The sequence below is a fragment of the Psychrobacter sp. Pi2-1 genome (genome assembly GCF_904846645.1).
Lineage (GTDB): Bacteria > Pseudomonadota > Gammaproteobacteria > Pseudomonadales > Moraxellaceae > Psychrobacter.
In genome coordinates this window covers 1-57,671 of sequence record NZ_CAJHBO010000008.1, presented here as the reverse complement: position 1 = coordinate 57,671, position 57,671 = coordinate 1, and the positions used below count along the sequence as shown (strand labels likewise).

The following is a 57,671-nucleotide window of genomic DNA, read 5'->3' as shown; positions in this document are numbered from 1 at the left end:
CCAATTACTACCAGCCTCGCTATGATAGTCGAAGCGTAGACCTGGAGTCACATACCAGTCAGGTGTGATCTCGTAGTTATCTTCTAAATAAGCACCGATCAGGTAGGCATCAGAGGTTGGATCACGCTGTTCAGGATCGGTTTCTACATCACCAAAATCAAAACCCTCTGCAAATGCCAAATCAGATACCACAGGGTTATCTAGCTTTTCGCCGCGGAACTCTGCACCAGCAGTCAAGGTATGACGATCAAAGTAAATATCCCATTCTGATTTAGCATTCAGCGTATCGTAAGTCGCCTCTGTCCACTCAAACTCCTCGCCGTCGTCAGGTAGGACAATCTGTCCTTCGCCACCACCCGCACTACCTTCACCCAAGCGCTCATTAACTGTCCGAGTATACTCTACAAAACTGTTACTACTAGCGTCATCATACTCACCTCGGTGCGTGATCGCCGCGCCATAGCGTTGCATTTTGCTCGTTGTTTCGCCGTCTAATTCGTCTATCAACGTTTCATTCACTGATTGGAACAGCGAGTCACCCGCCCAGCGGTTTTCTTGACGGCTATAGTTCACTTCAAAACCGACAGTATTTATCGCATCCATCGCGTACTCAAATACTTGGCGCACATCGATATTTTCGACACCTTCAGTACCTGCTGCTACTGAGTCATCTAGCGCTTCTGCTGCATTTATGTACGGGTCATCTGCTTCACTATTATGATATCCAAGAGTGGTACGAGAGGACAGTTTATCCGTCAATGCACCTGCCATATTGATATTGGTACGCCAGCTACTGCCTTCTAGATCGCTCTCTGGTGCCTCATAGTGACCACTGATAGAAAATTCTGGCTCAGTCGGGCTCTTAGTAATGATATTTACCACGCCGCCCATACTACCAGAGCCATAACGGGCAGCTGCTGGACCACGCAATACTTCGATGCTTTCGATAGCACCTGGTGGTACCCACTGCGAGTCACCACGCGTGTCTTGCTCACTCCCACGACTAGGTCGTGAGGAATTGCGAGAAGTGACAGGACGACCGTCAATTAAGATAAGTGTATTGTTTGGCCCCATACCACGCAAATCAATTTGACGTTGGTTACCACGCTGACCTGACGTTGATGAACCCGACAAATTCACACCTGGCATCTTACGTACAATTTCCGAGATATCATTAGAAACTGATGCTTTTTCGATGGCTTCTTCACTAATAATAGACAGCCCAGCTGCTTGTTCTAGCTCGTCCCTTGCTGCCCGCACCACAATTGTATCCAATGTAGCTGTAGGCACAGCTTCCTGCCCACTTGCTCCCTGTATCATATTGTCATCACTGTCTGCAGCAACGGCTGTACTACTAAGAATAGAAGTCACAGCGATACTTAGTAAAAGCTTACCAGTCACGACGCGTTGAAGTTTTTTTGGAGAAGTGATGACTGAGAAATCAGAGCAACCTGATTGGTTTGACATAAGTAATATTCCTTGAAGCGCACAATTTCGTTAATACCTGTTTATCTCATCGTCAGTGAATGGTTTTAGCCATTTTTTATGCGATGCTTCGGATGCATTCTCGGTGCAAGTACACATAAATAAACGTCTAAAATTGACATACGATTGTCGGATAGACGTGTCCGTAAATATATGTGTTATAAAAACATGACTAAAATATCGCCAAGAGGCTTAGCTATTGAGAGTAAACGAATAAGGGTATCTACTAAGTAGGGTTAAAAGTTTGATGACGCTGTAACTATCATTAGCCAACGAATTAAATATTTAACGTAAAAAAGTCTCTATAAATAGAATAAAGCAAAGAGCCATTAACTGTTCTGTAATGAACGAAACACACTTTAGCAAGATACATATAATAATGCAAACATTAATGATAATAATTATCATTAATGTTTGCATTATTATATTCGGTTTAGTTAACGGTTTAATTAATGCTCAATATATCTATAGAAATGCCTAATAGTTTCAATTGTATAAGCACTACACTGTCAAAACTTGTCGATATATCCAATATGATAATTCGGCCAGTTAGAAACATTATGCGTCAGATTCAGAATTTCGACGTTTACTTACTCTATGCCCGTATTCACTCACAATTATTTCCTGATAATTTGAAAGATATAAATGAGCTTCGATGATAGCTCGCTGTTGTTTAGAGTATTGGCATAGTGCTCGCATACGACTCGCATACGATTTAACTCACATGCTATTTATACGGTAGCCTCACCTTCTACCAAACGAGCAACTTAACATCTACTCTTAGATAAATCGCACTCTCAAAAATCTCGTAAAAAAAGCCAGCTACCATGTAAGACAGCTGACTTTATAAGTACGATTAGACTTAAATTCGATAAGCTAGATTAGAACTGATAAGTCAAAGACGTTTTGATATTACGTCCCATTTCAAAATCAGTATAGTCATCATCAATAGAGTTACGTGACGCATGGCTTGCATAAGTCTCATCAAAGATGTTGTATACACCTAGTGTAGCTTTTAAACCTTCGATTTGAGTTGGCGTGTAAGTCATAAAGATATCGTGTACGTCATAGCCTGGTTTTTCGTTGTCATCATCAGCGGTATTCGGTGTCACATCGGCGACATAAGTACTGCGCCAGCCAAGCTCGGTAGTGTTGGTTGGAGCGTAACCCAAGTTGACCATGTACTTATCGCCAGACTCAGAGCCACTACCACTGACAGAAGAGATATTGTAACCCGTATCTTCGCCTTTGCTACGCGCACGAGCATAGCTTAGACCCATGTTGAAGTTATCTGCGCGATAATCAGCTGATAGCTCTACACCTTTGATTTTGAAATCTTCGTCATTATTAATGACACCTTGGCAGCTACCGTTTAACTGTCCAGTCGCACAATCTAAACCAACTCTACCATTACCTGCACGTACAAACTCAATATAGTTTTCGATATTGGTTTCAAAGTATTTAGCACTTAATTTTAAAGAGTCATCAGCCACTGTCAGACCACGCAGCGTTGTAGCAATACCGACTTCTGCATTGTCACCTTCTTCTGCTTTTAGATCGTTGTTCACATACGTATCAGCGCCATCGGTGTTAAAGATAGTTTGGCTAAGATCTGGACCATTAAATAACTGCGTATAGCTTGCAAATAGCTGGGTACGCGGTGCAATCTCATAGCTAGCAGCTAGTGCGCCAACGACATTGTCATAAGTCTTGCCAGCAGATACATACTCTGGAGACTCATAACGGTCATAACGGACGCCTGGCGTTAAGCTAAGCTTACCCATTTGCCATTGGTCTTCTAGATACACTGAGGTATTAGTTGCTTCATCGGTGCTCGCATTACCAAAGTCACGTGTCATCTCAGATTCTTTTTTGTAATGCTCAACTCCAGCGATGAACTTATGAACCCCTGGCACACCGTTGATGATACTGCTATCAACGATACTGGTGTTTTGTACTTTTGCGCCTGTGGTTTGGACTTCTGCATCAAACTCAAACCCAGGTGCACCATCAGAGTTACGCAAAATCTGCGTGCTGGTCTGATATACATTGGCGTCTACATTGACCAATTGGTTGGCAGGGTTGTAAGCATAGTCAAGCGCATAGGTATCGCGTTTGACTTCCTGCGGGATGATCGGGTTCCAGCCACCAGCAGGAAAATCTGGACGTAATGGGAACTTGCCTTTGTTTTCGGTACGGCTAAAGCTAGCGCCTACATGATGATCACTACCGACATAAGCACCAGCTTTTAATAGGATGTTTTCGCCTTCGCTGTCTTCCGTTTGGATTTTACGGCCTTTACCGTCTTCACCAGCATCCGCATTGCGTTTGCCATAATAAGCCAGTAAATCAACATTTTCTGTTGGCGCACCATATACAGTGGCAGAAGTTAGCAGTTCATCATTGTTGCTAGCATAACCTGTATGCAGCTTAGCACCTACCTTTTGACCTGGCTTGAGTAAATCTGCCGCGTCGACTGTCTCAAAAGCAACCGCACCGCCGATGGCATCATTGCCTAGCGTCACTGAGTTATTGCCCACTGATACTTCTGCTTGTTTTAGCAGATCTGGATCAATAGTGACGTCACCCATATGGTAGAACAACGCGCCTTCTTGACGTGCGCCATCTATCGTGACTTTTAGGTTGGTATCATCAAGACCACGTACACGAATACGTTGGTTGACCGATGAGGTACCGCCCACGCTCACCCCTGGTACAACGTCCAGAAAATCGCTCAAATGGCTGGCTTGTGCAGCTGGGGTGTAGTCATCTATATAGACAGAGTCTTCTTGTACAGCGTCACGTACTGAGCTATTTGCTGTTACAGTGATAGTCTGTAATGTCGTGTTTGGCATATCTGCTGCCGTTGCAGCGCTGGCAGCTTGCGTCCACAATACAGCGGCGACACCGATAGACAATACTGTCAATTGACTAGATAACTTTACTTCGCGCATAACACATTTACTCACTTTGTTTACTGTCAGAAATTAGAATTTTTAGAATTATTTTTAAGGGCTATCGTCAAACAACCTTTAAAATAGTGCCCACCAGAAGATTAAATACCTTAAAACACTTAACTCATCGTGCGAATAACATGATTAATGTTAATGATAATAATTAGCGTTTAAATAATGAGAGGCATAATAACTAAGTATTAACAATTTGGCAATAATTAATATCATACATTCTCAATTCTAGTGCTTAGTACGCCAAGTGAACGCAGCAACGCTTAGTACTAACTATAAATATGCTATCGAATATGCCGCTGGCCACGAGTTGAATCTGTATCAGCAAGGCTTAAAATCATCACTTCTATAGCAGCCTGCTATTAACTTAGCTCATCACTTGTATTTCTTGTACTACTGTACTAGAATACTGAAACAAGATGGTTCTCAGCGAAAAATCGCTCAACAAGCGACCTATCTATTTTCTTTGGCTAAGATGACCTATTATGACTACCGATCCTTATCAGAGCTTAGTGAAACATTTGACCAACTGTACTGATAGCGCAGATATCGAAAAGCTGCTCAGTGCCTTGCTGACCGATAAAGAACAGCATGACATCGCCAATCGTATTCGCATTTTTGACTTGCTAGATCGTGGCATCACCCAACGTGATATCTCTGAGCAGCTAGGGGTTGGTATCGCCACGGTCTCTCGCGGTGCCAAGGCCAAGCAAAGCCATGATGTCAGCGCGTTACTGGCCACTCATAGAGACTGCTCTTAACCTCTAACGACGATACTATCTAGCTTTTTACTGACAACTCTTATACTTATTAATCGACACTTATCAATCAACACATATTTGAACCATTTCGGACTTTGTTATGACCTCTAGTACTCGCACACAGACCAAACCTGCTCCTATCGATATCCCGAGCAAACCACAACGTATCAAACTGACGCAAGATATCGATTTTTTTGCATTATTCAAACGTATCGAAAGCGCGTTTGATACCTGCTATTTGCTCGAATCATTAGGTGAAGACAGCCATATATCGCGCCACCATGCGATTGGCTTTGACCCTGTGACAACTATCGCTGCCTTAGACCGCAACACACTTGCGATTACCGACAATAAAACCGCTGAGACAAGTTGCTATCAAACTGACAACCCTTATCAGCTACTGCGCGACATAACGCCGCAGCATGTCATCGCTCGTGATCAAAGCGGTGGTCTGGTCGGATATTTGGGTTATGACTGCGTGAACTTCTTTGAACCTAGCCTCAATGCAAAGGCCAGTGAAGACTTTGAACCATTTAAGTTTGGCGTGTATCTAGATGGATTGACCCTAGATAAAATGACTGGGGAAATCTTTTATTTTTATTACCCAACTGCTCAGCAAGAAAACCGCATCGAGCAAATCAAAGCCCTATTCGATGAGCCAACGCCTAGCTATGAAGCGCCTAAAGTTGAATTTCTAGGTAATGGTATGAGCCAAGAAGAGCATGCCAATGTCGTCATGCAAGTTAAAGAAGACATCATCGCTGGGCGTATCTTTCAGTGCGAGGTAGGCTTTAAATCTAAATACCGTATTGCCGGTGACAAAATGCCGATTTATGAAAAGCTGCGTGCCGTCAATCCATCGCCGCACATGTATTTTATGAAATTTGCCCAGCAATGCATCATTGGCGCTTCTCCTGAGCTGCTATTCCGCTTGCGCCAAGGCGAGATGGAAACCTATCCGCTCGCAGGGACTGCCAAGCGCGGCGCCGATGTGATAGAGGATCGTAAGCTTGCCCGCGCCTTGCTCAACGATGACAAAGAAATTGCCGAGCACAATATGTTGGTCGATTTACATCGTAATGATATTGGCCGTGTGGCACGATTTGGTACGGTAAAAGTACGTAGCTTGATGGATATCAAACGCTTCTCGCACGTACAGCATATTTCTTCTGAAATCGTTGGTATCCTGCACCCTAACGAAGATATGTTTAGTGCCCTTGCCAGTAACTTCCCTGCTGGGACACTATCAGGCGCACCTAAAGTAGAAGCCATTAAGGTAATTAATGAGCTAGAGCCAGATGGTCGCGGTGCTTACGGCGGTGCATTAGGCTCGTTCAATTTTAATGGGGATTGTATCTTTGCCATTCCTATTCGCAGTCTGTTTATCAATGGCGAATCTGCCTACGCCCAAACTTGCGGTGGTAACGTTTACGACTCAAACCCAGCCGATGAATACTTAGAGATTCAGCGTAAACTGTCGGCGATGAAAGTCGTGTTAGATAGCTTTATGTCGCTGTAGTTTGTACCAGCTGTAATTCATACCAAAAGTACTGTGTAAATTGACCATATTTTACCTAGCACTATTTTTACAAAAGAGTTTATGACCCATGAATGTTTTAATTATCGATAACTACGACTCGTTTACCTTTAATCTCTACCAATACGTGGGTGAGATTTTACAAACCTTAGACAGTGATAAAGAAGCCAGCGTCATCGTCAAACGCAATAACGAAATTACCTTAGCAGACGTAGAATCGATGAATCTTGATAGAATCATTATCTCACCTGGCCCTGGCTCTCCTGACGATCCGGCGTACTTTGGCATCTGTGCAGAGGTGATCGAGAAACTAGGTAAAACTGTGCCGCTATTAGGCGTCTGCTTGGGTATGCAAGGCATTGCGCATGTGTTCGGTGGTGATGTGGTACGTGCCAGTGTGCCGATGCATGGCAAAGTCTCATCGATTCGTCATGATAACTCAGGTATCTATCAAGGCTTACCACAAGAGCTTGAGATCATGCGCTATCACTCACTGGTGGTAAAAGCCGACACCATCCCAAGCTGTCTGACGATTACCTCGGTAGTCGCTAATGACAGCCGTGCTGAATTGAGCTTTGCTGAGTCAGCATTGACTGGTGACGAGGTTATGGGACTGGCGCACAAAGAGTACCCAATCCAAGGCGTACAGTTTCACCCTGAGTCATTTGCTACTGAAGGCGCTAAGCGATTGCTGAGTAACTTTTTATTGCAGGTGTGAGCACTACTATCCAGCCACGCCTTCTATTTTAAATGACAGTCGATTGAATTTATCACACACCCTAGTAGCCACTTATTATCTTTTAGTGATAGACTCAAAAGAACAAACAAAAGACAGCCTTTAATCAGGTTGTCTTTTCTTATTTCAGTATTGCTTAGAGAGATTGTATCAATAGCAATCTTACAACATCTTGTGTCACTTAGATCGTAAGAAGAAAACAGTATGGCAAACATCGACAACGGAATGACGAACCATTCGCATCAATCATGGCTAGGCACCATTCAAATCATTACGGCTGCTATTTGCTGGGGCACGTTGGGTATATTCTCGACTTACCTAAACCAAATTGGATTTAGTGGTTGGCAGGTAACCATATTACGCATCGTCACGGCAGCCTTTATCATCTTAGCCATGCTACCAAAACTATGGCCACACCTTATCAAATTACAGCCAAAACAGTGGCTTGGTTTGGCGATGCAGTCGTTGATAGGTGTCCTTGGCATGTCGGTCTGCTATTTTTTTGCGGTAAGCTACGTTGGTGCCGGCCCTGCCGTTGCCTTACTCTATACCGCACCCGTATTTAGCTTATTGTTCTCAAAATTCTTACTGAGTGAGTCCATTACTCGGAAATCAGTTTTACTAGCATTGATGGCGGTGTTTGGCGTAGGCTTAACGATGCTAGGTGAGCAAGCAAAAGTTAACTGGGGGATTTTACTCGGTCTATCAGCAGGGATGTGCTATTCGTTATATGGTGTACTGGGCAAGCGCGCGATGCATTACGCTCACCCTGCCCCTCTGGTATTTTTCACTTCCATTATCATTAGTGCTGGCGTACTACTGCTCTTACCTGAGACCTATAACACTTATGAGCAGCTATTGAGTCTGCCCTTAATGACTTGGGGCTATGTTTTAGGATTGTCACTGCTGGGAACCGTCGTGCCATTTGGGCTATATATGAAGGCATTGGAAAAGCTGCCCGCCACTCGTGCATCGGTATTTACGATTTTTGAGCCATTGACTGCGATTGCACTCGCGATGCTATTACTGCATCAATCTTTGTCTTGGATTCAGTATTTGGGCGTGGCGCTTATCCTGCTAGCAGCTTTATTAAATGCTGTGTTAAATGGTACTGCTACTCGTGTACCTCGCTGGTTAAAACAACGACAAAGGGCATAGTTTACTGTCTGTCCATTTGAGATACGTCCCATTTATTTCGATAAAAAAAGCCCCAACCATAGCATCATGATTGGGGCTTTTTTGTTTGATTACTTACGCAAAAACAAACGTTGTTACTGCTCAATACGTTGCAGAAATGCCTGTGTACGAGGATGTTTTGAGTCCTCAAAGAGCTGTTTGGCACTGCCTTCTTCGACCACATGACCATCCTCAATCAGTACAACATGATCGGCAACGTCACGAGCAAAGTTGATTTCGTGAGTCACTACGACCATCGTCCAACCTTCAGAGGCGAGCTGCTTCATTGTCTCTAGCACATCCTGTACCAACTCTGGATCAAGTGCAGAGGTTGGCTCATCAAACAGTAATAATGACGGCTCAATAGCAAGCGCACGGGCAATACCAATACGCTGCTGCTGACCACCAGATAACTGGAACGGATAGAGATCCGCTTTGTCCGACAGTCCAACTTTCTCAAGTAGTACCAATGCCTGCTCACGGGCTTGCGCTTTGCTTTGCCCCTGTACTACCGTAGGCCCAAGCATCAAGTTTTCAATGGCTGTCTTATGTGGAAACAAGTTATAAGACTGAAATACCATACCTGATTTACGCTGTAAGGCTAGTAGCGTTTTTTTACTTGGCTTAGTCGCAAAGTCGACGCTCAAGCTATCGTCATCAAAAGCAATCACACCTTGATCAGGAATCTCTAGCGCATTTAAACAACGCAAAAAGGTGGTTTTACCCGATCCTGAAGGTCCTAATATTACGACTACTTTACCTTTGTTAATGGTCAAGTCGATGCCTTTTAGCACCTGATTGCCACCAAAGGCTTTATGAATATTAGTGACTTTAATCATAAAAATTCCTGTTGTGCTAGGGCATGTCTATTGAGCCATAATTTATTTTACTACGTAGCTTATTTTGCTACATAACGGTCTAGTCGAGTTTCAAGCTTGCCTTGGATAAAGGTCAAGAACAGACAGATACCCCAGTAGATAATTGCCGCCTCTGTATAGACCAGCATAAACTCATAGTTACGAGCTGTGATAATCTGCGCTTGTTTGAATAGCTCAGTGACCAATACCAATGAAGCAAGTGAGGTATCTTTTACCAGACTGATAAAGGTATTGGACAACGGCGGCACCGATACTCTAAGCGCCTGCGGTAAAATCACATGACGAAAAGTCTGTAGATACGTCAAACCAACCGTCGAGCCTGCTTCCCACTGCCCTTTTGGTATTGACAAAATCGAAGCACGCACTGTCTCCGATGCATAAGCACCGATGTTCAATGAGAATGCGATAATCGCTGAGGGAAAGGGATCAAGCTTCACCCCGACACTTGGCAGACCATAGAAAATAATAAACAGCTGAACCAGCATCGGTGTACCGCGAATGGCGGACACATAGACACGAGCGAGCCGATAAATGATTTCATGGAACCAAGTGGCACGCGGAATGATACGAATCAATGCCACTGTCAGTGCAATGGCCATACCAATCGCAAATGAGATCAATGCCAGCGGTATCGAATAATAGATACCGCCTTTGAGCATTGGCCAAAACGACGAGATGACAATCTGCGCTCGATCAGGACTCATAAATGGCAATACTGCCAATAAGTCCGCGAACCATGATGTAGACATTACAGAAGCTGACATGATAGAAACTGACATTATTTTTGTTGACTTATATCAGCACCAAAGAACTGTTCGCTAAGCTTAGTTAGCGTGCCTTCAGCCGCCAATTCAGCCATCGCTTCATCCAGTTTCGCTACGACTTCATCATCACCTTTGATAAGCACTAGGCCTGAACCACGTAACTCACTAGCAGGTGCAGTCAGTTTAATCTCAAGATCAGAATCTGGGAACTTTTTTAGATAATCCAATACCGCTAGATTGTCATTCATCGTAAAGTCAGCGCGATCCTGCTTCACTAATTGAATCGCTTGCGCCATACCATCGACAGGAACGATCTCTGCACCATAACGCTCTGCAAGCTCACCATAGTTACTGCTAAGTGATTGCGCCGTACGTAGGCCTTTTAAACCTTCCCACGAGCTATAACGGTTGTCATCAGTAGGTGCCAATACAACCGCACCTGACCAGCTATAAGCCATTGCTTTGTCATACTTTGCTTTACGCTCAGGCGTGGTCAAACTAACTTGGTTAGCCACCATATCAAAACGTTTTGAATCCAAACCAGCCAACATCGCATCCCATTGAGTTTCTTTAAACTCAACGTCTACGCCTAGTTTATCCGCGACTGCACGCGTTACTTCAACATCATAACCCGTTAGTTTGCCGCTCTCATCATGATACGTGAACGGAGGATAAGTACCCTCTGTACCGACGTTGATGGTGCCGCCGTTGTTGATACGTTGTAGCAAATCAGAACCGCCTGTTGCAGCGCTGTCAGTTGCACTGGTATCGGCTTCGTTGGTAGTAGATTGACCACAAGCGGCAAGGAACATAGTGCTGGCGGCAAGGGCTAAAAGAGTACGACGTTTCATAAGACGTCCTTATAAGAGTGAATGAATAAAGTAAAAACACATAATGCTAATAAGACACACAGCACTAATAAAATATACGGTGCTAATAAATAGGACAAGCCGACACAGAAGAACAATATAAGCTCCTCTATGATATTCGGCTTTGGTTGCCCGATTTGAGGCTATTTGGGCTATTTTTCAATACTGTTTCTATATTATATTTTAATTTTTAACGATTGTTCAAATATTCTGGCGAGTTTAATTAACGCCAATTGCTATCTTATTAAATAACAGTTTATGGATATAGTATCTCACTTTAGACAGAAAAAACGTACACAATCAGTGAGCATACGTAAGCTATAGTCAGTTCAATATCATCTCGATACAAAGAAACCGAGTGCAAGTTATACATTAGTATGCTTAGCGAGGATGAAGATGTAGCGGATTTATATAGGCTTGACTATATCTGCTATAACTCGCCTGAGAACTGATAGCGATCACCCGCATGCCACATCTTTACAAAGGTAACGACTTGGCCAGCCGAATAGGTCTGCCGACGCAACACAAGCGTTGGTGACTGCGGCGCAATTTGCAAAAACTCAGCAATCTCATCAGGGGCTGCCAATGCTCGGATGGTATAGCTTCCACTCTCTAGAGGACTTTTGGCAATCAAGTAATCACTGGTATTGACTACACTAAAATCCTGATCGATAAACTTCGGTACTTTTTTGGCATCGACCCAGCGTTCTTCAAACTGTATGGGCTGACCATCGGCAAAGTGAATGATTTTTACTTCATACAAGACAGCTTCATCACTAGCATCTGTCTGAGCAATCGCGTTTACAGACGTAGCCCCTTCATCAATTGTAGCCCCTTCATCAATACCAAACTTACGACGCAGCTCATTATCGAGCATATCAGCCGTAATAGCACGCTTACTCACGACCTGTGCTTCATAATCACGATTGGCAGACTTTAAATCCTCAGCGATGTTGCGTACCTCAACAAAGGTATGATTGAACTGCTGCTGCGCGACAAACGTGCCCGACCCTTGTCGACGCTCTAACACCCGCTCCTCGCTCAGCTCTTTTAGCGCACGGTTGACTGTCATCCTTGACACACCAAACTCTTCAGCCAATGCCATTTCTGTCGAAATCGCGTTGCCCGCTTGCCACTTACCAGAATGAATATTGTCTAGTATGGCGTTTTTTATGCGTTGATACGCCGGAATCGTCTTTGTCATATCCGCCTTTGACCGTCAGTTTTGCTAATAGGAATGACCACATAATATCACGAGACCACCGTGCAAGCCTTAGTCAAAATGTCTGAGCGTTCAGTATTAACTAGGGCGCTTTTCAACTCACTCGATGTTATCTAAACCGGCTGAGTTAATCACAAAAATAATCAGCTCACGAAAAAAAACCTTGCATGAAAAAAGTATCTTTGATAATTTGTATATACAACTTTACAGCGGTGCTAGAAAATTTGTTTTATCGATTCGATATTTTTATGAATTTAGATGAATACTTAATAGTAGATAAATACTTAGTAAATGAATATCTAGACTGACTGTAAGACACTTACTTTAATGACTTTATCGCCCTATTCGCTATCACAAGGATATGATCATGACTACTGACAACGGAACCAACAAAGAAACTAAGCTGACTCGCCGCGATGAGAGCCGTAATATTGCTGCGCCTACCGGTAGCACGCTACATTGCAAAAGTTGGCTGACCGAAGCCCCTTATCGCATGTTGCAAAACAACCTGCATCCTGATGTGGCAGAAAACCCAAAAAGCCTAGTCGTGTACGGTGGTATCGGACGCGCAGCCCGTAACTGGGAAAGCTATGACCAAATCTTAGAGTCGCTAAAAGAGTTAGAAGATGACGAGACATTACTAGTGCAATCTGGCAAACCAGTAGGCGTGTTTCAAACACATGAAAATGCCCCGCGTGTTTTGATTGCCAACTCCAACCTTGTACCGCGCTGGGCGACGTGGGAGCACTTCAACGAGTTAGATCGCAAAGACCTATTTATGTACGGTCAAATGACTGCTGGTAGCTGGATTTATATCGGTACGCAAGGCATCGTCCAAGGTACGTATGAGACTTTTGTGGAAGCAGGTCGTCAGCATTATGATGGTAGCTGGGCGGGTCGTTGGATTTTGACCGCCGGTCTGGGCGGTATGGGCGGCGCGCAGCCACTAGCTGCTACCTTTGCAGGTGCGACTTCACTAAACATCGAGTGTCAGCAATCTAGCATCGATTTCCGTTTGCGTACTGGTTATATCGACAAGCAAGCAGACGATCTTGACCACGCTTATGAGCTAATCAAACAACATACGGACGCTGGCGAAGCTGTCTCTATCGCCCTACTTGGTAATGCCGCAGATATCTTACCTGAGATGGTCAAGCGTGCTAACGCTGGTGGCATGAAACCCGATTTGGTCACCGACCAGACCTCAGCGCATGACTTGATCAATGGCTATCTACCAAGCGGTTGGACGGTCGAAGAATGGAAAGCTGCTCAGGAAGATCCAGAGCAACATGCAGCACTGACCAAAGCCGCTGCTCAGTCTTGTGCCGTACACGTACAAGCGATTTTAGACTTGCAAGCGATGGACATTCCAGCGACTGATTACGGTAACAACATCCGTCAGGTCGCTTTTGATGAAGGGGTCAAAGATGCCTTCAACTTCCCAGGTTTTGTCCCTGCATATATTCGTCCGCTATTTTGCCAAGGTAAAGGTCCTTTCCGCTGGGTAGCGCTATCGGGTGATCCAGAAGATATCTATAAGACTGATCAAAAAATCAAAGAGCTATTCCCTGAAAATAAACATATTCATCGCTGGTTAGATATGGCAAAAGAGCGTATTCAATTCCAAGGCTTGCCTGCTCGTATCTGCTGGTTAGGGCTTGGTGAGCGTGACAAAGCAGGCTTAGCATTTAATGAAATGGTCAAAAACGGCGAGCTAAAGGGCCCAATCGTCATTGGTCGTGATCACTTAGACACGGGTTCTGTCGCTAGTCCAAACCGCGAAACAGAGAGCATGAAAGATGGTTCGGATGCGGTATCTGATTGGGCGCTATTGAACGGTATGCTGAACGTGGCAGGCGGCGCGACGTGGGTATCACTACATCATGGCGGCGGCGTTGGCATGGGCTACTCGCAGCACTCAGGTATGGTCATCGTCGCAGACGGTACGGACGCTGCAGCCAAACGCTTATCGCGAGTACTGGTCAATGACTGCGGCTCAGGTGTGATGCGCCATGCAGATGCAGGTTATGAGTTGGCGATTAAAACAGCGAAAGACTATGGTCTAAATCTGCCAATGATCAAATAATTCGAATCATTTTACTTTATAAAAATAAATAGCCAGATAACTATGCAACTAGGATTACCCCTATGAACAATATCAAACAACTAACCCTACATCCTCGCCAGCTTAGCTTTAAGATGCTACGTGATATCTACGATCAGCCTGTCATATTGACACTACCTGAGAGTGCTTATGAGGCGATAGATGCCTCGCACGAAGATGTACGTACCATCATTGCACGAGACAAAAGCGCTTATGGTATCAATACTGGCTTTGGCCTCTTAGCAAAGACGCGTATCAGTGACGACCAACTTGAGCTACTTCAGCGCAACCTAATCGTTTCTCACTCAGTGGGCACGGGTGAAGCTCTCCCTGCAGGCGTGGTACGACTAATTATGGTGATGAAAGTTGCCAGTCTGGCGCAAGGCGTTTCCGGCGTACGCCGCGAGGTGGTAGATAGTTTACTTGGCTTAATCAACAACCAAATCACACCCAATATCCCAGCCAAAGGTTCAGTTGGAGCATCTGGTGACTTAGCGCCATTATCACATATGACGCTGGCGATGATGGGTGAAGGCGATGTGTTTGTTGAAGGTAAAAAAGTACCTGCGGCTGACGCCCTAGCCCAGCATGGACTTGAACCTATTACTCTTGCAGCCAAAGAAGGCCTTGCGCTTATCAACGGTACGCAAGTCTCAACTGCTCTAGCGTTACGGGGTTATTTCTTAGCGCGTGACTTGCTTGAGACTGCGACCATTGTCGGCTCACTGTCGATTGATGCTGCAAAAGGCTCGGACTCACCATTTGATGCACGTATTCACGAAGTACGTGGCCATCATGGTCAAATCGAAATCGCCAAAGCACATCGTCAACTCATCAAAGGCAGTGCTATCCGTGCCTCACATGACGGCGAGCAAGACGATAGAGTGCAAGACCCTTACTGCCTACGCTGTCAGCCGCAGGTCATGGGCGCCTGTCTCGATATCATCAACCAAGCAGGAAAAACGCTACTCATCGAATCAAATGCGGTAACAGACAACCCACTAATCTTTAATAACGAAGATGGGCCAGTTGCTATATCAGGTGGTAACTTCCATGCTGAGCCAGTGGCTTTTGCCGCGGATATTCTAGCCTTAGCAATCGCCGAGATTGGTTCTATGTCTGAGCGCCGTGTGGCCTTGCTGATCGATGCGACTCTGTCTGGTGGCTTACCGCCATTCTTGGTTGATAATGCTGGAGTCAACTCAGGCTTTATGATTGCTCATGTGACCGCCGCAGCACTGGCCTCAGAAAACAAATCTATCGCCCATCCTGGTAGCGTCGATAGTATCCCGACTTCTGCCAACCAAGAAGACCATGTGTCTATGGCCACCTATTGCGCACGCCGCCTATACGAGATGGTGCAAAACACCGCCACTATTATCGGTATTGAGCTGCTCGCCGCTGGTCAAGGTATCGACTTCCATCGTGGCCTAGATACCTCAGAGCCGTTGACAGTCGCGCATCAGAAATTACGTGAGAAAGTGACTTTCTATGATAAAGATCGATACCTCGCCCCTGATATCGAAGCGGCCAAACAGTTGGTATTAGACGGTACGCTTGCCGAACATTGGCAGTCACTACGCAGCGATTGGTACGAGTCTAAATAAAGATCAATAAGCGGAGAGCAGCGATGACCATAGCGAGAACAGCAGAAACGACTACCACACGCATTAGCCATACACCTGCTGATATGACCCAGTGGACAGGGCGTGCAGAGCCATTTGAGACTACGCGTGCCCGCTATTGGTACCAGCTTTCTCTGCCTTACGAAGATCAAAATATTGGGCTAATTGGTTTTGCCTGTGATCAAGGCGTCAGACGCAATCAAGGCCGCGTAGGTGCTAGAGCTGCCCCGCCATTGATTCGTCGAGCCTTTGCTACGCTGCCAGTCATCGCTGATTTACAACAACGTTTTGATGGACAGTTATCAACCTTATTGGGTGATGCTGGTGACATTCATTGTGATGATAATGATGGCTTTGCCGACAGCTCTCTTGAGCAAGCTCAACTCAAATATGCCAATGCAGCGAGTACAATCGTTAATCAAGGTGGTCTACCCATCGGACTTGGCGGTGGTCATGCCATCGCTTATGGTAGTTTTCTGGGATTATGGCAGGCGTTGAAAGAAACAAATGATACGACTGTCAGCACATCCGCAGCACCGACAATCGGAATTATTAATTTTGACGCGCATTTGGATATTCGTCAGTCGGATGTGGCGACTTCTGGGACACCTTTTCGTCAAATTGCTGAGCACCTTGATGCACACGATCAGCCTTTTCACTATTGCTGTATTGGCGTCAGTCGCTTTTCTAATACGGCGGCGCTTTTCGATCGCGCTGAGCAGTTGGGCGTACAGGTCATTAGTGATGAAGACTGTCATTATCAGCCTTGGCAAATACTTGCCGAGCGGGTCAAAAGCTTTGTAGATCAGGTCGATATTATATATTTAACCATCGATATGGACTGCTTGCCATCTAGTGTCGTGCCGGGTGTAAGCGCACCTGCCGCCTTTGGTATTGAGCTGGGTTTTGTTGAGCGCATGGTAAAAACCATCATGACATCAGGCAAAGTAAAAATGGCAGACATTGCTGAGATTAATCCTACCTTTGATATTGACAGTCGTAGCTGCAAAGTTGCTGCTCGCTTACTAGCGACTATTGTAGAGCAGCACTTACTTAGCGCTTAGATCTTGCCAACAAAGGTCTCTGACTCCACAATAATTAGGAGCATATTATGAATGCACCAGAAAATTTTAACGAGCAGACGCTCGACGAGTCTACTATGACATCATTTGACCACATCATCATCAACGCCAATATTGCGACTTTTTCAGAGCAGCATAGTTTTGGTATTTATGCCGACAATCAAGCTAATAGCATCCCATATGGTCAGCTAGAGAACGCGGCTATCGGTATTAAAAACGGCAACATCGCTTGGATTGGTACACAGGGGCAAGTCACTGCTTATTTGCCTAAATATCAAGATAGCCAAATCACAGATGTAGATGGTAAGTGGATAACTCCAGGGCTTATCGACTGTCATACGCATATCGTTTATGGTGGCAACCGTAGCAATGAGTTCGAAGCGCGATTGCAAGGCGCTAGCTATCAAGACATTGCAGCACAGGGCGGCGGTATTGTCGCGACGGTCAGTGCTACCCGCGCTGCCAGTATTGAATCGCTATTTGCACAAAGTGAAAAACGCTTAATCGCACTTATGAAAGAAGGCGTTACCAGTATCGAAATCAAGTCTGGCTATGGCTTGGACTTAGACACGGAGCGCAAAATGCTCACGGTCGCTCGCCAACTGGGTGAAAAATACGACATTCATGTCAGTACCACTTATCTAGCAGCGCATGCCTTGCCACCTGAGTATAAAAATCGTGCGGACGATTATATTGAGCAAGTTTGCGAGTGGCTGCCAATTCTGCATTCAGAAGGTTTGGTCGATGCAGTCGATGGTTTCTGTGAAAACATTGCGTTTAGTAGCGATCAAATCAGACGAGTCTTTGAGGTCGCGCGCTCATTAGATGTACCAGTCAAACTGCACTCTGAGCAGCTGTCTGATATAGGTGGTAGTGCCTTAGTTGCTGAATATAAAGGACTATCGAGCGATCATCTAGAGCATTTGTCAGAAGAAGATATCAAAAAAATGGCCGCTAGCAATACCGTTGCCGTGATATTGCCAGGGGCATTTTATACGCTACGTGACACCAAGTTGCCACCGATTGAGGCATTACGTAAACATCAAGTTCCTATGGCTATTTCAACCGATTGTAATCCTGGCACCTCACCGTTAACGTCGCTGTTATTGACGATGAATATGGGCTGTACGCTATTTTACCTCACGCCTGAAGAAGTATTGGCAGGCTCAACCGTTTATGCAGCACAAGCGTTAGGGCTACCTAACAAAGGCAGAATAGAAGTGGGCTACGATGCTGATTTAGCGCTATGGGATATTGCTCGTCCTGCTGACTTGGCCTATCAGATGGGGCTAAACCCTATCCAAGGCATTATGGTTCAAGGACAATGGCGCGACACAATATAATCAACCTACCTTCATTTATCATCATTAAAAGAAGCCCCAGTCATTAAATGATTGGGGCTTCTTTTGGTAGAAAGGCTGCAAATTTTATGAAATTGAAGAAAAAAAACTTCATAACCTCACTTTAAATAGGGATTTACTATATCAATATTATTAGTAAGGATTTACAATACCCTTTTTTAAACAGGGTTATTTTTGGCTAACTATAGTTCATAAATAAAAATTAACAAACAGTATAGAGAAAGCGATATGCGTACAGATTCATTTCAGCAGATACTGGAAGACTTAAACAGTTCATCAGCAGATGTTGAGGCATCTGCGCTAATCTCTAACGATGGTCTTATGATTGCTTCAGCTCTACCAACCGGCGTGGATGAAGATCGCGTGGGTGCTATGTCAGCAGCATTATTATCATTAGGTGACCGTGCAGGTCGCGAGTTGGCGCGCGGTAGTATTGATCGCATTATGATTCAAGGCGAGAAAGGCTACGTCATCATGACCTCATCAGGCGATGAAGCCGTACTTACCATCATGGCAAAACCCAACGCCAAGCTTGGCTTGATATTCCTAGATATTAAGCGCGCCTCAGAAGCGTTGGCAAAGCTCATTTGATTGGCGACTGCTTATCGAACTTATCAGCTTTTTAATCACTAAAAACATAGTCGGTTCAATATAATTTGAATATAAGAAAACTGGGTGAAAGCACCACTAGTAGTAGGCTAAGCAAGGCTGACACCGTATCCAATTTATAGAGGATTGACGATATAACGATCAACGAAGGAGATGACCATGGGTTCTCCAATCCCTGATGCACACAAACCCGATATGCCTGCTGAGCAAATCACGATGACTTATCATGATGGCACGTCACGGACTGTCTATGATACTGGTATAGAGCGCCCCTACCCAGACGGTAAGCTGATTGTCTCGCGTACCAATCTCGACGGTATCATCACTCACGTCAACGATGCCTTTATCGAAATCAGTGGCTATCATGTAGATGAATTGATTGGCCAACAGCACTATATTTTGCGTCATCCTGATATGCCAAAAGCTGCCTATAAAGACTTATGGAGTACGGCTGAGTCTGGACAAAAATGGCATGGCTATGTCAAAAATTTATGCAAAGACGGAAGTCATTATTGGGTCTATGCCACGGTCGTGCCCAATGTTCGCCGCGGCGAAACCGTTGGCTACACCTCAGTACGCCGCAAGCCATCACGCAGCAAAATTGAAGCGGCGATGACTCAATATGCCCAAATGAAACAAGATGAGGAAGGCTAAGTCATGACGACACACAATATGTTAATCGCCCCTGATTTCTCGCCTGATCGCTTTGCAGGCTGGCACATGTTCAACACCTTGATTCAAAAACGTGCCAACTTAAACATGCATCTCAATATTCCTGCCTCTCACGCTGAGCAAGAGCAGGTCATTGATGCTGGTGACATTCAAATTATTTACGCTAACCCTTTTGATGCAGCCACTCTCATCCGAGAGCAAGGCTATCGAGCCATTGCCCGACCTATCGGTAAATCTGACGAGATGGTCATTGCAGCCGCAGCCAACAGCGCTATTAGCCGTTTGGAAGACATTCAAGCAGGGGCTACTGTCGCGATGGCCGATAACCGAGATGTCAAACTGATTGGTTTGCGATTGCTAGAAGCCGTCGATATAGAAGCCTCTGATCTCAACTGGGATGTGACCGAGACCTATCAAGCGGCTGCCCGCAAAGTCATTGAAGGTGAAGCCCAAGTCGCATTTTTCTTGGCAGAAATATTTCATAGCTTCTCACGTTTGACCAAGACTCAGCTATCGGTACTTATCGAAAGTGACTTGGCTGATATCAGTCATGTACTCCTTGTTAAAGAAGACTTTCCCGATTCGCAAATCTTCCTAGAGGCCATCCTCAATTTGCATAACGATGCAGATGGTAAAGAAGCCTTGGCTGAGCTTGGCATGCCTCAAGGATTTGAGCCAATGAGCGAAGAAGATGCCGAATTTATGATTGATTTGATGCAGACATTATTGGATTAGTCGCTCAATCATTGTATTGATAGCAAGCGCTATTTCTCTGGATTACATCATCGCTTGTCGTATGACATTATTATCACTGAAGCCAGCACCGTCGTAATAATAGCGATGACAGGAGGGTATTATTATGTCTGATTCAGACCTGATCAAAGAAAACGAAAGAGTCGCGCACCGAGTATTTCGGTTTTACTCTCGTAAAGTATTTTTGGCACCCAATAACCGTCACTTCCATGAGCAGCGCATCAACGCAGCGTTACTGTTGACGGAGAAAGAGCCGCTACAAGGTGCAGTGGCTGACTTTTTTTATGGTTGCTGGTTTGATATACCATACGATGTAAACAACCTATTTACTCGTATTAAAGATCGTTTGTATCCTCATGTCCAGCAAGGCTTTCGCGAGTGCATTGATAAAAAAAGATACATCCAGCGCAATAGTATGTTGGCCACTCGTTGGAGTGTGCTGATATCTCCTTCTCTCAATGAGCAAAAGCAACGGCTGCGTATCAGCAGCGACGATGCCCGAGAAATCGCTAAAGACATCACCACTGAGCTGATGCAAGCGCGTGAGGACGAAGACTGGGGTACGATCGAGCAAATCGAAAATGAGTTTTTTGCCCATTGTACGGCGCGCAATGATCGCCTTGCGTTTTCGCTGGTATGGTTCCGCTTGGGTAGAAGTGATTGGCAGTTCGATGCGCGTTGGGACAACTGCCAACAACATCTCGATCAAACTATAGTCAAATCCATATAAATCCACTACGTCGTCATCTTCACTAAGCATACTAATGTATAACTTACGCTCGGTTTCCTTGTATCGAAATTATTTGAACTCAACGATATAAAAGCCTAATTTGTTACTTATTAATCACTTTTATCATAATGGTAGTTACTATGTCTTCTTACTTAAATGCTGATAAAACCTATCTCACCCTGACGCCAGCTGGTATTTTTGAGGCGTTTTCACAGAACGAACCAACTGATGAGCAGCTGGCATTACAGGATTTGCTGTCTTATGATCAGACGCTGCTTGCTGCTGACTGGCTTCAGCGTTATTCTGATGACTGGCTACAGAGTTTTATCGAACAAGGCTGGATTGAAAAGCTGTCGCTGTTTTTACCAGCGCCTAACTTACCATTGGACCAGTTTTTGCCTTATGTCGTGGCGAGCTTGTCTGGTAAACGCCGAGCCGCGATCGGCTCTGATGAAGGATTTTGTTTAGCGCGAGTGGGCTATAGTCAAGAAGAGGCGGACATGCTCAGTGTTGCCGCCGCTGATTTTTCAGGCTTTATGCTTCGCCAAAAACAGCGCGGCTGGGCGGTAGAGAGTCAGGCAATCTCGTTTTTTCAACAGGTTGATCTGCTCATTCCTGAGACCAGCTTTGTATTTTTATGGATAGATAATGCAGGATACGTTCTCATCATCGATGGCGAACCTTTGACCAACAGTCGTGCTTTTGTCGAGCTAGTATGGGCCCTTAAAACGTCTGGATTGAGATTTCTTAACTAAGGAGGTTTCTTAACTGACTTAATTCATTCCACTGTATCGTCTGATTTGATGCCTAATCTCAATCTTTTACGCGAGCATAAGCAGTGTGCTTAGCTAAAATCAAGCGTACCGCTTATTCTCAGATAAATCTTTTTCGTACCATTTTTATCTATATCACTCTTTGATATCAGCCAACTCTACGCAGCAATAACAATACTCTCAGAATTAACAATAACTTGTTAGAATTTAGGTCATACTCTTCTCATACACTTAGGTATTTTCTTGCCACAACTTAAGTTGCCACAAATCTCTAATTATTCAAACATCTATACAGCTTCCAACATTTTAATTATCTTTTCCAACGTCGTACCCTACCGAAATCGGCAACTCCTGCCAAACCTTGCATTCTTGCTTATTTTTTAGGACAGTTTATGACTTCGCTGACCACTGTGCGCGTGCGTTATCAAACGATTGAAATTGGCAACACCGACATTCATATTTGTACTTTGCGTGATAATCAACAATTTAGCGACCCTGATGACGAAGCGTTAAATTTGGGCATCTGCTCTGCTTCTTGGCCGATGTTTGGGGTGATATGGCCTTCAAGCTTGGTGCTGGCCAATCATATGCTTGATTACGATATTGCAGGCAAACGTATCTTGGAAGTTGGCTGCGGTATGGCGCTCTCTAGTCTGCTATTGAATCATAGGCATGCGGACATCACAGCGACTGACTATCATCCAACGGTTGAGTATTTCCTTGATAGGAATACCACGCTGAATAATAACAAAGAGATTAATTTTGAGCGTTTAGACTGGGCAGAGGACAATAGCCATCTTGGTAAGTTTGATATGATTATCGGTAGTGACTTACTCTATGAAGACCAACACATTGATATATTAGCTGAGTTCATTGACCGTCATGCTATGCCGACTTGCGAGGTCATCGTGGTCGATCCTGGTCGCGGTCGCAAAAACAAGCTAACCAATAAGATGACTGAGTTTGGCTTTAGTAGTAAGCATGTAAAACCTGAAAATACGACTTACCTAGACTTGCCATTTAAAGGGCATATTCTGACGTTTTCACGTGATGAGACTGCTCAAGGTAAATAAAGATACTCAGCAGTTTTATAGTAAGTTTCTTATACCTCGTCATCGTTAACTATATCACTACTGAATACCTTGCCACTGCTGCCGAGTAATTTTGTATAGCACATGCTCAGCAAGTCGATGATCGCGGTCAAGCATCGGGTGATAGAAGTTTTCTTGTGTATTGGTCATACCAAGGCGCTCCATAATCAATTGTGAGCGTTTATTGATAACAGCCGTAAAGGCAACGACTTCATCTAGTCCTAATGTATCAAACGCAAAATTCAATGAAGCCCCTGCCGCCTCTGTCGCATACCCTAATCCCCAATAATCATTATGTAGCCGCCAAGCAATCTCGACAGCAGGAGAAAACGGCATCTCGGCATTCGCGTTATTTAACCCAACCATACCGATAAAAGTATCTGTTTCTTTTAGACTCACCGCCCAAAAACCCCACCCATTATCATCAATCAGCGACTGGCATTTTTTGGCGATAGTATTACTCATGGAAGTAGTTAATAACTTAGGAAAGTATTCCATTACCTTAGGATCAGCATTCATTTCAGCGAATGGCGCAAAGTCGCTCGCTTGCCACTGTCGTAGGTACAGTCGTTCGGTTTCTATCGTATTTATAATTTTATTCTCTCGCATTTCGTTGTTCAAAATGAATACTGTTCAAATAAATTAAATTAATAAGGCTAGCTATCAAGCCAGCCTTGTTGTTTGGCAAATGCTAGCTGCTCAGGCGTATCAATATCGTAGCTGAGTTGGTCATTATCGACCTCACCTACTTGATCAGCAGGCAACCCTCTAATGAGATGACGAAGCCCTTTATCTCCTATTAACTCTGGCTGCCACTGTCTAAGCAATTTATAGTTAATTGTTAAAGGTAGACCTATAATATCAGTTACCGTTTCATCCAGATACTGATGTTTTTCTAAACGTTGCCAACTGTGATAGCGACTGGCTACTACCGTCTGTTTGCCCGCTAGCAAAGCGGTTAAATGTGGTTCATCTAATAATACTTGATCGACTCCCATGATGAGCACTCGTTCGATTGAAGTTGATTCAATAGCAGAAATTGTCTCAATACCCAGACTTAAACTATCCGCCATACCAGTATCAGCTTGTGAGTTCACCACTATCTGAACCGTTGGATATTGATTGGCCAACGCTGTAATCGCACTAGCAATCAAACGATGGTTATCAGGAATGACAACGACGATGGCTTGCGGATTGGTAGTCAATGTCAGTCGGATCATATAAGTAACTAGTGGCTCGCCATTCTTAACGAGTAGTTGTTTTGGTTGACCGAGACGCTGACTGAGGCCACTTGCCAAGATGATGACCGTATGATTTTGACTCTGCTTCTCAGTACTTTCTGTATGTTCAGTACCTTCTGTAAATGCACCCTTACTCATACGCCACTCTGGACAGTATTGGCATCCGTATCACTACTCACCGCTAGGATACTTGGAAAGTTATTTTGTGAGCCACCTAATAATGCAGTTTGACTGTGCATGACCGCATTTATCTGTGCCATGATACCAAGTGCCAATGCTTCAGGACCGTCTCCACCAAGCTTATAACCAATCGGATAATGCAATTTACGGATACCAGCTTTTAAAATAGTAGGATTGCTAATATTCATGCTGATTTCATCAATCAAGCGTTCAGTACGATAGCGCGGCCCCAATTGCCCTAAGTATTTATAATTGTTTGCATGCTCGAGCAGTATTGCTAGACGAGCACGATCTTGACTCAAGCTGTGTGACATCAGAGCGACGGCTGCGTTATTACTGAGCTCAAGCAAACTCTCACGTTCATCTAAAGATAGCGACATCACAACGTCCGCTTGAGGAAACCGCATACGTGTCGCATATTGCGCGCGGCTATCTATAACTGTCACATGCCAATCTTGTAGCTTGGCCATGGTTACAAGCGGCATCACGTCGTTACCTGCGCCGCAAATCAATAGACGCAATTGTGGTTGCAGGCGTTGTACAAGCCACTCTGTATTTACCTCACCGTTTTCCACTATCACATATTCGGCATTTTTATCAGACAGCTTATATTGTGCTAACTCTTCTACAGTACTGGCAAGTATGCTTGAAAGAGCTGTTTTCCCTAGTGCAGAAACACTTCCCAAACTGCGGTACTCATCTAAATTAACTCTCATCCCAATATGAAATTTATCACTGTTTTGCGTTATAGAATCTTGATGCTGATAGTCGTTAGCACGAATTAAAGTCGCTACAGTAATCGGCTGCTGAGTGCGTCGAACATTACGGATTGTCTCTAACAATGGCGTTGCTGTCGTTAGTCGCTCAAACAATACATACACTCGTCCATTACAGCCCAATCCAAAATTTAGCTCATCAAAGTCCGCTTCATCTAAACCGCCATCTAAACCGTTATCCGATCCATCATATATATCAGAGTTAGTTCGCTTCACACCTGCTTGCGCTTGGCCATCGTCAGCATATTGAATGTCATCACCCGTCTGATAGACTTGCACATTGGCACCGTTACGAGTAAGCCAAAAGGCACGTTTGATAATATGCGGCTCCAAGCAACCACCACTAATCATCCCAACTGAGCGACCATCCTCACAGATAAGCATCATCGCGCCAGCACGGCGATATGCTGAGCCTTCAGTACGTACGACCGTTGCCAATACAGCATCAATACCTTGTTGCTTAGCTTTGATTGCCAGCTTAAGAATGTCAGCGACCTGATTCATAACACCCCTTATTTGGTAGTTATTTTCTTAATAATGACGAAATATACTGCTGATTAAGTTATAAAAACCCGCTCATTAAGCGGGTTCCTGTCATACATATGGCTTAAAAAATTACTCTGGCATCTCATAAAGCAATTTATCAAGCGTAATCGGAAAATCATAAACACGTACGCCGACGGCATTATAGATAGCATTAGCAATCGCGGCGGCAGCACCAGCAATAGCCGTCTCACCAATACCTTTGATATGCATCGGGTTGGTATAAGGATCATCCTCTTCAACCAATATCACATCTAGCTGTGGTACGTCGGCATTGACTGGCACATGGTACTCAGCGAGGTCATGGTTACATAGACGACCGTCACGTTTGTCGTGGATGACCTCTTCCATCAACGCTGAACCAATACCAAACACCATGCCGCCATAGCATTGCGAAGTCGCTGTTTTATGGTTAAGAATACGACCTGCGGCGAATGCGCCTGTCATACGTTTTACTCGAATTTCACCAGTGAATTTATGCACGGCTACTTCAGCAAAGTTCGCACCAAACGAAGACTGACGATACTTTTTACCATTTTTTCCTGGTTTTATCTGTCCTTTGGCACTAACTTTTTGATCCTCATAGCCTGCGATCACGTCAGCAAGCGCATATGATTCTGAATTTTTAAAATCATATTTCTCTGATTCTGACTGTTCTTCTAATACATTTTCTGAAAATGTGACTCCTGTAGTTTTTGATATTTTATCAATAGTGCTATCGGCAAACGCTTGACCGTTCTCTTTGGCTGCCTCTACCGCAGTCAGATCATGCTTACCTACTTGCTTAATTTGACCGTTATCTAGCTGAATCGTATCAGGGTACAGGCCAACTTTTTCTGCTAGCATCTCACGCAGCTGCTCACAAGCGAGGTAGACACTGCTACCTGCACTCGCAGCGCCCCAACTACCACCGGAACCTGATGCAGGTGGTAAGGCACTATCACCTAGTTTCATCTCGATATGATCAATGGGTAGTCCTAGTAAATCTGCAGCTACCTGAGAAAACACCGTATAAGACCCTGTACCGATATCTGTCATATCTGTCTCAATAACTGCTTTAACACCGAGCGCTTTTGACTTATCGATTTGCAAAGTTGCGCGCGCTTCAGAAGACTGTAACTGATTACCACGTGCGGCAGCAGCCATGCCCGTTCCTATCCACCAGTCGCCTTCTAATTGACTGGCAGGCTTTGTGTTACGCTGACTCCAACCAAACTGCTCAGCACCTTGCTCCATACAGGCAATTAGCTGGCGCGTCGAAAACGGAATGTCTTTACTAGGGTCTTTTTCTGGTTCATTACGGCGGCGCAGCTCTATAGGATCAAGGTCCAATTGCGCAGCCAATTCATCCATCGCACACTCAACAGCAATCATACCGACCGCTTCGCCAGGTGCACGCATAGAGCCTGATAGCACTTGGTTCATATCAACCATTTCATAATTTACACGGCGGTTTTTACCACTGTATAGATAGTGCGTAGACAAGGCAGTTGGCTCAAAGAACGCCTCGTCTGGCAAATTGCTAGAAATGGTATCGTGAATCAACGTATCGATAACACCATTTTTATCGCAGCCAATTGCAATGCGCTGACGAGTGTTTGAGCGTCTGACTGTCGCTTCCATCACTTGTGGACGCGTCATGGTAATCAATACCGGACGTCCAAGCTCTTTTGAAGCGATAGCAGCGGCAATAGATTCGGGGGCAATACCAAGCTTGCTACCAAACCCACCACCGACATAGTGCGCGATCAACTGAACTTGATCTTTGTTTAAGTTTAGCGCATCCATGACTTGCTGCTTACAAGACGCTAGCATTTGATTTGCCGTATAAAGAACGAGCTTATCCCCTTCCCAATGTGCCAATGTCGCATGTGGCTCCATCGCAGAGCTGTTTTGGCTTGGCGTATGATAGAAACGATCAAGCGTCACCTCAGCATCAGCCAATCCTTGCTCAGGATCGCCTTGGACATAATTTTTGTCAGAGCCTTTTTTCTCATCAACTTCATGGGCGTTAGACAACTCTTTGGTAAAATTTAATGCCGCTTGGTCAGTCTCGTTTTTATAAGTGACTTTAAGCGCGTTCGCCCCTTCTGTTGCTGCTTCAAAGGTTTCAGCGATGACCACCGCAATAGGCTGACCATGATAAAAAATCTCAGTCGCTCCCTGCTTTGGTGCTTTTTTTAATCCGCCTTGCTGAGAGTTACGCAAAAAGTGCTTGGGATCTGTCACGACCTTGATAATATTAGGAATGCCGTCCAAAGAACTGCTATCGATATTCTGGACTTGTCCTTTAGCAATAGTCGCACCGACCAAGACACCATACGCTTTATTGTCTAAATGGATTTCGGCACTATAATGCGCTTGACCACTAACCTTTAGCGAGCCGTCAACACGGTTAATTGGCTTACCAACCAGTTTACTCGCTGTTGTGCTAAACAAAGACTCAACAGGTTCATCCATGGTCATTTTTTTGGTCGGTTCTGACTGAGTGATTGATTCAAATAATGACATGATTATGCTCCCTCGCTCGCTAATGCGCGCTGAATAACTTGTTTTAGTAGGCGACGCGTCAACGGTATTTTAAAGTCGTTCTGACCATTACCTTTGGCATCATGCAATAATAGATCAGCGGCCTGCGCGATAACGTCATTATTGCCATCGGTACCCGTTAACAGTGCCTCAACCGCTTCGTTACGCCATGGTTCAGTACCGATACCACCAAATGCCAATCGTACCGTTTTCAGATTGCCGCTATCATTAGCGTCTATCACTGCAGCACAGGACACAAGCGCAAATGCATAAGAGGCGCGATCGCGAACTTTGTCATAGGTGTGCATACCTTTGATAGGCGCAGGTAATACAACATGAGTGATTAACTCGCCTGCCTCTAATACGTTTTCGATATGCGGCGTATCTTTTGGTAAGCAATAAAAGTCTTTTACATTGATAGAACGAGTCGATCCGTCAGCTTTAACTGTCTCGATAGTGGCATCCAGCAAGCGCATCGCCACTGCCATGTCAGATGGATGCTGAGCAATACAAGCGTCGCTCGTACCTAGGATAGCCAGCGTACGGTTCTCGCCATTGATAGCTGGACAACCTGTTCCCGGTTCACGCTTGTTGCAAGCGCTGTCTGTCTGGTAAAAATAATAACAACGTGTGCGCTGCAAGAAATTACCGCCAGTCGTTGCTTTATTACGCAACTGACCAGTCGCTCCTGCCAAAATCGCTCGGGATAATACTGGATAATTGGCAATAACCTCAGGATGCGCTGCCAAATCACTATTGGTCACAAGCGTACCGATACGCAAACCACCGTCAGCAGTGGTTTCGACTTGCTCTAATTCTAAACGGGTAATATCGACCAATTTAATTGGCGTTTCAATCTCTAATTTCATCAAGTCTAACAAGTTGGTACCGCCTGCGATAAAAGACGCATCCTCAGTACTGGCAGATATTGCCGCTTGCTCTGGTGCATCAGCACGACTGTATTCAAAGCGTTTCATGAGCGGCCTCCTGTTGTAGCAGTTGCTGTCTTGGTATTCGCTGAGGTCTTACCAAGTTGCGCCTCGCTCGGTGGTGGTGACCAGATACCTGTCACGCTTGAGTTTTGCACTGCGTTGTCTGTTGTTTGAGTACTAGATTCTGATACTTGACTCTCTGAAATTTGACTTTCAAGCACTTGTGAAATGGCTTTAATAATATTGGGATAAGCAGAGCAGCGACAGATGTTACCGCTCATGCGCTCAGCGATTTCTTGTACAAGGCGACCATCAGGATTTTTTAAGTCTGTGCTGACATGGCTTGGCCAGTTTTGCTTTACTTCCTCTATCAATGCGGTCGCTGAGCAAATCTGACCAGGCGTGCAATACCCGCACTGAAAAGCATCATTGTCCTTAAACGCTTGCTGCAATGCCGATAACGACTCTGGCATTCCGATGCCTTCAATTGTTGTGATGTCATCACCATCATGCATAACAGCGAGTGTCAGACAGGAATTAACCCGTCGTCCATTGATGAGCATGGTACAAGCCCCGCATTGACCATGGTCGCAGCCTTTTTTGGGTCCAGTAATTTGTAGGTGCTGACGACAGACGTCGAGCAGTGTCGTACGAGCGTCAAGATTTTCAAGCTGATAATCTTGCTTGTTGATTGTTAAGGTCAAAGTAGACATGCTGGCTTCTCGCTGGCAGATGAATATAATGGAATGGTGAAATACGCGTCAAAATGACAGCGTCAATAAATTTATTATGACGTATGAAAAAAGTTGTTTTGTTTTTACTTTGTAGGGATTCCAGTGTAGTTTCTAATCTGCGAGAGTATCGAAATGTTAGCGCTGCTAATAGGTGGTATATTTTTTATCCTCAGTTTTTAACGTTATTTCAAAGGAAGTCTCGAAAAAAAGCCCCATAAACAGTCAGTTTATGAGGCTCTTAAATAGACTTTTTACATATGGTATTCAGTAGATATGTCTATCAAAAATGTCATTTACTTAGCTGACAACTGGCTATGCCTTCGTGATAATTGTTTCTTCATCAAAGCGTGATTTTGGTAGTTCAGCGTTAAAGTCCTCTTTACTACGATAACCAAGCGAAACGACCGCCACAGCAGTATAGCCCTTGCTATGTAAATCAAACTCTTCATCAAGTGCCTTTAAATCAGCCCCTTCCATTGGCACCGCATCAATATCCAAAGTCGCAGCCCCTAGTAGCAAAGCGCCCATATTGAGATACAATTGCTCTATCAACCAATGTGGCTCGTCTTTTTGCTCATAACGACGAATGTCCAAAAACATTTTACGCGTCTGATGCATTTGCTCTTTAAATTTTGGCTCTGCAAAACGACCATCTGCATCTTCTTTTTCTAATATGTCATCCAAAAACTCATCATCTGCATAGACACGGCTACAGAATACAATGACGTGCGAGGCACCTTTTACTTTGGCATCGTTGAACTCGTACATGCCCTCCGTGCCTTTTGCGATTCGGGCTTTACCAGCTTCATCATCAGCAATGACAAAATGCCAAGGCTGAATGTTGGTACTCGAAGGACTGAGGCGCAAAATATCCTTTAGACTTTGGAAATCTTCTGCTGAGATTTTCTTATTGGTATCAAACTCTTTTGTGCTGTAGCGCCAGTTCATTGCTTCAGTGATATTTTTCATCTGTGACTCCATTATTGATATTAATTTTTATTCTTGCTTAGAATTTTTCTTTTTCAATTATCATTTCAACGAAGCCACTTTAAATAAAAAGCTATTTTATGACCATGCCTGCTTGGTTAAGTATTCGTAGGTTTTGTTATGACTGAGTCAGCGTATTGCAAAAACGCCTACTTTCTTATTAGTAATGGTTACAATTACGCTACCGAATTGGCGACGCCGACTGCGCAGACTACATTGTAATCACTTAGTCATTCTCTTAGTATGAACTGACTTGATATATGGTAACTAGTTATAGTTGTCTGATAACTAGGTATATCTGCTTGATTCCAACTGATATGCCACTATCTATATATCCCAAACAAAACATACATAATAATACCCGTGAGGAAATATGAGCACATCAGAAAAACCACTCCGAATAGATATCGTCTCAGACGTCGTCTGCCCTTGGTGCGTTATCGGTTATCGCCAATTGGCAGCAGCACTTGAGCAAACCAATACCGCTCACACTATCCACTGGCATCCGTTTGAGCTAAACCCAAATATGCCAAGCGAAGGTCAAAATCTACGTGAGCACATCATCGAGAAGTATGGCTCTACTAAGCAAGAATCAGATGCTAGCCGAGTCAGAATGACTGAAGCTGGACAGGAAGTTGGCTTTGAATTTAATTTCAATGATGACACACGTATGCATAACACATTTAATTTGCATCAGCTGCTACATTTCGCTGATCAACAAGGCCGTATGCATGAGCTAAAGCAAGCCTTGTTTGCCGCGCACTTCACCAATAACAGAGATATCTCCGATATCAACGTGCTTGCCGATATTGCAGCAGAGACTGGGCTTGATCGTAGTGAATCATTAGCAGTGTTAGAAGGTCAATTCTTTGCAAAAGAAGTACGAGCAGAAGAGCAGCATTGGCAACAGCAAGGCATCCAAAGTGTACCAGCGATTATCTTTAATGAGCGTCATCTGGTCAGCGGTGCTCAAGGGGTCGAGAACTACATCAGTATTTTAGAGCAATTGGCCAACATGACTGAGTAAACCACCTGACGTTATAAAAATGTCATTCTATAAAAGGATGCTTTATGTCTTCTGAACGCTTTCCCTTGATTATTGTGTTTGACGTCAATGAAACATTGCTCGATATCGACACGCTAACGCCTTTATTCACGCGCGTCTTTGGTAAGCAAAGAGTACTAAGAGAATGGTTCGCTCAACTGGTACTGTACTCGCAGACTATGACATTGTCTGGCCTCTATACACCTTTTGGTGAGCTTGGCGTTGGGGCGTTGCGAATGGTTGCTGATATCAGACAAGTGACTTTGACAGACGACGATATCAATGAGCTCAAAGAAAGAATGAGCGCGTTGCCGGCGCATCCTGATGCTGCACCAGCACTGACTCGTTTGCGCGATGCAGGGTTTCGACTGGTCACGCTGACCAATTCAGCAAGCAGTGCGTCCCCAACGCCATTAGAAAAAGCAGGTCTCAGCCAATTCTTTGAGCAGCACTTTAGTATTGAGACTGTTGGCAAGTTCAAGCCAGCACCTGATGCTTATCAACTGGTGGCTGATACGCTAGCCGTTGATACGTCAGATTTATGCCTTGTCGCCTGTCATCTCTGGGATACCATAGGCGCGCAGGCAGCAGGTTGTCGCGGTGCATTTTTGACCCGTCCCTATAATGCTATGCTGAACGCGCCCAATGTACCAGTTCCTAATTTGACCGCATCAGATTTATCGACACTAGCGGATCTAATCATTAGCAAAAAAAGTGCTTGATACATTTAACCTTTAAGCTATGTGTGCAAATAACATTAAAAAAGGCTGCCTCAATATTGAAGCAGCCTTTTTATTTTTAATAAAGCATTTCTAAAACAGTAATATTGTTGCTAATTACTCTGAAAAATGTACAACCGTACGGATACTTTCGCCTTTGTGCATCAAGTCAAACGCTTCGTTGACGTCTTCTATCGGCATAGTATGAGTGATGAAGTCCTGTAAAGGAATCTCACCCGCTAGATAGCGCTCGACATAACCTGGTAGTTCTGTGCGACCTTTTACCCCGCCAAATGCTGAGCCCTTCCAGACTCGACCAGTCACTAACTGGAATGGACGGGTTGAGATTTCTTGTCCAGCGCCAGCCACACCGATGATGACCGACTCGCCCCAACCTTTATGGCAGCACTCTAGCGCTGAACGCATAACATCGACATTACCGATACATTCAAACGAATAATCAACACCGCCATCAGTTAGCTCAACGATAACTTCTTGAATCGGCTTGTCATAATCTTTTGGGTTAATACAGTCAGTTGCCCCTAGCTTTTTGGCTAACTCAAACTTGCTTTCATTGATATCAATCGCGATAATACGGCTGGCTTTTGCCATGGCAGCACCAATCACTGCTGACAGTCCAATACCGCCCAGTCCAAAGATAGCTACTGTAGCGCCCTCTTCAACTTTTGCAGTATTCATGACCGCACCCATGCCAGTAGTCACGCCGCAACCAAGCAAGCAAACTTCTTCTAATGGCGCTTCTTTATTAACTTTAGCCAAAGAAATCTCTGGTAAAACCGTGTACTCAGAGAAAGTTGAGCAACCCATATAATGGTAGATAGGCTCGCCGTCTTTATAAAAACGTGTGGTGCCATCTGGCATCAAGCCCTTACCTTGAGTCTCGCGTACTGCCGAGCAAAGATTGGTTTTTCCTGAGCGGCACATTTTACAGACGCCGCATTCTGCCGTGTATAACGGAATGACATGGTCACCGACCTGAACGCTGGTCACGCCTTCGCCAACTTGTTCAACGATACCGCCGCCTTCATGACCCAAAATCGCAGGGAACACGCCTTCTGGGTCTTCACCAGATAAGGTAAAAGCATCTGTATGACAGACACCACTGGCAACGATTTTTACCAATACTTCGCCTTTGCGCGGTAGCATGACGTCCACTTCTTCGATAGATAGTGGCTGCTTTGGTCCCCACGCGATGGCGGCTTTTGATTTAATAAATTTATCTGACATAAGAATCTCTCTTTTTAATTGATTGTTATTTATGGGTGACGACATGACAGTTGCGTTATAAGTGCAAGCAGTTTTGAAAGTTTGCTAGTGCATATTATGGATTTTAGCGTTCACTATATCTACAGTTAAAACAAATAGAGATAGATTGAGCTTATCTTGCCTGCCCTCTATAGGCAAGCATCGATGACAGTAAACCACCATCTATTTACATTGATACCAACCATTATATTTATTTCTGAGCGGATAACAATATGCTATATTTGCAAATATCTTTTACATATTGGTAATAATCATGCGCTGGGAAGGGATTAGTGAGTTTGTCTATGTCGCAGAATACGAGAGCTTTACGCGTGGTGCAAAAGAGCTGGGTATCTCGACCGCGCAAGTCAGCCGCCAGATCAGTGCATTAGAGCAGCGACTGAATATAAAGCTGCTATATCGAACCACGCGCAAGGTCTCACTAACCGAAGAAGGCCGTGTATTCTATCAGCATTGCCGCAGTGTGCTCGATGGCTTGGATTCCGCTGAGCAAGCCGTAAGCAACTTACAATCAAAACCTCAAGGCAGGATAAAACTAACAGCGCCCGTTACTTATGGTGAGCAGCAGTTATTACCACTGATCAATGATTTTATGATGCAGTATCACGATATCGAGGTGACTGCTTTTTTGAGTAATCAGAAAATTGACTTGATTGAAGGGGGTTATGATTTAGCCATTCGTATTGGCAAATTGCATGACTCGACGATGATGGCAAAGAAACTTAGCTTGCGCACTAATTTTGTCTGCGCTGCGCCCTCTTATCTAAAAAAACACGGCATACCACATCATTTAAGTGATTTAAGTCAACATAACTGCCTGTTGGGTACTCGTGACTACTGGCACTTTATAGATACTGCTAAAGTAAAAGAGAACAGTAATACTCATGGTAAGACGGACAACCAACAAACGAGCGTAGAAAGGAACCTGCGTGTCTCTGGTACGGTGCAATATAACAGCGGCTATAGTCTGGTCGATGCTGCACTAAAAGGGCTGGGTATCGTACAGCTGCCTGATTATTATGTGCAAAAGTATTTAGCGTCCGGCGAGTTGGTCAGTTTACTTGATGACTATAGAGAGCCCGAAGAAAGCATTTGGGCCATTTATCCACATAACCGTCATTTATCACCAAAAATTAGGCTGCTCGTAGATTATTTGGCAGAACATTTGGTTTAACGTTCTGTTAAGACGTATTGCAATCGCAAACCTGATTACGCACAATGAATATTTGATGTTGCTCATTATAGTTAGGACTGACCATACTACAGACAACTTAAAGGTGTCATTATGATTAAAATCGTCTCTATCGCTGCGCTAGCAGTAGCCGTTTGCTCTTGTGCCAGTATCGATACGCTATTGGATAAAACCAAGAGTACTGGTGCTATGACAGACACAACAACCTCTATCAATGCTGAAAAAGGCTTGGTAACTTTACAGAGCAATCACTCCGTCAAAGATACCGCAGACAAGCTGGTCTCAGTTATTGAAAGCAAGGGTATGAAAGTATTTGCGCGAGTCGATCATCAAAAAAATGCACAGAGTGCTGACTTATCATTGAGACCAACGCAAGTCGTTATGTTTGGTAACCCTAAAGCAGGTACGCCATTAATGAACTGTCAGCAAACCGTTGCCATTGATTTGCCGCAGAAAATCTTAATTAGCGAAGATGCTGATAAAAAAGTATGGCTGTCATACAACAACCCTGACTACCTCAAGACACGCCACAATATCAAAGGTTGCGATACTGAGATTGCCAACATCTCAAAAGCACTTAACGCTATCAGTACTGCATCAACGGCAAAATAATGTGCTCGATATAGTTGAATAAATATATATTCGAGTAAATAAGTGAAATATGGAGCGGAAGTGTTACTTATTTACTTGAAAAGCCCTCATATCAAGAATGACTAGATTGCTCTATCTGGTCACTCAACTCTACCTTTAATTTCTTTGCGCACTCGATAATCTTTTTTCTATCGGCAGGAATAGCACCTTGTGCAATAGCGATTTCACGCATTTGAACCGTGATATCATAATGAGGATAGCTAGCGTTACGATGAAATAGGCGTGCATCCACATCAATAAATGCCGCAAAATCATGCAGCTCTTGCAAGCTATCCGCCAACATATGACACCACTTATGGCCTTTGAATTTTATCTGTACAAAATCTACATATATCGCCATATAACCGCCTCTCTACTTATTCACTGGTTCGCTTATCTGTTTTTTAATTAGCTCAAAACACCTTAGCAACTTAATAGCACTATGATCAAAAACCTTTATAACAATGTGCGCACATCTTTTTTAAGTTGTTTGAGTCGTTCTTGATACTTGCTATGACTACTATCAAATGTACTCAGTCGTCCATAGCGTAACTGACGGTAGTTTTGTCTAATTTCAATAAGCTTTGTTTGAATAACGATTGGGTCGCTACTATCTGTTAGCTGACTCGTAGCAGATTGGGTATTGTCACCCTGACGGCTATCAATAGCTGATGCCAAACGTTCCAGCCACGCTAGCTGCCCTTCATTATCATTGCGGGCTAATAATTTGTCGTGTTTGGCAACACGTTTTGAGAGCTGAGCAAGAGGTAGGTCTGCTGGATACCAACGCTTGCGGCGGCGATACCAAATGACAAATACTAAGATAGCCATAACGGAAACCGCACTGGTGGCTAACCAAATGATTTGCTGCATGATTGAGCTGATATTGAACCATTTGAGTAGCGAGTCGGCCTGTTTGTCTTGGTCATAGCCAACTACGTCTTTTTGCCAGTAGTAGCTCGCTTGGTCTGATAGTCGGCGTAGCATTTGTAGCACTTGATACTGCTGATAGCTGATTTGTGCACTGGCACCATTGCCAAACATAGCTGCCCCTTGCTGCTGGGTGATCGTATTCATGCCTTGCTCTACTCGCTCAGGCGCCACAAAGGCTGTCGGATCCACACGTACCCAGCCTTGACCTTCAAGCCAAACCTCAGTCCATGCATGTGCATCCATTTGCCGCACTTCCCACACGTTGCCATTGCGACTCGGCTCACCGCCTTGATAGCCGGCTACTACTCGTGCAGGAATACCAGCGGCGCGTAGCATAAAGGTAAAGCTTGACGAATAATGCTCACAAAACCCTGCTTTGGTTTCAAATAAAAATTCGTCAATGCGATTGGTATTGAGCCGTGGTGGCGACAATGTATAGCGAAACTCTGTTCGATTAATCCATTGCTCAATAGCAGCTATGTAGCGCACAGGGTCTGAACCTGACTGTTCAAATAATTGCTTAGCAAGCGCGCGCGATTGAGAGTTACCTTCATTAGGCAAGGCAAGATTTTCACGTCTTGATGCCTCTGTTAAAACTGGATCAATACGCATCTGTGCAAACTGCAACACATCATAGCGAAGCTGCTGCGTAACAGGTTGGTCCTTTGATAAGGTAAATCCAGAGGTAGTATTGATATCTGGCTGCTCAGAGAACGGATAATCAAGACCAAATAGCCAGTTTTGCTGAGTGGGTTCCAAGATAACCTTGTAATTGACAGGTGCCGCCCTTGATTCATCAGGTACAGTAGCAAAGGCGTTCTGAATCCATGCAGGTGCTTGCAATCTCGATGACCATTGATCCTTTTGGGAAGCCGGTCGCCATGTGACACCATCGAAATCACTAAATACCAAACCGCGCCAATACAGCTGCTGTTGCGGTGGACGCTCATCAGCAAACTCTACCCGAAAGGCCAGCTCAGTTGACTGTCCTAAATTAGCAAAATCACCAGGAGACATGCTATCAGACACACCTGTAGTAGCTTGCTGACCGGAGAGCTGTACAGACCACAGTGGGGGCAGTCTCGGAAAAAACAAAAATAGCACCACCAATAATGGCAAGGCGCCAACCCCTAACACACCCAATGTCCGCAAGCGTCCATCACCGCTAGTATTGCTATCATCATTAAGCGCAATAAATGCTAGCAATACAATGACTGCGCCAACGATCACTTCTAAAGTAGTCAGTAAACCTTGGTTCATCAAAAACAATGCCGCAAGCACGAACAATGATAGATTCAACACTACATAAGCATCACGGCGCTTATACAGCTCCCACAGTTTGCTAACTAGGCATAACACTAAAAATGCCACACCCATATCAAGCCCAAATGCTGTATTGTAGGTCAGCCACAGACCTAATAGCCCCAGCAGAAAGCCTAGCATTTGTACACTTTGATAAATACGCTTTAGGTGCGATAGTTTTTTGAATTTAGCTTTGATATGAGGCAATTGAGTGGCGATACTGACGGCGGCAAATCCTATCAACCATAATGGTAAATGTGCGGCATGCGGTAACACAACAACGACTTGAGCAATTAACACCCAATAATAAGCTGGCAGTGCAAATAATTTACGATACCATTTAGCGTCATTTCGCTCAGGTCGAATTGAGACTTTTTGACCTAAAGCCAACTGCTCAAAGCTTGCCGTTTTTGTAGCATCGACCATAGAATACTCTGTGGACAGTGTATCAACATCAGCAGAAGATAAGCGTGTAGAATTGGTCATGGTGCTTTCGCAAGCCTTAGCAAGCATGCTTGCGCAAAGGATTCCCCGTTACCCATCTCCGCAGTAGCAGGAGTATCACTAGGTAAACGCATTTGAAACGGCACGCCTAGCTGACCCAGCGTCAATGCCCCATAAGCCAATTGTGCAAGTTTTTGCTCGTGATGTGCAGCTGGCATATCTGCATAATCAAGCGTTTGCTCATGACCGACCGGATCAGCGAAGTGCTTGGTCAGCATACCTTGTCCCCGCGCCACATGCCCCCAAGAGACTCGGGCCAATGACTCACCCTCGACATAGTTTTCTAGTCGCTCAAAGTCGTCCTGACCCTGCCTATATTGCCCACCTGTTGGTAAATCCTCTAAGCTTGCGATTGCATATTTTGCTTGCCAATCAAATATTTCAGGCTTTGGATATACCCAAGCTGTACGCGCAAAGTAGACGTAAGACCATGCACGCATGATACCTAGAGGATAAACTGTTTTTATTTTTAACCGTGGTAGTTCAAGTTGGCCACGGTTGTAAGTCTGGACAGGAAGTCGAATGACTTGCTCGCCTTGTAATCGTGTGATAAGCACTGAGCTTTGCGTGTTTGTGCCGTTTTTGGTTTTCTTATTGGCTATCTGCTCAAATTCAAATAGCAACTGACGCCGTGGTTGACGACTATCACTATTTAGTTGTAGCGTCATCCAAACAGGCGCACCTGCCTCTGTCATAGTGACTTCTAGCAGACGCACTTGCAGACCAGATATATGAGCAAAAGTAACATGAAAACTAATTAGCCAAATACTGACCAGATAAAAGCACAAACCAAGCACTAAGTTGTTGCCATAGTTGATACCCGCGATAAAGGTAATTACTAACAATACGGCGAATAGCATTCCTTCACGACTAAAGAAAATATAGACATTGCGCAAATTAAGCGTAGCACTGTCACTCTTAGGTGCGCGCGCGGCAAACCAGCGGCTCAGAGCTGATTTTATTGGTGCGGTTAATGTCTTTGGTAACAAGCTCATGACTACCCTATTATTACCATCTAAATAATAATGCTATCAGTATTTGTATCTGACTGACAAACAAACTCACGAATAGAACGATATAGTTGATTCAGCACAATTTGAATACAAGAAAAGCGGGTGAAAATACCGTAAATAGTGAACTGAGTGACTTTGATATTTTTTCTAAGTTATATAGATTTGACTATGTGTAGAACTACATTTCACCGATGCAGTTAATCAATACGGTCAAACAGCATATCAGCTGCTAAGCGACGACTGACACTTCTGCTAGGATACGTTGGGCGATGGTTTTTGTCGCTTGTCCACCAGTCACATGCGCGGGTACGAAACGCTGACCGAGGCGATGATCAGTAACCGCAGCAAACACCGCTTGGATATCTTCAGGGGTCACTTCCATATATCCCGATACATAGGCATGCGCTTGGGCAGCACGTTGTAGCGACAACACGCCGCGAGGCGATAAGCCATGATACTCTTGGCTTGCACGAGTTTTTGCAACCAGTCTTTGCAAATAATCCAATACAGTATCTGCTACATAAACCTGCCTGACAGCATGCTGAGCCAATAGTACAGCCTCAGTATCAAGTACCGTATCCAAATCTTTGAGTAGCTCGCGACGATCTTTACCTTTTAGCAGCTCACGCTCTGCGGCAGGCGATGGATAACCCAATGATAAGCATAACAGGAATCTGTCTAACTGCGACTCTGGGAGCGGATAGACACCTGCTTGTTGCAATGGATTTTGAGTGGCAATGACAAAGAATGGCTGCGGCAAAGGATACGTCTGGCCATCTTGCGTGACTTGTCGCTCCTCCATCGCTTCAAGTAGCGCACTCTGCGTTTTGGGACTAGAACGGTTGATTTCATCAGCAAGTAATAACTGTGTAAAGATAGGGCCCGGACGAAACTCAAATTGCTGTTTACTTTGGTCGTAGATGCTCATACCTAAAATATCAGCAGGCAACATATCATTGGTAAATTGCACTCGACTGAAGCTCAAACCTAACAACTGTGCCAAGCCCTGTGCCAAAGTCGTCTTACCCATACCAGGCAAGTCCTGTAACAACAAATGACCGCCTGCTAAGATACAACTGAGTGCTAGCCTAACTGCTTGCGGTTTGTCCAATACAATCTGATTTAATTGCGCTAACAGCTGTGCAATTTGCTGCTGATTGCGTTGAAAATCAGCCGTACTAGGGATGGACTGGCTAAGCGGATTCGCTGTTCTCTGAGAGATGGATAATGATCTATCGTTAGCTGCATGGGTCATAGTAGGTTGTTGGCTCATTTTTTAGGTCATAGCGATGATAAGTCAGTTCACATCATCTGTAACGGTTGGTGCAGCGGCACGGAGCGTAGATAAATAAGCAATGATATCGGCACGCTCTTTCGCATCTGGCATCGGGTCAGACAGCATTTTGGAGTCTGGCATGGCTTTTTGGGCATCTGCAATATATGGATCGAGTGTCTCTGCGTCCCACACCCAACCTGAATCTTCTAGTCCTTTGCTGTAGGTATAATCTTTTAACTCGGCAGCCGGCGCACCATATATATTCATTAATTGTGGGCCTTTCTTATTCAGGCCCGCATTACGTTGGTGACATTGACCACAGGCATCTTTATAAATTATCGAGCCGTTGTCTGCATCGCCGTCAGTATATAAGGGTAGAGTCACAGGAGCACGGTGGTCAGGTGGTGTTTTCTCACAAGCTGTGAGCAACAGAACAGCAGCCAAAAGGCTGCTCATTTGATATCTATTGATAAGGGACATTTTTAGCAATCTTTGGTTGAGGAATATCATCGCCATAACATAAACGATATGATGTATTGGCCTTTTAACTCGCTACCTTTATTGTGCTACTAGGCTCTTCTAAATAATACCCTTGCAAATAGCGCGCGCCCACACTCCAAGCGACCGACATCGTTGCTGCATCTTCGATATAAGGCATGAGCACATCAACCTTGATATCATTAGTACGCGCAATAAGAGATTTAACCGTTTCTAGATTTTCTGCTGAACCAATATCTTGGATATAACTGCGCGCCAAGCGTACCATATCAGGCTGGACAAAATTGGCAATTTCAATAGATTTGACAGAAGAGCCAAAATTATTAATACCTAGTTGACAGCTAACATCGCTGAGTGCGGAAAATTGAGATTTGGCGACGGTTAAGTGATCAGAGATATCTATTTCATTGAACTGTAGTGTCAATACACCAGCTGCGCCGCCTACCGCTTTTATCAATTGACTGGCGACAATCGGCAGTTTTTTATCAACCAGTGAAGCATTAGTTAATTGTACTAACAATCTGGCTTCAGGATGAACCTTACGGACGTCATTGATTTTCTTACAGGCATTGATAAGCACCCATCGATCAATCTTTTCTAACAGTTGATGTTTTTTAGCCACCGCCATAAATTGATCAGGGGTTAATACCGTATTGTCAGCATCTGACAGCGGTAACCGTAGATACACTTCAAAAAAGTCGCTACGATCGTTGTTGATGTCGTATATCGGCTGAAATGATAGCTCAAAGCGGTTATTAGTAATGGCATCCACTAATGACTCAGCAAGTGCATGATCATCGCTATTGGCATGTTCGCTTGGGTCATATATACGGTAAGACCCACCACTATTAGAAGTCTCTACCATGATTTGGCTGATAGCATCCATGGCGCGTTCTAATATGATGACAGGCTCTACCGTATTTTTTTCGATTTTGACAATAGCAATGCTAACTGTTGTATTCGTTGTACGTTTATCAACTTCAATAAACATACCCTTTATAGACGAACCGATATGCGCAGCAAGTTCTTCAAGATCATTCGTCGTCTTGTTTTTTACTAATATCGTGAATGCGGTATCGCTGAAACGGCTTACATGCCCATCAGGTACTAGCTCAGTCAACGTGTGGGCAACTTGTTTGACCGTTGCATCTATTCCTTGTAGACCCAAACTACTTCTTATTTTTCCTACATTATCAACCTGCACATATAGCAGGGCTGCGGTTATTAGTCCTTGGGACGCCTGCTGATGTATCGCTATCATCTGATCTTCAAAACCGCGACGATTATCTAGGCCAGTTAAATTATCTTTACGTTCAGCTTCAGCTAAACGCTTAGCAACCTCCGCACTATTATTACTATTCTGCTGAATGATAATTTGAATGACTGGCTCGCCCTCTAACGTGGCTGATGCTAATTGTAGTTTCGCTTCAAAAGTACTACCATCTGTCCGTACACTTTCAAAATTAAACTCAACGTCTTGGCGACTACCTTTATCAAACTGACGTAAAAACTGTTTAAACCCTTGGACATTGTCTTTACCTGAAATCAGGTCAATAATAGGGACGCCTACCACTTCATTCATCGATTTAAAGCCGAATAGCTGAAGATAAGGCTCATTAGCAAGTATATGAATACCCTCGTCTATATAAGCGACCGCGCTCTTAGAGTTCTTAATCAATACATTGGCACGTTGTTCTGCTTCAGAAAGCACTTGACGTAAAGTTTTTAGCTCACGACGACTGCGCAAACTACTATGCTGTAGACAAATGGCCATTACGACTGGCATCTCTTGATCCATTTCAAGCGCTTTGATCATCGTGCCACTAATCACAGTCGGTAGCTCATACTCATTGTAGGCCGTCGACGCTATCTCTTCATTCATTAAACAGATCATTGGCAGATCGATATTTTGCTCTTGTACGATGCTCACCACATCTGTAAAGCTCATATTATAAGCTTTGCCAAATACCAGTACATCCCACGGTTGGCGCAGAAATTTTAATAGCTCTTCTTTATCGTCCAAAAACCCCAAATTCACACTATCATAATAAGGACTCAATAACTGAACAAGACGTTCAGCATAGAGCTGATCATCATTGATCACCAATAAATTTAAAAGAGATTGAGAGCGCATAAGGAGCCTTTTAGTCGTACGTATTGTTATCTATTATTTTGTTACTTTACATCTTTGTCTAAAACTAACCTAGCACATAAAACACGCTAGCGTTAATATTCTGTGAATCCTATCAGTATAGACTGAGTTTTCACTATGATAATTATTTTATAGTTAGAGATATCGTAAAAGTCAGAGTAACAATATTTATCATTATAGACAATAATTAGACCAACTGCAGATTAGCTTATGACCTTTGTCGACTACTATATTACTGACAAAAACCTGTATAAATTCTTCGTTATGGCCTGAAACTCCTGTCGCATCTAAGTACCTCTAAGCGCTATAACTGCGCCACCTCATATTGACTAAACTTATCAGTCATCATTAGCCTGCGTCCTAATCGTAGAGTGGTTTGTTTATTACCAATACGCATGACGACTCTATCATCAGCTTGAAAGTAAAAAGGCGGTACGATTAGCGTGCCAGTCGTCTGTAGCTGTTCATCTTTACCGAGAATAAATGCCGGTACAAAATGATGACTTCGCGTTTTACTGCCTTCCAAACGTAATCCACATGCCACAATTTTATGCCCGAGTATTTGCCATTCCACTTCTGGATTTTTAGTATCTACATTGAACCAGCGTACCACCCCTATTGACCAATCAGGTTGTTCTGTATTTTCAGAGCCATAGACCAAAATTAAACTCATTATGTGTAAGGGCTGCGGTGCCGTTAGAGAAAGGTCAGAGTCATGTTTTTCTACAATAAGCCTCTCTTTATTGAAAATATTTTTGTCTGCAACCTTCTCATTAGGCTTACCATTTTTTGGCAACAAATGCAGTTTGCGATATGCTGAAGAACTTTCATAGTCGTCAAATATCTCAATATTTATAACGCTACTGCGACTACGCTCGCTGTCAAATGTATCGTATAAAGGCCTGTCCTCTTCTCGTAAATTTTTGATAGCGATCAAATTGGCAAAAATTTTTGAATGACCTACTTGGTAGTGTATGTCATTAAAATTGGTGATTAACTTTGCCTGCTGCTTGCTAGTATATTTGGTTGGTAAGGTAGGTGGCGGCTGCAAATAGCGATAGCTAATGGTCATCGAAATAGCATTAAGCAAACTATATTCTGCTGTGCCACCTTCTTCGATAAAGGCTTTTTTACGTGACTCAAAATATTCAACTATTGGTGTCAGTTCTATAAATAGACAGTCATGATGATCTTCATAGGGGTTGATATGAGAGTTGACAGTCAGATAGCTTGGTGGATTACTGCTATGAAGATCAACAAAAACCTTTGTCTCGGTAGCAGGCTCCATTGTCGCGACCATGTGCTTAGCCCATTCAGGTAGTAGACGCTGTACGAGTAAGATATTCGGGCGCCTCATAGCACGCAAATTTAACAAGTGATGCAAACAAATTTGGCAATATAGCTGATGAATACTGTTTGTTTGGTTCGTGACAGTATGTAGACTTAAATCCGTATCAACCACTTTTCTCTGATGAGCCAGATAATATAATTGATTGACTTTAGACCACAGGTAGTCTGATGGCTTTCGATAGCACAGTGTTTCTTCTGCTAATAGTTTTTGGTATCTTAAGAGTGATTGATAGATCGCAATAGCAAGCGTGCTATCAGATTTAGTCTCAGCACCAAAAAAACGCTGCCAACCTTTACTAGAATATTGGTTTAAGGAGGCTTCTGACAACTGCGTCTCACGACGTATGATTTTGTCGTAAACCATGATAATTAAATAATGTAGCGATTGCATTTGAGCGATATAAGACATCTGATCCTGACTAAGCGCACCTGTCTCATAGATATAGTGCTGCCTAAAATCTGCAATCAGTCGGTCTGAGGCATCAATGACTGTTGCCATTAATTTAAGACGCTGTTGTTCATCCATATTGGATTCACGTAATACTGTCAGTAGACTCTCTAAATGCTCTGTTTGCTGCTCTTGGGTAAGCGTAGGTAGCGTTGCCAACATCTTTAACAAGTATCGTTCTTGACCATTTACTGAGCGATTAGATAGCGCAGGTAGTGGCTCTGTAGAATCTAAATGCTCTTGAAACATCGATAACGTTATCATCAGTATCTTTACTCTCTATTAGTCACTCTGAAGCAATCAGTAATATGCAGCAGTACAAATACATGTATGGCATAAAAAATGTTTGTGAAGCTCGACTATAGAAAAGTGATGATATCTATTTATTGTGAGCCTAAATCTAGTAGTACGCTCTGACAATACCTATATACTGGCAGAGTTTTATATTTAACGTTATATGCTTTTTAGGTAGATTACATACTGACAGCCTATATTCTGTTCCAATCATATATCTATTTATACTTATAAAAAAGCATAAATCCTAGATTTTAGTTTTTAGTTTTTAGTTTTTAGTTTTTAGTTTTTAGTTTTTAGTTTTTAGTTTTTAGTTTTTAGTTTTTAGTTTTTAGTTTTTAGTTTTTAGTTTTTAGTTTTTAGTTTTTAGTTTTGAAAGATACTATCCGCATCTTTTTTAAGAGCCGCTCTTTGTTTACTAAATAAGTTGATATAGTGCCCTACATTAGCCATTACTGTAAATATCAATCGGCACTTTAAAAGGTCTATTCGGTAACTCTCTGACCAACTTAGGAACAAGATAACCTGGCAATGACGCTAATAACGCCCAATAAAGCTCAATCGCTGCTTGCTCACTACTATCAAAATGCGCCGCACCAGCCACCTTGTCCAACACATGTAAATAATATGGTAGCACGCCACAAGCAAACAAACGCTGACTAAGCTGCACTTGCGCGTCAAGAGTATCGTTAATACCCTTTAACAACACGGCTTGGTTTAATAGTGTAATTCCAGCTGCTCTCGCACGTTGCAAATACTCAGCGGTTGTTCCATCTATCTCATTGGCATGGTTACAATGAATCACCATGACAATATGGCAGCGGCTTTGAGATAACCTCTCTAACAATGCAGCGTCCAAGCGTGCAGGTATCACCAATGGCAAACGCGTATGCAATCGAATGGTAGTAATCTGCGGAAGAGACTCCAAAGTATCTAACCATGAAAACAATCGTCGATTGGTCACATTTAGTGGGTCACCACCACTCAGAATTACCTCATTGACCTCAGGATTTGCATTAATATAATTGATGATATTTTCTTTTGCATCGGCAGTTGGCATGTTGGCACTATAGTCAAAATGCTGGCGAAAGCAGTAACGGCAGTGAATAGCGCACGCACCCGTAATCGTTAACAACACTCTCGACTGATATTTATGAAGCAAGCCTTTTACAGGATTTTGAGTGTTTTCGCTTAGCGGATCTGCTACGTAGCCTGTGACGTTGATTTGCTCTTGCTGATCTGGCAACACTTGTTTAAGCAAGGGGTCATTACGGTCGCCAATAGCCATTTTTGCCACAAAGCCACGCGGCACACGCAGTTCAAAATGCTTAGGTACGTAAACTTCTGCACGCATTGATTCAAGCTGTAGGATACTCAATAGCTCATCAACAGATGTAATAGCTTCCGATAATTGCGTTTGCCAGTTTTTTTGTGTGATTAAATGGTTTATCATGACAGCCTATTACCTGTGCCCAAAATCCGATATTATACGCCCTTAGTGTCTAGCCTATCAAAGTATCCTCGTTAATCCGTAAATACTTGGCATAACAGAAAATTTTGGTACAGTCAGCCCTATGTCTTACTATTATATTTACAACCCCTAGGAGTTTCTTGTGGCAAGTTTTTCTACTAATGAATTTAAAGCTGGTCTAAAAGTGATGCTTGATGGCAACCCTTGTGCCATTCTTGAAAACGAGTTTGTCAAGCCTGGTAAAGGTCAAGCCTTTAACCGTGTTAAGTTGCGCAATCTTCGTAGTGGCAAAGTACTGGAACAAACTTTCAAATCAGGTGACAGCTTAGAAGCTGCTGATGTGATGGATACTGAAATGAACTATCTATACAACGATGGCGAGTTTTGGCATTTTATGCATCCTGAGAGCTTTGAGCAGATTCAAGCGGACAAAAACGCAATGAGTGACTCAATCAAGTGGTTAAAAGAAAACAGCAATGCTCTATGTACCATTACGTTATTTAATGGTGCTCCTCTGTCAGTCACGCCGCCTAACTTCGTTGAGTTAGAAATTGTAGAAACAGATCCTGGCGTACGCGGCGATACTTCAGGCGGTGGTGGCAAACCTGCTAAATTAGAGACAGGTGCCGTTGTACGTGTACCATTATTTGTGCAACAAGGTGAAGTGGTACGTGTCGATACGCGTACTGGCGACTACCAAACTCGCGTGAACTAATATCGCTCTAAACATGACTGGTAGTTGATATTTACTGATATCTTTATCATCAATAAAAAAGCTTAACCACCATATAGACGGTTAAGCTTTTTTTGTATTTGTTAATCATAGTTACATTAAAATACTAATCAATGGCGCTAATACTAATATCTAGCAAATCACTCTTCTTCCAATGATTGCTTCTGTATCAGCCAATACTGTACTAAGGCATTCAACTGCTCTTGCTTAAAAGGTTTGGTGCAATAATCCTGCATACCAACTTTCAGATATTTTTCACGCTCGCCGTCCATTGCATTGGCAGTCAGGGCAATAATGGGCGGTAGTACTTGAGGATCATATAGTTCATGCAATTTAATAGTTGCCTGTACACCGTCCATAATCGGCATATGATGATCCATCAATATCACATCATAACGGTCAGGGAATAAAGCAAAAGCCTCAATTGCTTGCTGGCCATCTGTAACATGAGTGACGGTATGACCACTGCTGGTTAGTGATTTCTTGGCTATAATCGCATTTACAGCATCATCTTCGACCAACAAGATATGGCCAGATCGCTCATGTGTAGGTTCAATCATGGTCGTATCGTGAGAGTCCTGCCATGTCTCATACTTGTCTTCATCAATAGTAGTCAACGGTAATAAAACACTAAATGTCGTACCAACCCCTACTTCACTGTTTACGTGAATGTGACCACCCATCAAATCGACTAGGGACTTACAAACAGACAGTCCAAGTCCAGTACCACCGTAAATACGATGAGTAAACTTATTTGCTTGGTCATAAGCGTCAAATATCGCCTCTAACGACTCTTCTTTAATACCAACACCCGTATCTTTCACTTCTATACACAAAGTCATATTTTGACCAGTTTTATCGCCTTCTGTTTTGCTGACTGCTTTTTGTTTACTCGTACTCACAAATTTCTCATCGATGTTATCTGGGCAATAGCAGTTGTCCATATGTTTAACATCGATACTTACTTGCCCACCTTCACGCGTGAACTTAATCGCGTTATTGACCAAGTTTGCAATGATCTGCTTTAGACGTACAGGATCGCCGTTTACGTAGGGTGATAGCGTTTCAGTATAATGATAATCTAAGGTTACGCCTCTTTGACGTGCCTTTATAGCAAATAAACTGACGACCTCATTACATAAACTAGATAAATTCAATGGAATAGAATCAATCGTCATTTTTCCAGACTCAACTTTCGATAAGTCCAAAATACCATTAATAATGACCATTAAATGCTCATTAGATACTTTGATGTTATCAACATATTCTCGCTGTTCATCAGTAAGTTCGGTATCGCCTAACATTTCTACCATACCGATAATACCATTCATCGGTGTACGAATCTCATGACTCATATTGGCCAAAAAGCTCGATTTCATCTCATTAGCACGCTTAGCATCACGTTGTTTATCTTGTAATTTCAGCGCATCTGCGGCCATCATTGCAAACTGCGCCAATATCTTTTCTTGTTGACTGCTAAAACTCTGATGTGGCTCAGTATCCATAAGACATAAGGTGCCTAGACGGTACCGTTTGTTGTCTTCAGTCAAGATAATAGGTGCACCAACATAAAATCGTAAATACGGAGAACCTGTGACCATTGGGCTTTGGCTAAAACGACTATCCTTAAAGGTGTCTAACACTATTAGTACATCATCAGACAGTATTGTATAATTACAAAAAGCAGTGTTACGTGGTCCTTTGCTGACAGCCTCATCTTGACTATCGAATTTACAGGCTGGCTTTAAATATTGGGTTTCCTCATCCATAAAAGTGATCGTGACTACAGGCACATCAAAAAACAGCTTTACGAGTGCAACAAGCCGCTCAAACGCAGGCTCCTCATCTTCATTAAGTACCTGATACTTTCTTAGCTTATTGATACGCTCTATTTCATCTACCGCGACAGGGTAGCTCTGCTGAGGTGAGTTAGATATAGACAAGGTAAACTCCATTAAATAATATCAGACGTATTAGTTACGACTCGTCTGTCTTATCAATAATTGTAATGCTTCACTCACCATAATCATCGCCACCACTGACGTAACGACCACTGCTGAGCCATAACCACCGCACTGCAGACCGCCTGTTTGACAGCTTTTATCTACAATCGGTGGCTCTGTCGAATAGACACATTTGATACCAAATTTTTCTTTTAAAGCAGTATTGATACCTTTCTCATGGCGTAACTTGTTGCGTAACTTTGCTAGTAGCGGGTCTTGATAACAGTCACGCAAATCACTTACTCTAATCTGACTTGGATCTATCTTACCACCTGCACCGCCCGCACAGACCAACTTTAGTTTATTAAAACGACAGTGTAAAGCAATTGCTAGTTTCGCATTCATATCGTCTACACAGTCTAAAATAACAATCGGTCTACCCTGAGCAGTGGCAGATCTGACTGCTTCACGACTTGGTAGGAGTGTGGTGACGTTATCTACTGTCAAAAAGTCATCGACTAAATTCAACGTTACTGTGGGATTAATTTCTCTAATACGAGTTGCCATTGCTTCAATTTTACTTTGTCCAAACGTGCTGTCTAGTGCAGGCAGTTGGCGATTGACATTAGACGCAACCAATACATCCAAATCAATCAACGTAATCGTTCCCACCGCTGTCCGAGCCAACGCCTCCGCTGCCCAAGAGCCAACCCCTCCTACACCAATAATATAGACATGAGCTGCCAAAAAAGTATCAACCGCAGAGGTACCATATAGTGTCCGTGTACCTTGAAAACGACGATCGTACTGCTCATCTTGTTGGCGCGATTCGTCTTGTGCAAGACTGTCTTCGACGGATTTTGGTTGTTCAAATTGTCGCGTTTCACTCATAACAGATCAAATTCTCTTTTCAAACATTTTGGTTGACATTTATTTGGCTAGTACTTTTTAGCTTCTAATTACCGCTATGCTTTTCTTATAAGTAGCACAGTTACATTGAATGAGCCCAGTCTACTTTCATAGCATCACAGCTATTTTGCCACAATTGCTTAGCAAGTTTATCATGCGGTATTTCTAATAGCTCACTCAAGCTTGCCAATACCCATGGCAGATTGGCTGGTACATTTCTATTATGTGAATCAGTATCATCCGTTATCTGACACATAATAGGTGTCATATCTGGACAATCCGTTTCAACAACCAAGCATTCGATGCCATGACTCTCAACTGCTACTTGAATAGCACGGCGCAGTTTTTTGGCATTCGGATTGGTAATCTGACCCGTAACACCCAGCTTAAACCCCAATTTTACAAAAGCCTTGGCTTCTTGTTCACCACCACTAAAGCTATGGGCAATACCGCCTAATTTATGAGCATCGTATTTATGCGCTTTTAATATTGCGAGCGCTTCAGCATGTGCCTTACGAATATGCAGCATCACTGGCAGACTATGAGCCACTGCTATATCCAACTGCGCCGCAAAGAACCTTTTTTGTTTAGCAAATACATCAGGCTGCTTCATTGCATCGGTAAAGGTATCTAACCCAATCTCACCAATGGCCAATGGAAGTTGCTCCATCACTATTTGCTCAAGTTGTATTAGATGATCATCGGTATGCTGCTCAATATAAAAAGGATGTAAACCTAGCGCGATATGGGCTGCAACATCGCACTTATTTTTACTATTCACCTTTGTCACAGACGACTGTGACAGTTCATTGATGAAATCTTGAGTATCGTACATTCGATCAAAATACTGATATAGATAACCTACTAGCACTAAGTGACGGACACCTTGACTATAAGCCTGCTCTACCTGTTGTCTGCGATCATTGTCGAACACTGGAGCATCAAAATGTGTATGCGTATCTATAAGAGGATAGACATTTTTTAAAACTTCTCTAGCATCTGTTCTCTCAGCAATGGTCACTGATTCGTTGCCACACATTAATAAACTCCACAACTGACTTTTAAACACATAGAATTAAATGATAGATTGCTATAGACGCATTTTTAATCTTCTACTTTTTAATTACTAGCTTCTATTTACTAATTGCATTCTCACGAGCATCATTAATACTGCTCTCAGATACGGTATCATGGTTACTTACTATCTTCGTACTGTCCTTTCGACTACTGCGCCTAGGGATGAGCAATAGCGCAGTTGCAGCCACACTCAGTAAAAACCACTTTTTTGTATTCTTATAATCTGTCATCTTAGTTTCTGATTTACTATAGTGAAAAATATGATACGTAACTCATTATTCTATTAGTAACCAATATACTTAAATATAAAAGCGGCTATGTTTATCTGTGTTATGAATACGCAAGCTAATGTACGATGTAACTATCGTCTATCACATCGTACATTAATTTATGTCAGTTAAATCATATTAACCATTATATATACGGCTAATATTTTAACGATTGAGAGGATAAGTCGTGATACCACTATTAGGACTATCTACTCTCGTAAAACCTTGCGAGGTAGATTTTGGCGCTTGATCACGTTTAGGGATAAGAGGATTAAGTGGCATGAGCTCGTAATCTGCACTGACATTACCATTCCAACCTTCAGTGCCGCTCAATGGTAATTGCTTAATCGTACCGTTTTTATCAATGACCAGCTGCAACACTCGCATTTGATTGAATTTGCGTTCAGTCACACTCGCTACCGCGCCGCCATCACGTAAAATAGTCGGCTGTAAAAAGATGATCAAATTGCTCTTTTGGGTGCTGTCATTGTCAGAACGAAAGAGTCTACCGATGACTGGGACATTACCCAGTCCAGGAACTTTCTGTTGACGTGTGGTGGTGTTGTCACGCATCAGGCCGCCCAAGGCAATCGTCTGCTGATCATCCGCTAGAATGGTCGTATTAATAAGGCTTTTATTGGTAATTAGTCCACTGGCATTACCCGTACTGCCTGGCACGACTGACGAGACTTCTTGCGATACCTCTAAACGTACGGTGCCATTGTCACCAATATGGGGAATGACGTTCAAATTAATACCAATGTCTTGGCGATCAATTGTCTGAAATGGGTTGTTTGAATTATTGCCACTAGTGGTAAAAGAACCTGTGACAAAAGGCACGTTTTGACCAACTAAGATACTAGCTTTTTCATTATCCAGCGTCAAAATCGATGGCATGGACAGCAAATTGGCGCTGGTAGATGAGTCAAGCGCCTGTAAAATAGCACCATAAAACTCTGTATTACCTTGACTGTCTTTGCGACTGTCTCCAATGCCTATCAATGCACCAGCAATAGAGCTGGCTGCAGCGCTAATACCTGCCGTACTCGTCCCCGCTAAAGCGGCAGCTGCAAGCGTCGTTGCGCTGGCTCCCACATTGTTAAAGTTGACCACTCCATAGCCACTATTGGCGTTACCTAGCGCCCACTGAACACCTAGCTGAGTGGCATCATCGCCTGACACTTCAACAATAGCGGCTTGAATCAATACTTGTGCACGGCGACTGTCTAACTGGTTGACCGCGTCTTCAATCTCAAACATTAGCTCAGGTGCGGCATTGACGATAACGGCATTTTGAGTTTCGTCAGCGATAATACTAAACGGACGACCACCCACTCCTGTGCTTGTTCCACTTGTGCTGCTAGTCGACACAGCAGCCGCACTGCTACCTAGGCTATCGCTGGCTGCATTATTAATTGCGGCGCCTGTGCTACTTACATCATTTAGCGAAGCTGATTCTAGTGTCGAGGTCGCGCCAGCACTATTAATGGATTGATTAGCGAGCAAGCCGCGTAACATATCGGCGATATGACCCGCACTAGCATACTTTAATCGAAAAACACGGAGACCACTTAAACGTCTGGTCGGCGTGGTATCCAATTGATTGACCATTTCTTGGACTTTAGCAATCATTTCAGGACTGCCTTTGACCAACAGTCTATCGCTCGACGTATCAGCAATCACCTTTAGCTGATTGTTGCCACCTTGTGCTTGCCCACTACCGGCACTTGAGACTAAGGCGCTAATCAACTCCATCATACGTTCGGCATCGACGTGGCGTAGTGGTATCACTTGCAAACTGTCATTCACATTGCTGTCTAAATCACGAATAAGGGCCGTCAGTTGATTAAGGCTGTCTGCTCGATCGGACAATACTAGTGCATTGACACCAGGTACAGCGGCCGCGTGAGCCGACTGCGGCATCAATGGGCGAATAACACCTAACACTTCTGCAGCTTGAGTGTTGGTCAAGTAAATAACTCGAGTGGCGAGCGATTCGCCAACACTATCACCGCGTAAATCAACCGCCACACCAGATTGCTTAGCAATATTATCTGGCACCAGTTTTGTCGTCGTTCCCGATTCAATCGCGGCGATACCATTCACTTGCATCACGCTTAGAAATAGCTGATAAATCTCATCACGGGACAAAGCCTTGTTAGAGATGACCGTGACATTACCATTGATACGTGGATCAAGTACAAAGTTTTGATCCGTGATGGTCGCGACCTCATTAATAAAGGCTTTGATATCAGCATCTTGTAAATTGACTTTCCAGCTCTCAGCATTGGCAAGACCAACACCAGCAGCCCATAATGGTACTGCTAGACAAAGTGGACGACACAGGCGCATCAAACGCTGCAGGCTACGGTACAAAGGCGTGGCTGAAAAATTCTGAAAACTTACCATATTGATGATTACCTACAGTGATATTGCTTACTATGTGCTGAATTTTTAAGGAGCAATTTTGCTAAAAACCTACCTTGCTAGAACTGCTGGCGAATCGTAATAACTTGCTCACCACGTTGAACCTCTATCTGCGCTTCACCTGCTTGCTGTACTTGCTGAAGTACACCAGCATCTTGCGCTGGGTTATTACCTACGCTCTGTCCGTTGACGGTCAGTACCTTATCGCCTGGCTCTAGCCCTAAACGATTACGTAGGCCAGCAGGCATCGCCGCTGTGACTTGATAGCTTTCACCTGATGCCATCACCCCCATCCTACTTAGATAACTGGCAGGGTTTTCTTGCAAAGCCGTAACCGCTTCTTCGATAGCCGACTGTGGATTACCTGAAGTGTCTGCGTCAGTTGTTCCTTTTGCCTCAGGAACAGCGTTTTGCACTGGCTGGGGCGCTGTAGGCAACATGCTGTTGTTTGGCAAACGCTGATTACTTATTCCGCTTGCTAGCATATCACTCTGGTCTAATGGCATCGCCTCTGGCATTTTAATGACGGTTTCTTTATCGTTAGCATTAGCGATAATGACTGAATTCCAGTCAACAGCCACGAGCGTATAATCGCTGTCTTTTAGCTCATCACCGATGCGGTAATTTTTGACTTCGCCATTGACATTCAATAAGGCGGAAGACATGCTCTCAGGTATAGCTAGTAGGACGCCTTTGAGCTCAATGTTGGGAGGTGGTTGCACAGCTGCGGTAATAGGATCGGGATCAGCAAATATTGCAAATAAGCCACTATAATCATTGGTGGATTTGGCACTATTCTGTAGGGGCGCTAAAGGCAATGCAGGTGCTAAAGGCGCTGCTAATAATAACCATAAAAGGCGGGCGGCTGTCCAGCATAGCCAAGCAATGGCTAACAATAATAGCCAACCTGAAAAGCGATTGAGAGTATTGATAACAGGTTTTAGGCTTGTAGTGATATTAAGCATTTAGTTCGCCCCCAGACCAGTTAGCAGTGGCTGGCGCACACTGACAACTGGTGTATCTTGAGGGGCTTGTCCTTTGTACTCAGGCATATTCTCTAACAAGCGCTGCGTCAAACTGACATCAAGCATATTATCGCTGTCGAGATACAGATCTCCCAAACGCTTATCTTGATTGTTCAGTAAATTAATATGCAGCAAATCTCTATTGTTTTTTTGCTCTGTACTAAGCTCGGCTCTTAGAGCAGGCATCGTAATATAAAAAACTTTGCCACCACTAGGATAGCCTACCTCACCGCCAACCCAAGTCAATTGACCATCCGCTGCACTAAATCCGCCAGCGTCTTTAGCAGGCTCACTACTAGATGCGTCACTTTTATCAGACTGGCGTGTTAGCGATACATTATTTACTTGAATAGGGGTATTCGGCAGCTGCCAGTTGACCATCCCCGCTAACGTCTCAGGTACAATTTTCCCACTCATGTTGTCAACTTGCCATGAGTTTAACCCAAGTTTAACTTGCCCATTCAGACGTGTCTGTGATGAGTGAATATTGACGTCCGCACCTAGCTTACCTATGAGTAACTGCCAAGGCTGCCATGACCATTCCGCCATACCTGTGAGCGACGACGATGACATAGGCAACTGCCAAATAGCAGCACCTTGCCATACATTGCCAGATACATGCTGGACATAAGGCGTATCTGGCGCGTATTTCTCAAGTAACCATGCTGCTGGCATTTGCAACACAGCAAATAGCGCAAACAACACAAACCCAACCAGCCACCAGAGCTTACGGGGACGTTTATGAGAAAACTCAGTTACTTGGGCCACAGTCGTACAACTCTTATATAAGACAAAAACGTCATTATCATAACAAACAATGGCATATAGATGACAGAAAAAAAGCCAGTATCTTTTTGCCAAAATATTGGCAGTAAAGATACTGGCTTTTATTTTCTGAAAAACAGCTCTATCTATCGCTAAATGGTTGTAAATACACCATTATAAATAGAACATTCTAACTGGCTCACAGAAAGGAATTTTATAAGAAAACAGCTAATTAAATAGCAAAATCTTCGATATCACGACCTGCTGCTAGCGCTTCAACCAACCACGTTGGCTTACGGCCACGGCCAGTCCAAGTTTCACTATGATCATTAGTATTACGATATTTAATACTGCGTTTTTTCTCTAACTTTTCACCAGCTTTCAGTATCTCTTCGATTGTTGCATTGCTATCTTCTGCAATCTGCTCGAACTGCATATAGGCATCATACAAACGTTGATGTTGTTTTTTGGCGATAAGTTGTTGAGCGTTTTCAGTGATAGCACGTAACTCATCTACGTTCAAATTTTCTAAATCAATTGCGTTATTTTTGCTCATAATAAATCCAATTATAAAATAAGAGTGTGGCCTCTATTGAGGTATTGTTTTTGGTGAAAATATGCGGAGAACAAATCGTTCGTTAGCAATTAAGACTATTCATAAAATATAATTAATTCTAAAGAGTATTTAATTTTTAATAACAGCCCGAACAATCTATTATAAATAGAAAACATATAGCGATAGATGCTCATTGTATCCATTTTAAATAAAATTAGTTTTAGATAAATCTAAACACACAAGTCATCATTCTTTATACATTGCTATTATAGCTTTGAAAGCATTTTCTAATAATAAAACAAAATTCTAGTATTGTAACTACTGCTATGATTTCACAATACTATTTCGACAAAAATCTACTGTTAAAATGATAGAGTAGTAAGTCAGTACACTATACTCTCAAATACTGCTAATCTTGAGGATAGTTCTGCATTACCTCTGTAACTTACTATGTCGTTCCTATGGTACTTTCTGAATAAGCTAACCATTTCATATAAAGATCTATTATCCAAATAGCTTTCAATTTATTAATCGGAAACAAGTAAAAACTTGATGATTATCATTGAAATTTATTTCATTTATAGATAGTCAATATATATTAACCATACGCTATAACCAATCCCACTTAAAAGTGTTATAAACTAATTATCAAACCTAATTGCTATCATAAAGACCATGACTTACTCATTAGATTTTCGTAAACAAGTACTAAAAAGCTTAGACGAGGGTATGACCTT

At 43.4% G+C, this 57,671-nt stretch carries 49 protein-coding genes (1 of these 49 running past the window's edge); 19 read left to right on the top strand and 30 right to left on the bottom strand.

What is annotated here, in order from left to right:
• Positions 1 to 1,467, bottom strand: the 5' portion of a protein-coding gene (locus JMX91_RS06475; protein ID WP_201548187.1) for a FepA family TonB-dependent siderophore receptor. Its footprint begins 831 nt before the window's first position; only the first 1,467 of its 2,298 coding nucleotides appear in the window; its start codon is at positions 1,465 to 1,467; the stop codon falls past the left edge of the window.
• An 899-nt stretch (positions 1,468 to 2,366) separates the two neighbouring features.
• Complete coding sequence (locus JMX91_RS06470) at positions 2,367 to 4,439, bottom strand: TonB-dependent receptor domain-containing protein (RefSeq protein ID WP_201548186.1); 2,073 nt, start codon at positions 4,437 to 4,439, stop codon at positions 2,367 to 2,369.
• A 497-nt stretch (positions 4,440 to 4,936) separates the two neighbouring features.
• Between JMX91_RS06470 and JMX91_RS06465 the strand changes: the two genes are divergently transcribed.
• From JMX91_RS06465 to JMX91_RS06450, 4 genes are all read left to right on the top strand, one after another.
• A complete protein-coding gene (locus JMX91_RS06465; protein ID WP_114700514.1) occupies positions 4,937 to 5,212 on the top strand; it encodes a Trp family transcriptional regulator in 276 nt (91 codons plus the stop codon).
• Between the two features lie 100 nt (positions 5,213 to 5,312).
• The gene (locus tag JMX91_RS06460) at positions 5,313 to 6,731 is read left to right on the top strand and encodes an anthranilate synthase component I family protein (RefSeq protein ID WP_201548185.1); all 1,419 of its coding nucleotides are present in this window, start codon (positions 5,313 to 5,315) and stop codon (positions 6,729 to 6,731) included.
• A gap of 88 nt (positions 6,732 to 6,819) precedes the next feature.
• Positions 6,820 to 7,467, top strand: a complete 648-nt coding sequence (locus tag JMX91_RS06455) for an anthranilate synthase component II (RefSeq protein ID WP_201548184.1) — start codon at positions 6,820 to 6,822, stop codon at positions 7,465 to 7,467.
• A 222-nt stretch (positions 7,468 to 7,689) separates the two neighbouring features.
• Positions 7,690 to 8,643 carry a DMT family transporter gene (locus JMX91_RS06450; RefSeq protein WP_201548183.1) on the top strand — a complete coding sequence of 318 codons (954 nt, stop codon included), beginning with the start codon at positions 7,690 to 7,692 and terminating at the stop codon, positions 8,641 to 8,643.
• A 113-nt stretch (positions 8,644 to 8,756) separates the two neighbouring features.
• Here the strand turns inward: JMX91_RS06450 and JMX91_RS06445 are convergent, their stop codons facing one another.
• The 4 genes from JMX91_RS06445 to JMX91_RS06430 form a co-directional block, all read right to left on the bottom strand.
• The gene (locus JMX91_RS06445; RefSeq protein ID WP_057761251.1) at positions 8,757 to 9,500 is read right to left on the bottom strand and encodes an amino acid ABC transporter ATP-binding protein; all 744 of its coding nucleotides are present in this window, start codon (positions 9,498 to 9,500) and stop codon (positions 8,757 to 8,759) included.
• Positions 9,501 to 9,559: 59 nt separating this feature from the next.
• Positions 9,560 to 10,243 carry an amino acid ABC transporter permease gene (locus tag JMX91_RS06440; RefSeq protein ID WP_179797881.1) on the bottom strand — a complete coding sequence of 228 codons (684 nt, stop codon included), beginning with the start codon at positions 10,241 to 10,243 and terminating at the stop codon, positions 9,560 to 9,562.
• A gap of 74 nt (positions 10,244 to 10,317) precedes the next feature.
• Positions 10,318 to 11,154 (bottom strand): amino acid ABC transporter substrate-binding protein, encoded by an 837-nt coding sequence (locus JMX91_RS06435; RefSeq protein ID WP_057761253.1) that lies wholly within the window; start codon positions 11,152 to 11,154, stop codon positions 10,318 to 10,320.
• 448 nt (positions 11,155 to 11,602) lie between these two features.
• Positions 11,603 to 12,376, bottom strand: coding sequence for a UTRA domain-containing protein (locus tag JMX91_RS06430; protein ID WP_201548182.1), 774 nt, complete (start codon positions 12,374 to 12,376; stop codon positions 11,603 to 11,605).
• A gap of 385 nt (positions 12,377 to 12,761) precedes the next feature.
• Between JMX91_RS06430 and hutU the strand changes: the two genes are divergently transcribed.
• From hutU to JMX91_RS06380, 10 genes are all read left to right on the top strand, one after another.
• Positions 12,762 to 14,480, top strand: coding sequence for a urocanate hydratase (hutU, locus tag JMX91_RS06425; RefSeq protein ID WP_227679305.1), 1,719 nt, complete (start codon positions 12,762 to 12,764; stop codon positions 14,478 to 14,480).
• A gap of 62 nt (positions 14,481 to 14,542) precedes the next feature.
• Positions 14,543 to 16,105 carry a histidine ammonia-lyase gene (gene hutH, locus JMX91_RS06420; protein WP_201548181.1) on the top strand — a complete coding sequence of 521 codons (1,563 nt, stop codon included), beginning with the start codon at positions 14,543 to 14,545 and terminating at the stop codon, positions 16,103 to 16,105.
• A gap of 23 nt (positions 16,106 to 16,128) precedes the next feature.
• On the top strand, positions 16,129 to 17,187 hold the full coding sequence (gene hutG / locus JMX91_RS06415) for a formimidoylglutamase (RefSeq protein ID WP_201548180.1): 1,059 nt from the start codon (positions 16,129 to 16,131) through the stop codon (positions 17,185 to 17,187).
• A 47-nt stretch (positions 17,188 to 17,234) separates the two neighbouring features.
• A complete protein-coding gene (gene hutI, locus JMX91_RS06410) occupies positions 17,235 to 18,548 on the top strand; it encodes an imidazolonepropionase (protein WP_201548179.1) in 1,314 nt (437 codons plus the stop codon).
• 246 nt (positions 18,549 to 18,794) lie between these two features.
• Positions 18,795 to 19,157, top strand: coding sequence for a roadblock/LC7 domain-containing protein (locus JMX91_RS06405; RefSeq protein WP_010201036.1), 363 nt, complete (start codon positions 18,795 to 18,797; stop codon positions 19,155 to 19,157).
• 177 nt (positions 19,158 to 19,334) lie between these two features.
• Positions 19,335 to 19,829 (top strand): PAS domain-containing protein, encoded by a 495-nt coding sequence (locus tag JMX91_RS06400; protein ID WP_201548178.1) that lies wholly within the window; start codon positions 19,335 to 19,337, stop codon positions 19,827 to 19,829.
• Between the two features lie 3 nt (positions 19,830 to 19,832).
• Positions 19,833 to 20,582, top strand: a complete 750-nt coding sequence (locus JMX91_RS06395) for a PhnD/SsuA/transferrin family substrate-binding protein (protein ID WP_201548177.1) — start codon at positions 19,833 to 19,835, stop codon at positions 20,580 to 20,582.
• Positions 20,583 to 20,706: 124 nt separating this feature from the next.
• On the top strand, positions 20,707 to 21,330 hold the full coding sequence (locus JMX91_RS06390; protein ID WP_165598499.1) for a hypothetical protein: 624 nt from the start codon (positions 20,707 to 20,709) through the stop codon (positions 21,328 to 21,330).
• Between the two features lie 140 nt (positions 21,331 to 21,470).
• Complete coding sequence (locus JMX91_RS06385; RefSeq protein WP_201548176.1) at positions 21,471 to 22,085, top strand: hypothetical protein; 615 nt, start codon at positions 21,471 to 21,473, stop codon at positions 22,083 to 22,085.
• 410 nt (positions 22,086 to 22,495) lie between these two features.
• Entirely contained in the window at positions 22,496 to 23,176 is a 681-nt protein-coding gene (locus JMX91_RS06380; protein ID WP_201548175.1) for a class I SAM-dependent methyltransferase, read from the top strand.
• Positions 23,177 to 23,233: 57 nt separating this feature from the next.
• Here the strand turns inward: JMX91_RS06380 and JMX91_RS06375 are convergent, their stop codons facing one another.
• The 7 genes from JMX91_RS06375 to nfsB form a co-directional block, all read right to left on the bottom strand.
• Complete coding sequence (locus tag JMX91_RS06375) at positions 23,234 to 23,803, bottom strand: GNAT family N-acetyltransferase (protein WP_201548174.1); 570 nt, start codon at positions 23,801 to 23,803, stop codon at positions 23,234 to 23,236.
• 47 nt (positions 23,804 to 23,850) lie between these two features.
• Positions 23,851 to 24,573 (bottom strand): nucleotidyltransferase family protein, encoded by a 723-nt coding sequence (locus JMX91_RS06370; RefSeq protein ID WP_201548173.1) that lies wholly within the window; start codon positions 24,571 to 24,573, stop codon positions 23,851 to 23,853.
• Positions 24,570 to 25,895 (bottom strand): XdhC family protein, encoded by a 1,326-nt coding sequence (locus tag JMX91_RS06365; RefSeq protein WP_201548172.1) that lies wholly within the window; start codon positions 25,893 to 25,895, stop codon positions 24,570 to 24,572. The genes JMX91_RS06370 and JMX91_RS06365 overlap by 4 nt, the downstream gene beginning before the upstream one ends.
• 111 nt (positions 25,896 to 26,006) lie before the next feature.
• Entirely contained in the window at positions 26,007 to 28,445 is a 2,439-nt protein-coding gene (locus JMX91_RS06360) for a xanthine dehydrogenase family protein molybdopterin-binding subunit (RefSeq protein WP_201548171.1), read from the bottom strand.
• A gap of 2 nt (positions 28,446 to 28,447) precedes the next feature.
• Positions 28,448 to 29,440: an FAD binding domain-containing protein gene (locus tag JMX91_RS06355; RefSeq protein ID WP_201548170.1), complete on the bottom strand. Its 993-nt coding sequence runs from the start codon at positions 29,438 to 29,440 to the stop codon at positions 28,448 to 28,450.
• On the bottom strand, positions 29,437 to 30,108 hold the full coding sequence (locus tag JMX91_RS06350) for a 2Fe-2S iron-sulfur cluster-binding protein (protein ID WP_201548169.1): 672 nt from the start codon (positions 30,106 to 30,108) through the stop codon (positions 29,437 to 29,439). The genes JMX91_RS06355 and JMX91_RS06350 overlap by 4 nt, the downstream gene beginning before the upstream one ends.
• A 333-nt stretch (positions 30,109 to 30,441) precedes the next feature.
• Entirely contained in the window at positions 30,442 to 31,098 is a 657-nt protein-coding gene (gene nfsB / locus JMX91_RS06345; protein WP_201548168.1) for an oxygen-insensitive NAD(P)H nitroreductase, read from the bottom strand.
• 391 nt (positions 31,099 to 31,489) lie between these two features.
• On the opposite strand from nfsB, the gene JMX91_RS06340 reads away from it, so the two are divergent.
• Together JMX91_RS06340 and JMX91_RS06335 are read left to right on the top strand one after the other, a co-directional pair.
• Complete coding sequence (locus tag JMX91_RS06340; protein WP_057761286.1) at positions 31,490 to 32,143, top strand: DsbA family protein; 654 nt, start codon at positions 31,490 to 31,492, stop codon at positions 32,141 to 32,143.
• 44 nt (positions 32,144 to 32,187) lie between these two features.
• Positions 32,188 to 32,883, top strand: coding sequence for a haloacid dehalogenase type II (locus JMX91_RS06335; protein ID WP_201548167.1), 696 nt, complete (start codon positions 32,188 to 32,190; stop codon positions 32,881 to 32,883).
• Between the two features lie 114 nt (positions 32,884 to 32,997).
• Here the strand turns inward: JMX91_RS06335 and JMX91_RS06330 are convergent, their stop codons facing one another.
• A complete protein-coding gene (locus JMX91_RS06330; RefSeq protein WP_057761290.1) occupies positions 32,998 to 34,128 on the bottom strand; it encodes an S-(hydroxymethyl)glutathione dehydrogenase/class III alcohol dehydrogenase in 1,131 nt (376 codons plus the stop codon).
• Positions 34,129 to 34,420: 292 nt separating this feature from the next.
• Between JMX91_RS06330 and JMX91_RS06325 the strand changes: the two genes are divergently transcribed.
• Together JMX91_RS06325 and JMX91_RS06320 are read left to right on the top strand one after the other, a co-directional pair.
• Positions 34,421 to 35,341 (top strand): LysR family transcriptional regulator, encoded by a 921-nt coding sequence (locus JMX91_RS06325; RefSeq protein ID WP_201548166.1) that lies wholly within the window; start codon positions 34,421 to 34,423, stop codon positions 35,339 to 35,341.
• Positions 35,342 to 35,452: 111 nt separating this feature from the next.
• A complete protein-coding gene (locus tag JMX91_RS06320) occupies positions 35,453 to 35,971 on the top strand; it encodes a DUF302 domain-containing protein (RefSeq protein ID WP_201548165.1) in 519 nt (172 codons plus the stop codon).
• 91 nt (positions 35,972 to 36,062) lie between these two features.
• On the opposite strand, the gene JMX91_RS06315 is transcribed toward JMX91_RS06320, so the two are convergent.
• The 8 genes from JMX91_RS06315 to epmB form a co-directional block, all read right to left on the bottom strand.
• Complete coding sequence (locus JMX91_RS06315; RefSeq protein WP_201548164.1) at positions 36,063 to 36,350, bottom strand: DUF4031 domain-containing protein; 288 nt, start codon at positions 36,348 to 36,350, stop codon at positions 36,063 to 36,065.
• Positions 36,351 to 36,445: 95 nt separating this feature from the next.
• Entirely contained in the window at positions 36,446 to 38,710 is a 2,265-nt protein-coding gene (locus JMX91_RS06310; RefSeq protein WP_201548163.1) for a transglutaminaseTgpA domain-containing protein, read from the bottom strand.
• A complete protein-coding gene (locus JMX91_RS06305; RefSeq protein ID WP_201548162.1) occupies positions 38,707 to 39,723 on the bottom strand; it encodes a DUF58 domain-containing protein in 1,017 nt (338 codons plus the stop codon). Before JMX91_RS06305 ends, JMX91_RS06310 begins: the two co-directional genes overlap by 4 nt.
• Before the next feature lie 247 nt (positions 39,724 to 39,970).
• Positions 39,971 to 41,014 (bottom strand): AAA family ATPase, encoded by a 1,044-nt coding sequence (locus tag JMX91_RS06300; protein WP_227679304.1) that lies wholly within the window; start codon positions 41,012 to 41,014, stop codon positions 39,971 to 39,973.
• A gap of 24 nt (positions 41,015 to 41,038) precedes the next feature.
• Entirely contained in the window at positions 41,039 to 41,473 is a 435-nt protein-coding gene (locus JMX91_RS06295; protein WP_224737767.1) for a c-type cytochrome, read from the bottom strand.
• Between the two features lie 88 nt (positions 41,474 to 41,561).
• On the bottom strand, positions 41,562 to 43,649 hold the full coding sequence (locus JMX91_RS06290) for an EAL domain-containing protein (protein ID WP_201548160.1): 2,088 nt from the start codon (positions 43,647 to 43,649) through the stop codon (positions 41,562 to 41,564).
• A gap of 322 nt (positions 43,650 to 43,971) precedes the next feature.
• Positions 43,972 to 45,729, bottom strand: a complete 1,758-nt coding sequence (locus JMX91_RS06285; protein ID WP_201548159.1) for a hypothetical protein — start codon at positions 45,727 to 45,729, stop codon at positions 43,972 to 43,974.
• A 475-nt stretch (positions 45,730 to 46,204) separates the two neighbouring features.
• Positions 46,205 to 47,212, bottom strand: coding sequence for an EF-P beta-lysylation protein EpmB (gene epmB, locus JMX91_RS06280; RefSeq protein ID WP_201548158.1), 1,008 nt, complete (start codon positions 47,210 to 47,212; stop codon positions 46,205 to 46,207).
• 160 nt (positions 47,213 to 47,372) lie between these two features.
• On the opposite strand from epmB, the gene efp reads away from it, so the two are divergent.
• Positions 47,373 to 47,945: an elongation factor P gene (gene efp / locus JMX91_RS06275; RefSeq protein ID WP_160022040.1), complete on the top strand. Its 573-nt coding sequence runs from the start codon at positions 47,373 to 47,375 to the stop codon at positions 47,943 to 47,945.
• A 158-nt stretch (positions 47,946 to 48,103) separates the two neighbouring features.
• Here the strand turns inward: efp and JMX91_RS06270 are convergent, their stop codons facing one another.
• From JMX91_RS06270 to JMX91_RS06235, 8 genes are all read right to left on the bottom strand, one after another.
• A complete protein-coding gene (locus JMX91_RS06270; RefSeq protein WP_227679303.1) occupies positions 48,104 to 49,906 on the bottom strand; it encodes a GAF domain-containing hybrid sensor histidine kinase/response regulator in 1,803 nt (600 codons plus the stop codon).
• 30 nt (positions 49,907 to 49,936) lie between these two features.
• A complete protein-coding gene (locus JMX91_RS06265; RefSeq protein WP_201548156.1) occupies positions 49,937 to 50,797 on the bottom strand; it encodes a ThiF family adenylyltransferase in 861 nt (286 codons plus the stop codon).
• A gap of 100 nt (positions 50,798 to 50,897) precedes the next feature.
• Positions 50,898 to 51,854: a TatD family hydrolase gene (locus tag JMX91_RS06260; protein WP_201548155.1), complete on the bottom strand. Its 957-nt coding sequence runs from the start codon at positions 51,852 to 51,854 to the stop codon at positions 50,898 to 50,900.
• Between the two features lie 94 nt (positions 51,855 to 51,948).
• Positions 51,949 to 52,122 (bottom strand): hypothetical protein, encoded by a 174-nt coding sequence (locus JMX91_RS06255; RefSeq protein WP_201548154.1) that lies wholly within the window; start codon positions 52,120 to 52,122, stop codon positions 51,949 to 51,951.
• Between the two features lie 204 nt (positions 52,123 to 52,326).
• Positions 52,327 to 54,570, bottom strand: a complete 2,244-nt coding sequence (gspD, locus tag JMX91_RS06250) for a type II secretion system secretin GspD (RefSeq protein ID WP_201548153.1) — start codon at positions 54,568 to 54,570, stop codon at positions 52,327 to 52,329.
• Positions 54,571 to 54,647: 77 nt separating this feature from the next.
• Positions 54,648 to 55,553, bottom strand: a complete 906-nt coding sequence (locus JMX91_RS06245; protein ID WP_201548152.1) for a type II secretion system protein N — start codon at positions 55,551 to 55,553, stop codon at positions 54,648 to 54,650.
• Positions 55,554 to 56,381 (bottom strand): type II secretion system protein N, encoded by an 828-nt coding sequence (gspN, locus tag JMX91_RS06240; RefSeq protein WP_201548151.1) that lies wholly within the window; start codon positions 56,379 to 56,381, stop codon positions 55,554 to 55,556.
• 229 nt (positions 56,382 to 56,610) lie between these two features.
• Complete coding sequence (locus JMX91_RS06235) at positions 56,611 to 56,934, bottom strand: H-NS family nucleoid-associated regulatory protein (protein ID WP_201548150.1); 324 nt, start codon at positions 56,932 to 56,934, stop codon at positions 56,611 to 56,613.
• Between the last annotated feature and the right edge of the window lie 737 nt (positions 56,935 to 57,671).

Bases quoted from the DNA above. Each gene is read 5' to 3' on its own strand.
- hutH (WP_201548181.1), top strand. From the start codon at position 14,543: ATGAACAATATCAAACAACTAACCCTACATCCTCGCCAGCTTAGCTTT.
- JMX91_RS06460 (WP_201548185.1), top strand. From the start codon at position 5,313: ATGACCTCTAGTACTCGCACACAGACCAAACCTGCTCCTATCGATATC.
- JMX91_RS06380 (WP_201548175.1), top strand. From the start codon at position 22,496: ATGACTTCGCTGACCACTGTGCGCGTGCGTTATCAAACGATTGAAATT.
- JMX91_RS06310 (WP_201548163.1), bottom strand. From the start codon at position 38,710: ATGACCAATTCTACACGCTTATCTTCTGCTGATGTTGATACACTGTCC.
- nfsB (WP_201548168.1), bottom strand. From the start codon at position 31,098: ATGAAAAATATCACTGAAGCAATGAACTGGCGCTACAGCACAAAAGAG.
- JMX91_RS06315 (WP_201548164.1), bottom strand. From the start codon at position 36,350: ATGGCGATATATGTAGATTTTGTACAGATAAAATTCAAAGGCCATAAG.
- JMX91_RS06350 (WP_201548169.1), bottom strand. From the start codon at position 30,108: ATGTCTACTTTGACCTTAACAATCAACAAGCAAGATTATCAGCTTGAA.
- JMX91_RS06255 (WP_201548154.1), bottom strand. From the start codon at position 52,122: ATGACAGATTATAAGAATACAAAAAAGTGGTTTTTACTGAGTGTGGCT.
- JMX91_RS06390 (WP_165598499.1), top strand. From the start codon at position 20,707: ATGTCTGATTCAGACCTGATCAAAGAAAACGAAAGAGTCGCGCACCGA.
- hutU (WP_227679305.1), top strand. From the start codon at position 12,762: ATGACTACTGACAACGGAACCAACAAAGAAACTAAGCTGACTCGCCGC.
- JMX91_RS06340 (WP_057761286.1), top strand. From the start codon at position 31,490: ATGAGCACATCAGAAAAACCACTCCGAATAGATATCGTCTCAGACGTC.
- JMX91_RS06400 (WP_201548178.1), top strand. From the start codon at position 19,335: ATGGGTTCTCCAATCCCTGATGCACACAAACCCGATATGCCTGCTGAG.
- epmB (WP_201548158.1), bottom strand. From the start codon at position 47,212: ATGATAAACCATTTAATCACACAAAAAAACTGGCAAACGCAATTATCG.
- JMX91_RS06360 (WP_201548171.1), bottom strand. From the start codon at position 28,445: ATGTCATTATTTGAATCAATCACTCAGTCAGAACCGACCAAAAAAATG.
- JMX91_RS06245 (WP_201548152.1), bottom strand. From the start codon at position 55,553: ATGCTTAATATCACTACAAGCCTAAAACCTGTTATCAATACTCTCAAT.
- JMX91_RS06450 (WP_201548183.1), top strand. From the start codon at position 7,690: ATGGCAAACATCGACAACGGAATGACGAACCATTCGCATCAATCATGG.
- JMX91_RS06290 (WP_201548160.1), bottom strand. From the start codon at position 43,649: ATGCGCTCTCAATCTCTTTTAAATTTATTGGTGATCAATGATGATCAG.
- JMX91_RS06395 (WP_201548177.1), top strand. From the start codon at position 19,833: ATGACGACACACAATATGTTAATCGCCCCTGATTTCTCGCCTGATCGC.
- JMX91_RS06430 (WP_201548182.1), bottom strand. From the start codon at position 12,376: ATGACAAAGACGATTCCGGCGTATCAACGCATAAAAAACGCCATACTA.
- JMX91_RS06370 (WP_201548173.1), bottom strand. From the start codon at position 24,573: ATGAGTAAGGGTGCATTTACAGAAGGTACTGAACATACAGAAAGTACT.
- hutG (WP_201548180.1), top strand. From the start codon at position 16,129: ATGACCATAGCGAGAACAGCAGAAACGACTACCACACGCATTAGCCAT.
- JMX91_RS06470 (WP_201548186.1), bottom strand. From the start codon at position 4,439: ATGCGCGAAGTAAAGTTATCTAGTCAATTGACAGTATTGTCTATCGGT.
- JMX91_RS06440 (WP_179797881.1), bottom strand. From the start codon at position 10,243: ATGAGTCCTGATCGAGCGCAGATTGTCATCTCGTCGTTTTGGCCAATG.
- JMX91_RS06325 (WP_201548166.1), top strand. From the start codon at position 34,421: ATGCGCTGGGAAGGGATTAGTGAGTTTGTCTATGTCGCAGAATACGAG.
- JMX91_RS06445 (WP_057761251.1), bottom strand. From the start codon at position 9,500: ATGATTAAAGTCACTAATATTCATAAAGCCTTTGGTGGCAATCAGGTG.
- JMX91_RS06260 (WP_201548155.1), bottom strand. From the start codon at position 51,854: ATGTGTGGCAACGAATCAGTGACCATTGCTGAGAGAACAGATGCTAGA.
- JMX91_RS06355 (WP_201548170.1), bottom strand. From the start codon at position 29,440: ATGAAACGCTTTGAATACAGTCGTGCTGATGCACCAGAGCAAGCGGCA.
- JMX91_RS06235 (WP_201548150.1), bottom strand. From the start codon at position 56,934: ATGAGCAAAAATAACGCAATTGATTTAGAAAATTTGAACGTAGATGAG.
- JMX91_RS06330 (WP_057761290.1), bottom strand. From the start codon at position 34,128: ATGTCAGATAAATTTATTAAATCAAAAGCCGCCATCGCGTGGGGACCA.
- JMX91_RS06295 (WP_224737767.1), bottom strand. From the start codon at position 41,473: ATGAGCAGCCTTTTGGCTGCTGTTCTGTTGCTCACAGCTTGTGAGAAA.
- JMX91_RS06335 (WP_201548167.1), top strand. From the start codon at position 32,188: ATGTCTTCTGAACGCTTTCCCTTGATTATTGTGTTTGACGTCAATGAA.
- JMX91_RS06265 (WP_201548156.1), bottom strand. From the start codon at position 50,797: ATGAGTGAAACGCGACAATTTGAACAACCAAAATCCGTCGAAGACAGT.
- JMX91_RS06385 (WP_201548176.1), top strand. From the start codon at position 21,471: ATGTCTTCTTACTTAAATGCTGATAAAACCTATCTCACCCTGACGCCA.
- JMX91_RS06435 (WP_057761253.1), bottom strand. From the start codon at position 11,154: ATGAAACGTCGTACTCTTTTAGCCCTTGCCGCCAGCACTATGTTCCTT.
- JMX91_RS06455 (WP_201548184.1), top strand. From the start codon at position 6,820: ATGAATGTTTTAATTATCGATAACTACGACTCGTTTACCTTTAATCTC.
- JMX91_RS06285 (WP_201548159.1), bottom strand. From the start codon at position 45,729: ATGATAACGTTATCGATGTTTCAAGAGCATTTAGATTCTACAGAGCCA.
- JMX91_RS06305 (WP_201548162.1), bottom strand. From the start codon at position 39,723: ATGAGCTTGTTACCAAAGACATTAACCGCACCAATAAAATCAGCTCTG.
- JMX91_RS06300 (WP_227679304.1), bottom strand. From the start codon at position 41,014: ATGAGCCAACAACCTACTATGACCCATGCAGCTAACGATAGATCATTA.
- JMX91_RS06465 (WP_114700514.1), top strand. From the start codon at position 4,937: ATGACTACCGATCCTTATCAGAGCTTAGTGAAACATTTGACCAACTGT.
- JMX91_RS06365 (WP_201548172.1), bottom strand. From the start codon at position 25,895: ATGAATCAGGTCGCTGACATTCTTAAGCTGGCAATCAAAGCTAAGCAA.
- gspD (WP_201548153.1), bottom strand. From the start codon at position 54,570: ATGGTAAGTTTTCAGAATTTTTCAGCCACGCCTTTGTACCGTAGCCTG.
- hutI (WP_201548179.1), top strand. From the start codon at position 17,235: ATGAATGCACCAGAAAATTTTAACGAGCAGACGCTCGACGAGTCTACT.
- JMX91_RS06320 (WP_201548165.1), top strand. From the start codon at position 35,453: ATGATTAAAATCGTCTCTATCGCTGCGCTAGCAGTAGCCGTTTGCTCT.
- JMX91_RS06405 (WP_010201036.1), top strand. From the start codon at position 18,795: ATGCGTACAGATTCATTTCAGCAGATACTGGAAGACTTAAACAGTTCA.
- JMX91_RS06375 (WP_201548174.1), bottom strand. From the start codon at position 23,803: ATGCGAGAGAATAAAATTATAAATACGATAGAAACCGAACGACTGTAC.